General features: G+C 73.5%; 48 protein-coding genes and 3 riboswitches. Of the genes, 19 read left to right on the top strand and 29 right to left on the bottom strand.

Translation table 11 applies throughout. The features are described from left to right. Positions 1–64 precede the first annotated feature (64 nt). From ACFV04_RS21070 to ACFV04_RS21060, 3 genes are all read right to left on the bottom strand, one after another. Positions 65–454: a DUF3040 domain-containing protein gene (locus ACFV04_RS21070; RefSeq protein WP_360262176.1), complete on the bottom strand. Its 390-nt coding sequence runs from the start codon at positions 452–454 to the stop codon at positions 65–67. Between the two features lie 547 nt (positions 455–1,001). Continuing rightward, complete coding sequence (locus ACFV04_RS21065; RefSeq protein WP_360262175.1) at positions 1,002–1,754, bottom strand: methyltransferase domain-containing protein; 753 nt, start codon at positions 1,752–1,754, stop codon at positions 1,002–1,004. Positions 1,755–1,799: 45 nt separating this feature from the next. Then, on the bottom strand, positions 1,800–2,375 hold the full coding sequence (locus ACFV04_RS21060; protein ID WP_380531034.1) for an SAV_6107 family HEPN domain-containing protein: 576 nt from the start codon (positions 2,373–2,375) through the stop codon (positions 1,800–1,802). 612 nt (positions 2,376–2,987) lie between these two features. Between ACFV04_RS21060 and ACFV04_RS21055 the strand changes: the two genes are divergently transcribed. Together ACFV04_RS21055 and ACFV04_RS21050 are read left to right on the top strand one after the other, a co-directional pair. Continuing rightward, positions 2,988–3,608, top strand: coding sequence for a DUF4126 domain-containing protein (locus ACFV04_RS21055; protein ID WP_380531024.1), 621 nt, complete (start codon positions 2,988–2,990; stop codon positions 3,606–3,608). A gap of 64 nt (positions 3,609–3,672) precedes the next feature. Then, positions 3,673–5,166 carry a phytoene desaturase family protein gene (locus ACFV04_RS21050; protein ID WP_380531021.1) on the top strand — a complete coding sequence of 498 codons (1,494 nt, stop codon included), beginning with the start codon at positions 3,673–3,675 and terminating at the stop codon, positions 5,164–5,166. 52 nt (positions 5,167–5,218) lie between these two features. Here the strand turns inward: ACFV04_RS21050 and ACFV04_RS21045 are convergent, their stop codons facing one another. Both ACFV04_RS21045 and metF read right to left on the bottom strand, forming a co-directional pair. Further along, the gene (locus ACFV04_RS21045) at positions 5,219–6,106 is read right to left on the bottom strand and encodes a hypothetical protein (RefSeq protein WP_380531018.1); all 888 of its coding nucleotides are present in this window, start codon (positions 6,104–6,106) and stop codon (positions 5,219–5,221) included. A gap of 249 nt (positions 6,107–6,355) precedes the next feature. After that, entirely contained in the window at positions 6,356–7,270 is a 915-nt protein-coding gene (gene metF / locus ACFV04_RS21040) for a methylenetetrahydrofolate reductase [NAD(P)H] (protein ID WP_380337933.1), read from the bottom strand. Positions 7,271–7,523: 253 nt separating this feature from the next. Here metF and ACFV04_RS21035 point away from each other — a divergent pair, with 253 nt between their 5' ends. After that, complete coding sequence (locus ACFV04_RS21035) at positions 7,524–8,639, top strand: polyprenyl synthetase family protein (RefSeq protein WP_360262169.1); 1,116 nt, start codon at positions 7,524–7,526, stop codon at positions 8,637–8,639. Positions 8,640–8,660: 21 nt separating this feature from the next. On the opposite strand, the gene thiE is transcribed toward ACFV04_RS21035, so the two are convergent. From thiE to ACFV04_RS21020, 3 genes are read right to left on the bottom strand one after another with little or no spacing between them, the layout of a single operon-like run. Continuing rightward, positions 8,661–9,311 (bottom strand): thiamine phosphate synthase, encoded by a 651-nt coding sequence (gene thiE, locus ACFV04_RS21030; protein WP_380337930.1) that lies wholly within the window; start codon positions 9,309–9,311, stop codon positions 8,661–8,663. Further along, positions 9,311–9,676 carry an Rv2175c family DNA-binding protein gene (locus ACFV04_RS21025; RefSeq protein ID WP_360262167.1) on the bottom strand — a complete coding sequence of 122 codons (366 nt, stop codon included), beginning with the start codon at positions 9,674–9,676 and terminating at the stop codon, positions 9,311–9,313. Before ACFV04_RS21025 ends, thiE begins: the two co-directional genes overlap by 1 nt. A gap of 42 nt (positions 9,677–9,718) precedes the next feature. Further along, positions 9,719–10,927, bottom strand: coding sequence for an NAD(P)/FAD-dependent oxidoreductase (locus ACFV04_RS21020; RefSeq protein ID WP_380531013.1), 1,209 nt, complete (start codon positions 10,925–10,927; stop codon positions 9,719–9,721). Positions 10,928–11,011: 84 nt separating this feature from the next. After that, positions 11,012–11,124, top strand: a riboswitch (TPP riboswitch). Between ACFV04_RS21020 and thiO the strand changes: the two genes are divergently transcribed. The 4 genes from thiO to pknB all read left to right on the top strand — a co-directional run bounded on the left by thiO (position 11,119) and on the right by pknB (position 15,322). After that, on the top strand, positions 11,119–12,300 hold the full coding sequence (gene thiO / locus ACFV04_RS21015; protein WP_380337924.1) for a glycine oxidase ThiO: 1,182 nt from the start codon (positions 11,119–11,121) through the stop codon (positions 12,298–12,300). (Overlaps the previous riboswitch by 6 nt.) Positions 12,301–12,380: 80 nt before the next feature. Next, the gene (gene thiS / locus ACFV04_RS21010; RefSeq protein WP_380531031.1) at positions 12,381–12,581 is read left to right on the top strand and encodes a sulfur carrier protein ThiS; all 201 of its coding nucleotides are present in this window, start codon (positions 12,381–12,383) and stop codon (positions 12,579–12,581) included. A 1-nt stretch (position 12,582) separates the two neighbouring features. Further along, positions 12,583–13,380, top strand: a complete 798-nt coding sequence (locus ACFV04_RS21005) for a thiazole synthase (protein WP_360262163.1) — start codon at positions 12,583–12,585, stop codon at positions 13,378–13,380. A gap of 163 nt (positions 13,381–13,543) precedes the next feature. Next, positions 13,544–15,322, top strand: a complete 1,779-nt coding sequence (gene pknB, locus ACFV04_RS21000) for a Stk1 family PASTA domain-containing Ser/Thr kinase (RefSeq protein WP_380531028.1) — start codon at positions 13,544–13,546, stop codon at positions 15,320–15,322. A gap of 56 nt (positions 15,323–15,378) precedes the next feature. Here the strand turns inward: pknB and ACFV04_RS20995 are convergent, their stop codons facing one another. After that, entirely contained in the window at positions 15,379–16,008 is a 630-nt protein-coding gene (locus ACFV04_RS20995) for a sulfite oxidase-like oxidoreductase (RefSeq protein ID WP_360262162.1), read from the bottom strand. A gap of 228 nt (positions 16,009–16,236) precedes the next feature. On the opposite strand from ACFV04_RS20995, the gene bfr reads away from it, so the two are divergent. Continuing rightward, on the top strand, positions 16,237–16,716 hold the full coding sequence (bfr, locus tag ACFV04_RS20990) for a bacterioferritin (RefSeq protein ID WP_360262161.1): 480 nt from the start codon (positions 16,237–16,239) through the stop codon (positions 16,714–16,716). A gap of 4 nt (positions 16,717–16,720) precedes the next feature. Here bfr and ACFV04_RS20985 read toward each other — a convergent pair whose 3' ends face one another. Both ACFV04_RS20985 and ACFV04_RS20980 read right to left on the bottom strand, forming a co-directional pair. After that, positions 16,721–17,041: a bacterioferritin-associated ferredoxin gene (locus ACFV04_RS20985; protein ID WP_380337919.1), complete on the bottom strand. Its 321-nt coding sequence runs from the start codon at positions 17,039–17,041 to the stop codon at positions 16,721–16,723. A 175-nt stretch (positions 17,042–17,216) separates the two neighbouring features. Beyond that, positions 17,217–18,566: a class II 3-deoxy-7-phosphoheptulonate synthase gene (locus tag ACFV04_RS20980; protein ID WP_360262159.1), complete on the bottom strand. Its 1,350-nt coding sequence runs from the start codon at positions 18,564–18,566 to the stop codon at positions 17,217–17,219. A 300-nt stretch (positions 18,567–18,866) separates the two neighbouring features. Here ACFV04_RS20980 and ACFV04_RS20975 point away from each other — a divergent pair, with 300 nt between their 5' ends. Next, positions 18,867–20,804 carry an anthranilate synthase family protein gene (locus ACFV04_RS20975; RefSeq protein ID WP_380531007.1) on the top strand — a complete coding sequence of 646 codons (1,938 nt, stop codon included), beginning with the start codon at positions 18,867–18,869 and terminating at the stop codon, positions 20,802–20,804. Positions 20,805–20,863: 59 nt separating this feature from the next. Here ACFV04_RS20975 and ACFV04_RS20970 read toward each other — a convergent pair whose 3' ends face one another. Genes ACFV04_RS20970 through ACFV04_RS20960 form a run of 3 tightly spaced genes read right to left on the bottom strand, consistent with a single transcriptional unit; the run spans position 20,864 to position 23,609 of the window. After that, positions 20,864–21,559 (bottom strand): response regulator transcription factor, encoded by a 696-nt coding sequence (locus ACFV04_RS20970; RefSeq protein ID WP_360262157.1) that lies wholly within the window; start codon positions 21,557–21,559, stop codon positions 20,864–20,866. After that, positions 21,556–22,767: a MacS family sensor histidine kinase gene (gene macS / locus ACFV04_RS20965; RefSeq protein WP_380531003.1), complete on the bottom strand. Its 1,212-nt coding sequence runs from the start codon at positions 22,765–22,767 to the stop codon at positions 21,556–21,558. Before macS ends, ACFV04_RS20970 begins: the two co-directional genes overlap by 4 nt. A 29-nt stretch (positions 22,768–22,796) precedes the next feature. Continuing rightward, positions 22,797–23,609 (bottom strand): lysophospholipid acyltransferase family protein, encoded by an 813-nt coding sequence (locus ACFV04_RS20960; RefSeq protein WP_380531000.1) that lies wholly within the window; start codon positions 23,607–23,609, stop codon positions 22,797–22,799. 175 nt (positions 23,610–23,784) lie between these two features. Here ACFV04_RS20960 and ACFV04_RS20955 point away from each other — a divergent pair, with 175 nt between their 5' ends. Together ACFV04_RS20955 and ACFV04_RS20950 are read left to right on the top strand one after the other, a co-directional pair. Then, entirely contained in the window at positions 23,785–24,579 is a 795-nt protein-coding gene (locus tag ACFV04_RS20955; RefSeq protein WP_360262154.1) for an alpha/beta fold hydrolase, read from the top strand. After that, positions 24,572–25,375, top strand: coding sequence for a hypothetical protein (locus ACFV04_RS20950; protein WP_380337905.1), 804 nt, complete (start codon positions 24,572–24,574; stop codon positions 25,373–25,375). The genes ACFV04_RS20955 and ACFV04_RS20950 overlap by 8 nt, the downstream gene beginning before the upstream one ends. Positions 25,376–25,479: 104 nt before the next feature. Here ACFV04_RS20950 and ACFV04_RS20945 read toward each other — a convergent pair whose 3' ends face one another. From ACFV04_RS20945 to ACFV04_RS20925, 5 genes are all read right to left on the bottom strand, one after another. Beyond that, entirely contained in the window at positions 25,480–26,253 is a 774-nt protein-coding gene (locus ACFV04_RS20945; protein WP_380337903.1) for an endonuclease/exonuclease/phosphatase family protein, read from the bottom strand. A gap of 173 nt (positions 26,254–26,426) precedes the next feature. Further along, positions 26,427–27,374 carry an ROK family glucokinase gene (locus ACFV04_RS20940; protein WP_360262151.1) on the bottom strand — a complete coding sequence of 316 codons (948 nt, stop codon included), beginning with the start codon at positions 27,372–27,374 and terminating at the stop codon, positions 26,427–26,429. 192 nt (positions 27,375–27,566) lie between these two features. After that, the gene (locus ACFV04_RS20935; RefSeq protein ID WP_380530995.1) at positions 27,567–28,019 is read right to left on the bottom strand and encodes a DUF5304 family protein; all 453 of its coding nucleotides are present in this window, start codon (positions 28,017–28,019) and stop codon (positions 27,567–27,569) included. A 172-nt stretch (positions 28,020–28,191) separates the two neighbouring features. After that, on the bottom strand, positions 28,192–29,364 hold the full coding sequence (locus ACFV04_RS20930; RefSeq protein ID WP_380337897.1) for an ArsA family ATPase: 1,173 nt from the start codon (positions 29,362–29,364) through the stop codon (positions 28,192–28,194). A 24-nt stretch (positions 29,365–29,388) separates the two neighbouring features. Then, positions 29,389–29,850, bottom strand: a complete 462-nt coding sequence (locus ACFV04_RS20925) for an SRPBCC family protein (RefSeq protein ID WP_380337894.1) — start codon at positions 29,848–29,850, stop codon at positions 29,389–29,391. Between the two features lie 334 nt (positions 29,851–30,184). Here ACFV04_RS20925 and ACFV04_RS20920 point away from each other — a divergent pair, with 334 nt between their 5' ends. Beyond that, entirely contained in the window at positions 30,185–31,978 is a 1,794-nt protein-coding gene (locus ACFV04_RS20920) for an AMP-dependent synthetase/ligase (RefSeq protein WP_380530991.1), read from the top strand. Positions 31,979–32,038: 60 nt separating this feature from the next. Here the strand turns inward: ACFV04_RS20920 and ACFV04_RS20915 are convergent, their stop codons facing one another. Next, complete coding sequence (locus ACFV04_RS20915) at positions 32,039–33,175, bottom strand: glycosyltransferase family 4 protein (protein WP_380530987.1); 1,137 nt, start codon at positions 33,173–33,175, stop codon at positions 32,039–32,041. 233 nt (positions 33,176–33,408) lie between these two features. Between ACFV04_RS20915 and ACFV04_RS20910 the strand changes: the two genes are divergently transcribed. Then, positions 33,409–34,779 carry a glycosyltransferase 87 family protein gene (locus ACFV04_RS20910; protein ID WP_380530984.1) on the top strand — a complete coding sequence of 457 codons (1,371 nt, stop codon included), beginning with the start codon at positions 33,409–33,411 and terminating at the stop codon, positions 34,777–34,779. 103 nt (positions 34,780–34,882) lie between these two features. On the opposite strand, the gene ACFV04_RS20905 is transcribed toward ACFV04_RS20910, so the two are convergent. From ACFV04_RS20905 to ACFV04_RS20880, 6 genes are all read right to left on the bottom strand, one after another. Next, positions 34,883–35,905, bottom strand: a complete 1,023-nt coding sequence (locus ACFV04_RS20905; RefSeq protein WP_380337885.1) for a hypothetical protein — start codon at positions 35,903–35,905, stop codon at positions 34,883–34,885. A gap of 179 nt (positions 35,906–36,084) precedes the next feature. After that, positions 36,085–37,131, bottom strand: coding sequence for an NlpC/P60 family protein (locus ACFV04_RS20900; RefSeq protein WP_380337882.1), 1,047 nt, complete (start codon positions 37,129–37,131; stop codon positions 36,085–36,087). A 226-nt stretch (positions 37,132–37,357) separates the two neighbouring features. Continuing rightward, entirely contained in the window at positions 37,358–38,479 is a 1,122-nt protein-coding gene (locus ACFV04_RS20895; protein WP_380530981.1) for an NlpC/P60 family protein, read from the bottom strand. Between the two features lie 10 nt (positions 38,480–38,489). Then, a riboswitch (cyclic di-AMP (ydaO/yuaA leader) is annotated at positions 38,490–38,643 on the bottom strand. Between the two features lie 336 nt (positions 38,644–38,979). Beyond that, positions 38,980–40,017 (bottom strand): NlpC/P60 family protein, encoded by a 1,038-nt coding sequence (locus ACFV04_RS20890; protein WP_360262141.1) that lies wholly within the window; start codon positions 40,015–40,017, stop codon positions 38,980–38,982. Positions 40,018–40,216: 199 nt separating this feature from the next. Then, the gene (locus ACFV04_RS20885; protein ID WP_360262181.1) at positions 40,217–41,518 is read right to left on the bottom strand and encodes an NYN domain-containing protein; all 1,302 of its coding nucleotides are present in this window, start codon (positions 41,516–41,518) and stop codon (positions 40,217–40,219) included. Between the two features lie 391 nt (positions 41,519–41,909). Then, positions 41,910–42,173 carry a hypothetical protein gene (locus ACFV04_RS20880; RefSeq protein ID WP_380337876.1) on the bottom strand — a complete coding sequence of 88 codons (264 nt, stop codon included), beginning with the start codon at positions 42,171–42,173 and terminating at the stop codon, positions 41,910–41,912. Positions 42,174–42,374: 201 nt separating this feature from the next. On the opposite strand from ACFV04_RS20880, the gene ACFV04_RS20875 reads away from it, so the two are divergent. Then, positions 42,375–43,157, top strand: coding sequence for a rhomboid family intramembrane serine protease (locus ACFV04_RS20875; protein WP_360262139.1), 783 nt, complete (start codon positions 42,375–42,377; stop codon positions 43,155–43,157). Positions 43,158–43,198: 41 nt separating this feature from the next. Beyond that, the gene (locus ACFV04_RS20870) at positions 43,199–43,480 is read left to right on the top strand and encodes an Lrp/AsnC family transcriptional regulator (RefSeq protein ID WP_189915153.1); all 282 of its coding nucleotides are present in this window, start codon (positions 43,199–43,201) and stop codon (positions 43,478–43,480) included. A 13-nt stretch (positions 43,481–43,493) separates the two neighbouring features. Here ACFV04_RS20870 and ACFV04_RS20865 read toward each other — a convergent pair whose 3' ends face one another. The 3 genes from ACFV04_RS20865 to ACFV04_RS20855 form a co-directional block, all read right to left on the bottom strand. Further along, on the bottom strand, positions 43,494–44,882 hold the full coding sequence (locus ACFV04_RS20865; RefSeq protein WP_380530976.1) for an aminotransferase class V-fold PLP-dependent enzyme: 1,389 nt from the start codon (positions 44,880–44,882) through the stop codon (positions 43,494–43,496). Between the two features lie 51 nt (positions 44,883–44,933). After that, positions 44,934–45,052, bottom strand: a riboswitch (SAM riboswitch). Between the two features lie 135 nt (positions 45,053–45,187). After that, positions 45,188–46,264, bottom strand: coding sequence for an anthranilate phosphoribosyltransferase (gene trpD / locus ACFV04_RS20860; RefSeq protein ID WP_360262137.1), 1,077 nt, complete (start codon positions 46,262–46,264; stop codon positions 45,188–45,190). A gap of 119 nt (positions 46,265–46,383) precedes the next feature. Then, positions 46,384–46,809: a hypothetical protein gene (locus ACFV04_RS20855; protein WP_350522543.1), complete on the bottom strand. Its 426-nt coding sequence runs from the start codon at positions 46,807–46,809 to the stop codon at positions 46,384–46,386. A gap of 395 nt (positions 46,810–47,204) precedes the next feature. Here ACFV04_RS20855 and ACFV04_RS20850 point away from each other — a divergent pair, with 395 nt between their 5' ends. The 4 genes from ACFV04_RS20850 to ACFV04_RS20835 all read left to right on the top strand — a co-directional run bounded on the left by ACFV04_RS20850 (position 47,205) and on the right by ACFV04_RS20835 (position 51,538). Next, positions 47,205–47,825, top strand: coding sequence for a heme-copper oxidase subunit III (locus tag ACFV04_RS20850; RefSeq protein WP_360262136.1), 621 nt, complete (start codon positions 47,205–47,207; stop codon positions 47,823–47,825). A 187-nt stretch (positions 47,826–48,012) separates the two neighbouring features. After that, positions 48,013–48,822, top strand: coding sequence for a c-type cytochrome (locus tag ACFV04_RS20845; RefSeq protein ID WP_380337867.1), 810 nt, complete (start codon positions 48,013–48,015; stop codon positions 48,820–48,822). 8 nt (positions 48,823–48,830) lie between these two features. Beyond that, positions 48,831–49,883, top strand: a complete 1,053-nt coding sequence (locus tag ACFV04_RS20840) for a Rieske 2Fe-2S domain-containing protein (protein WP_380337864.1) — start codon at positions 48,831–48,833, stop codon at positions 49,881–49,883. Then, a complete protein-coding gene (locus ACFV04_RS20835; protein WP_380530970.1) occupies positions 49,880–51,538 on the top strand; it encodes a cytochrome bc complex cytochrome b subunit in 1,659 nt (552 codons plus the stop codon). Before ACFV04_RS20840 ends, ACFV04_RS20835 begins: the two co-directional genes overlap by 4 nt. The last annotated feature ends 111 nt before the right edge of the window (positions 51,539–51,649 follow it).

Below are 51,649 nucleotides of genomic sequence, written 5' to 3'. Positions count from 1 at the left end.
GTCGGTCGACTGCCCGCCCCCGGCGTCCCGGTACGTCTGTGTCGCGCCGTTGCGGCCCGGAGGCTCAGAAGCCGCCGGTCTGCTCGTCCCGGCGACGCTGCCAGCGCTGCTCGACCCGGTCCATCATCCCGGCCTTGCGGCGCGGGGCGGCGGCCTGGCGCGGCCCGGAGCCCTGGCTCGCGGGCCCGCGACGCCAGCCGGTCACGGCGAACACCGCGCAGCCGAGCATCACCAGGAAGCCCACGACGCTGACCCAGATCTGGTTCGGAACGACCATGCCACCCATCAAGAGGCCGATCCCCACCACGAATCCGGCGATGGCCAGGTAGACCCGCCGACGGGTGTAGGTGCGCAGCCCGGTTCCCTCGAGCGCCGACGCGAATTTGGGATCTTCGGCATACAGCGCTCGCTCCATCTGGTCGAGCAGTTGCTGCTCGTGCTCCGAGAGCGGCACGGAGTCCTCCTACTCGTCGGTCGCGGGTGCGACCGGTCCGCCCACCCCGGTCGGGGAGGCAAGTCCAATCAGCCTTGGGGCACACGGTCGGACGCCCGTGCGGGGGACCCGGCCCGTGTCGTCCATATGCCCCACGCATCCGGCTGTCATGCTTTCCGGCTTTACCCAGATCATACGGTCCGTAGGCCCGTTACGGGGTGGTCTGCGCCGCGTGGGCCCAGCCACTTCGACCGGGCACGGCCGCACCGGTGTCAACGCGCCACGCCCCGGACAAGTGCCCGATCCGGTGGAATCAGTCCGGACCTGGGGACCTCCGCCTCAGGAGAACGGGAACCGGCCGGTCAGCCGGGCCCGGGAACGGGCGGGCGTCCGGAATGCGAACCGCCGCCGTACGGTGTGCGAACCGTACGGCGGCGAAGGTCTCGCGGAGGGTTCGCGAAGGCCCGGCGAGGGGCGGCTCCGGCGGGACCCGATCCGGGCCCGATCCGAATTCGGGCCGGAACTCCCTCCGGACTCGGTCCGGATTCGGCCCGGATTCGGTCCGGGTTCAGGCCAGGGTCGCCAGCAGGTGCAGCTGGGTCGCCACGGCGTGGAAGGCGGGCTGCTCGGCGGCGGCCTGCTCCAGCTTCAGCAGCGCCTCCAGCGCCCCCGGCTCGGTGTCCACCAGCACCCCGGGGACCAGGTCGGCGAAGACCCGCACGCCGTGCACCGACTCCACCCGCAGGCCCGCGTCCTCGGCGAGCCGGCCCAGCTCGTCACCGGTGAAGCGGCGCGGCATCGGGTCCTGCTCGCCCCAGCGGCCGTCGGTGGCGGAGAGCACCGTCCGGGCCTCGGTGAAGTGGCCCGCCAGCGCGCGGGCCAGGACGGCGCCGTTGCGGTTGGCGGCCAGCAGGCTGACCAGCCCGCCCTTGCGCAGGGTGCCGGCCAGGCTGCCGAGCGCCTCCGCCGGGTCGTCCACGACCTCCAGCACGCCGTGGCAGAGCACCGCGTCCACGGTGCCGGGGGCGACGAGGTCGGGCAGTGTCTGGGTGTCGCCCTGGACGGCCCGGACCAGGTCCGTGACGCCGGCCTCGGCGGCCCGCCGCTCCAGGGCGAACAGCGCGTCCGGGCTCGGGTCGACCACGGTCACCCGGTGGCCGAGCTTGGCCACCGGCACGGCGAAGTTGCCCGTGCCGCCGCCGGTGTCGACCACGTCGAGCACCGGCTGGTCCAGCTCGGCCGCCCGCTTCTCCAGGGCTGCCCGCACCACCTCCCACACCACGGCGGTACGCAGGGCACTGCGGGGACGCGTCGGGTACAAGGTGGGACTCCTTGGCACGTGCAGTTCGATCAGGATGCCTCCACCTTAAGCCTGCCGGGTGGCCGGGTCGCTCGCGCCTGACGGCTCCTCGCCGTCCAGCGGCAACCGCGGTGTGGGCGGGACCGCCCGCAGGCCCAGCAGCCGCTCGACCAGGCGCAGGAACAGGGCGGAGTTGCGGATCAGGTCGTCGGCGTCGCGGGCCGACGCGGCGCCCCGGATCCCGGCCTCGGCAGCGGCCCGGCGGCGGGCGCCGGCACCGTAGTAGAGCGCCCACTCGGCGAGCTCCGGGGCGATCTCGGGCAGCACCTCCCAGGCACTGCGGATGGCCTTGCGCCGCCGCGGGTTCTTCTCCGGGCGGCCGCGCACCGCCAGGACGGCCGCCACCGTGCGCAGCGCCGCCAGGTGCGCGGTGGCGTACCGCTCCAGCGGGTCCTCCAGGGCGCGGGCCCGGGCGAGCGTGCGGTGGGCGTCGGTGAGCAGGTCGAGGGCGGCCGGCGGCGCGGCGACCCGGCGCAGCACGGGGTGGACGTCCCGGCCGGCGGGGCGCCCGCCCGACGGGTCCGGGATGTGCGGGAGGGCGGCGGAGTGGAGGCGGGCGGTGACGGGCTCCGGATGGCTGATGGTCATGGTCTCCCCCGTTCCGAGGCAGCGCGCGGACCGGGTGGTCCGTGCCCCTCCATCGTGACCGGCACCACTGACAATCCGTCCGTTCCGGGCGGGAGCAATCCGTCCGTTCCGGGCGGGAGGCCCCGGAAAGCAGAGCGGCGGCGGGCGCGGGCCCTCCCCCGGACCGCGCCGCCGCCGTGTGCCGTCGCCTCCGCCGTTCCCCCCACGGACGACGGTGGCGAACCTCCCCCGTGGCCGGTCTCCCCCCGGCCCGCTCCGCCGCCCCGTGTCGGCGGTGCGGGGACCGTGACCAGCCCCGTTGCGGATCTTCCGTCACCGCCCCCGGCCGTACGGCCGGGGGGACGGAGGATCCGCCACCCGGGTGGGCCCGGCGCCCGACGCGCCGTTCCCTCCCGGGTGTCACCACTCTCCCGTCTCCGCAGGTCGGGGGCCATCCGCTGACGTACTCAACCGTGCATCTGAGTATCCGTACTCAGTGCCCCGGTGCTCCCCCGGGCGCTCCCCCGGCGGCGGAACCGGCGGGGGCCCGCACGGCGTCCCGGGTCCGGGTACGGTACGGCGGGGCCGGGCGGAACCGGCCCGGGTTCTTGCGAGGAGGGGGAGGCCATGACGATCCTGCCGCTGATCTTCACCAGCGGACTGGCCAGCGGTATCAACGCCTACGCGGTGGTGCTGCTGCTCGGCCTGCTGGGCCGGTTCGCCGGCGCGGAGTCGGTGCCGCACGCGCTGGAGCGCACGGACGTGCTGATCGCGGCCGCCGTGCTGTTCGCGGTGGAGGCGGTGGCCGACAAGATCCCGTACGTGGACAGCGTCTGGGACGTCGTGCACACCGTGATCCGGCCGATCGCCGGCGCCACCGTGGGCGTGCTGATCGCGAGCAACGACCCCGGTTCGCTCAGCGAGGTCGCGGCCGGCGCGATGGGCGGCACGACGGCGCTGGTCAGCCACCTGGTGAAGGCCTCGCTGCGGATGGCCGTCAACACCTCGCCCGAGCCGGCCAGCAACATCGTGGTCAGCATGGCGGAGGACCTCTCGGTGGCCGGCCTGGTCACCCTGGCGATCTTCCACCCGTGGCTGGCCGCCTCGATCGCGGCCGTGGTCCTGGCCGTCGGGCTGCTGCTGGTGTGGCTGGCGATCAGCAAGATCCGCGCCTTCCGGGCCCGGCGCCGCGAGCGCAAGGCCGCCCGGGCCGCCGCCGGCGCGTACGCCGGACAGCCGGGGGCCTGACGGCAGCAGGCGGCCGGGGGCTGACCGCGGGCCGCGGCGTCCCGGGGTCCTAGGATCAGGACCCATGGCACGGATCGTCATCATCGGCGCAGGAATGAGCGGGCTCGCGGCGGCCTCCCGGCTGGCCACGCTCGGCCACCGGGTGACGGTCTGCGAGGCGGGCGGCACGTACGGGGGCATGGTCGGCCGGTACGAGCGGGACGGCTTCGCCTTCGACACCGGGCCCGGGCTGCTGGCCCTGCCCGCCGTCTACCGCGACCTCGCGCTGAAGACCGGCAAGGAGCCGCTGGAGCAGCTGGTCGAGCTGGCCCCGGTCGATCCGGAGAGCCGGCACGTCTTCGCCGACGGCACCGCCGTCGCACTGCCCAACGCCTCCCGAGGTGGCGTCAGCCAGGCCCTGGACGCGGCCTTCGGGGCCGGCTCCGGCGCCCGCTGGAGCGCGGTGATGAACCACGGCCGGACGGTCTGGGAGGCCACCCGCCGCCCTCTGCTGGAGGAGCCGCTCCCGTCGGACCGCGCGTTCCTGGGCGCCGATCCGTACCCCGTCCCGCCGCGCACCGGCCTGGCCCGGCTGCGCCGCGCCGTCCCGTGGACCCTGCACGACGTGGCGGCGCGCCAGCTGGACGGACACCCCGGCCTGACCGCCCTGCTGTTCGAGTCCGCGGTCCGCTACGGCTTCGCCCCGGGCCGGGCCCCCGCCGGGGCGACCGTGCTGCCGTACATGGAGCAGTCCTTCGGCGTCTGGTACGTCCGGGGCGGCCTGCGCGCCCTGGCGGAGGCGGTGTTCCGGCGCTGCGAGCTGCGCAAGGTCGAGTTCCGCTTCGACACCCCCGTCACCCGGGTCGTCGTGGAGGACGGCCGGGCGCGCGGCGTCGAGACCGCGGCCGGCCGGATCGACGCCGACCTGGTGCTCTCGGCGATGGACGCCGGTGCGCTGTTCGGCGGCGGCCTGGCGCAGTGGCCGGGGAAGCCGGCCGAGGCGTGGCGTCCGTCGGGAGCGCCCGGCCGGTTCGGCGTGCTGCTCGCCCTGCGCGGCCCTCGTCCCGCGGGCACGGCGCACCGGACGGTGGTGCACGCTCCCGACCTCGCCGCCGAGGAGCGGTCGCTGACCGGCCGGGGCCCGCTCTGCGAGCGCCCCACCGTGCAGGTGCTCCGCCCGGACGACCCCGCGCTGCGACCCGACGACGCGCACGAGAGCGTGGTGCTGACCGCGACCGTCCCGGCCCAGGGCGAGGTCGACTGGACCGCCCCCGGTGTCGCCGACCGCTACGCCGACCTGCTGCTCGCCCACGTCGACGCGGCCGGCGCCGGCCTGCGGGAGCGGGTGCTGTGGCGGGTCGTGCGCACCCCGGAGGACACCCGCCGGGAGACCGGCGCCCCGGGCGGCTCGGTCGCCCTGCCCGTGCTCGCCGGAGCCGACGGCGACTGGCTGAAGGCCGCCAACGAGACGCCCGTCCCCGGTCTCTACCTCATCGGCGGCACCGCCCATCCCGGTGGCGGACTGGCCCGCGTCGGCATGTCGGCCTGCATCGCCGCCGGCCTGGTCGGCCCCGCGTAGGACGTGGGGCCGGGCGGGGGGGCGGTGCGCCGACTGCCGCCCGCCGGGCGCGTCAGCCCTGGTGCCAGGTGTTCTGCTGCTGGTAGCCGTAGGTCTGGTCGTACGCCTGCTGCTGCGGGATGCCCTGGGCGTTCGGGTCCGGCTGGGGCTGCCACTGCTCCTGGTGCTGCTGCTGGTACCCCTGGGTGTTCGGGTCCCAGGCCTGCTGGTGCTGCTGGTGCTGCTGGTAGCCCGCGTACTGGTCGTGCTGCCCGCCCTGCTGCTGCGGGTAGCCGCCGTACGGGTCCTGCTGCTGGTCCGGCTGCGGGTAGGCGCCGTAGGACTGGTCGTAGGCGAAGGCGGGCTGCTGCGCGGTCTGCCACTGCTGCTGGTCGTAGCCGCCCTGGTAGGCGGTGGCGTACGGGTCCTGGGCCTGCTGCTGCGGCTGCGGCTGCTGCTCGTAGTACCCGGGGGCGTAGATGCCGTCCTGGGCGAGCTCCTGCATCTCGAAGGCGGCGGTCTGCTCGACCTCCGGCGCCTCCTGCGACACCGGCGCCGGCGGGGCGGCCGGGGTCTCCTCGACGGCGCTGACCTCGCCGATCCGCTCCGCCGCGACCGCGACGGCAGCCACCGCGGCCCCGCCGCCGGTGAGGGCGCCGAGCAGCGGCACCTTGGCGAGCGGGCCCGGCAGACTGCCGTCGGCCTTCCGCAGGGACCAGCCGTCCTGGTGGCCGCGCTTGACCGAGAGCGTCACGAAGGTCTGGCCGAGCGCGAACAGCGCCGCACCGGCCCCGATCACCACGACCGACCCCAGGCCCATCCCGACGGCCACGCCCAGGAAGCCGACCAGGGCCAGGGCCCGCCAGTGCACCGGCGCCCGGTTCTGCAGCAGTACCTCGGCGACCAGCCAGAGCGCCACCACCGCCAACGCGGCGTACAGCAGCAGGTATCCGATGCCCATCCGCCCGCTACCTCCAGTCGCGTGCCCGCGCGTCCACGCCGCGCGTGTCCGGCGACTGTACCGGTTCAACGGCCGGGGTACCGCATCGCGTTCCCGCCGCACCCGGCACCGGCCGCACACGACCGAGCCCGTCACCGTCGGTACGGTGGCGGGCTCGTGAACGTCCGGCGTCAGCGCGGCGTTCGGAAGGACCACCCGTCGGCCGGACAGCCTGCGGGAAGGCCCGCCGGCCGGGCGCCGGGCGGCCGCTCAGCGCTGGTGCAGCCCCAGGTTCTGGTAGATCTCCAGGGTCGCCGTCGAGTGGTTCAGCGTGATGAAGTGCAGGCCGGGCGCGCCCTCGGCGAGCAGGCGCTCGGCCATCGCCGTGGCGTGCTCCATGCCGACGGCCCGCAGCGCCGCCGGGTCGTCGATGGCGGCCCGCAGGCGGGCCTCCAGGTCGGCGGGGAAGGCCGAGCCGCTGAGCTGCGGGAAGCGCTCCAGCTGCTTGGCGTTGGTGACCGGCATGATCTCCGGGATGATCGGCGTCTCGCAGCCGGCGGCGGTCACCCGGTCGCGCAGCCGCAGGTAGTCGTCCACCTCGAAGAACATCTGGGTGATCGCGTAATCGGCGCCGGAGCGGATCTTCGCCACGAAGTGCCGGATGTCGTCGTCCCAGTCCGTCGAGCGCGGGTGCATGTTCGGCGAGGCGGCGACGCCGACGCAGAAGTCACCGATGCCCTTGATCAGCTCCACCAGCTCGTAGGCGTAGGTGACGCCCTCCGGGTGACTGACCCACTCGCCCATCGGGTCGCCGGGCGGGTCGCCCCGGACGGCGAGGACGTTGCGCACGCCCTGGTCCGCGTACTGGCCGATGATGTTGCGCAGCTCCGCGATCGAGTGGTCGACGGCGGTCAGGTGGGCGACCGGGGTCAGCGTGGTCTCGGTGGCGATCCGGCCGACCATGTTGACCGTGCGCTCGCGCGAGGAGCCGCCCGCCCCGTACGTCATGCAGACGAAGTTCGGGTCGAGCGGTTCGAGTCGACGGATGGCGTCCCAGAGCTTCTGCTCACCGGCCTCGGTGCGCGGCGGCATGAACTCGAAGGAGAAGGAGCGCTTGCCGGCCGCCAGGAGCTCGCGGACGGTCAGTGCGCGGTCCGTTCTCGTGGAAGCGATTCCGAGTGCCATGCTGGCAGGCTATCGGGCCTCCGACGAGGCCGGACAACTCGATTCCACGGATTGAGACAACTGGCGGACGGCATTCCGGTTGGTCCCGGGCAACTCCGCTGCAACTCGGCGGCAACTGCACGGCACCCCCGCGGCAACCGCCCGACACCCCGGGCGCCGCCCCCTCCGACCACCCCCGCGGGCCCGCTCGCACGCCCGTTCCCAGCCACCCAGCTACGCTTGCTGCACCCCAGAGAACCAGCGGAGCCCCATCGTGATCTCGTCCAGCACCCGGCCGGCCAACCCCATTGACGTGGAGGACGTCCGCACACGCGTCAACGCCGCGCTCGCCGCGTTCATGGACGGCCAGTCCGCGCTGCTCGGCACGATCTCGCCGCAACTGGTGCCGGCCGCCGACGCCCTGCGCGACTTCCTGCTGGACGGCGGCAAGCGGCTGCGCCCGGCCTTCTGCTACTGGGGCTGGCGCGCCGCCGGCGGCCCGGCCGAGGGCTCCGCCGGCGACGGGATCGCCAACGCGGCCGGCGCCCTGGAGCTGCTCCAGGCGAGCGCCCTGGTGCACGACGACCTGATGGACCGCAGCGACACCCGCCGCGGCCTGCCCTCGGTCCACCGCCGCTTCGAGGCGCTGCACCGCGACAGCGGCTGGCGCGGCGACCGGGAGCAGTACGGCGCCTCGGCCGCCGTCCTGCTCGGCGACCTGCTGCTGATCTGGTGCGACGAGCTGTTCCTGCGCTCCGGCCTGGAGCCGGCCGCCGTACTGGCCGCCAAGCCGGTGTTCGACCTGATGCGCACCGAGGTCATGCTCGGCCAGTACCTGGACGTGCTGGAGCCGGTGGCCGGCGACTCGACGGACGAGGGCGCGCTGGACCGGGCGCGGACCGTGCTGCACTACAAGTCGGCGAAGTACACGATCGAGCGACCCCTGCAGGTCGGCGCGCTGCTGGCCGGGGCCGGGCCGGAGCTGGTCGGGGCCCTCGGGGCGTTCGGGCTGCCGCTGGGCGAGGCCTTCCAGCTGCGGGACGACCTGCTCGGCGTCTTCGGGGACCCGGCGGTCACCGGCAAGCCGGCCGGCGACGACCTGCGCGAGGGCAAGCGCACCCTGCTGGTCGCCCACGCGATGCGCGGCCTGTCCGCCGCCGACGCCCGGCACCTGGACGAGCGGCTCGGCGCGCCGGACCTGGCGCCCGAGGAGGTCGCCGGGCTGCGCGAGCTGGTCGCCCGCAGCGGCGCGCCCGAGCTGGTGGAGCACCGCATCGAGGAGCTGATGCGGCAGTCGCTGGCCGCGCTGGAGGCGGCGCCACTGGCGGACGAGCGGGCCCGCGGGGTGCTGCTGGCGCTGGCCGAGGCCGCCACCGTCCGCAAGTACTGAGGACGGCGGCGGCCCCCGGGATCAGCTGGAACGCACCCGGCGGGACAGCTCGGCGGCGGCTGCCCGCGGGTCGGCCGCGGCGGTGATGGCCCGGACCACGACGATCCGGCGGGCGCCGGCGGCCAGCACCTCGTCCAGGTTGCCGAGGTCGATCCCGCCGATGGCGAACCACGGCCGGTCACCGGCCTGCTTCGCCGCGTACGAGACCAGGCCGAGGCCCGGCGCCGGGCGGCCCGGCTTGGTCGGGGTCGGCCAGACCGGTCCGGTGCAGAAGTAGTCCACCCCGGGTTCGACGGCCGCCGCGTCCACCTCGGACTCGGCGTGGCAGGACCGGCCGATCAGGACGTCCTCGCCGAGGATCGCCCGGGCGGCCGGCACCGGCAGGTCGTCCTGGCCGAGGTGCAGCACGTCCGGCCGGGCCGCGTGCGCGACGTCGGCGCGGTCGTTGACGGCCAGCAGCTTGCCGTGGCGGCGGCAGGCGTCGGCGAAGACCTCCAGGGCCTCCAGCTCCTGCTTGGCCTCCAGGCCCTTGTCGCGCAGCTGGACGATGTCCACCCCGCCCGCCAGCGCCGCGTCGAGGAACTCGGCGAGGTCGCCCTGCTCCCGACGGGCGTCGGTGCACAGGTAGAGGCGCGCGTCCGCCAGGCGAGCGCGCGGCGTGTCCGCCGCCATCAGATCAGCATCGCCTGGGCGCGGCGCTTGACCTCGGTGCCGCGGTTCTCGCGCAGCGCCTGGATCGGGCTGCCGGGCAGCGACGGGTCCTCGGTGAAGAGCCACTCCAGGATCTCCACGTCGTCGTACCCGCAGTCCCGCAGGACGGTCAGGGTGCCGGACAGGTGCTTGACCAGCCCGGGGCCGTCGATGAACGCCGCAGGGACCTGCAGCGACTTGTTCGGGCCGCGCCGGACGGCGATCAGGCCGCCGTTCTTGACCAGGTCACGCACCTCGGTGACCCGGACCCCCCACTGCTCCGAGATGTCGGGCAGGTACATCCACTCGGTGACCAGGGATTCAATCTTGCTTTCGATCTCACTCACGCCACCAGACTGCCACCTCCACGGCCCACCGCGCACCAGGCGCTACCCGGCGACGGCCGACTTCAGCGGCACCGCCGGGTCCGCCGCGCGGGCCGGATCCAGGGCCGTGCCGCGCTCGATCAGCTTCCGCCCCTGGGTGAGGTCGCGCGGCCGGTCCACCGTCAGCAGCGCACTCGGCACCCCGTCGCGCAGCCAGAGCACCGCCCACGAGGCGTCCTGCGGGCCGCCGCGCCACAGCGGCTCGTCGCCCTCGGCGTGCCGGCCCGCGTACTGCACCATCCGCCCGAACTGCTCCGACCAGAAGTACGGCACCGGGTCGTACGGCGGTGCGTCCGTGCCGAGGACGGCGGCGGCCACCGCCTCGCCGGACTGCAGCGCGTGGTCCCAGTGCTGGACGGCCAGCCGGGCACCGGCCCGGGCCGAGGGGTAACTGACGCAGTCGCCGGCCGCGAAGACGCCGGGCAGGGAGGTACGCAGCCGCGCGTCCACCACGACGGCGCCGGCGCCGTCCAGCTCGATCCCGGAACCCGCCAGCCACGCGGTCGCGGGCCGGGCGCCGACACCGACGACCACCTCGTCGGCCGGCAGGTGCGAGCCGTCCGCCAGCAGCACCGCGCCGGGCTCGACGGCGGCCACCCCGACCCCGCAGCGCAGGTCGACGCCGGCCTCGGCGTACCAGGCGGCCATCGCCGAGCCGACCCCGGTCGGCAGCGCGCCGGGCAGCGGCGCCGGGCCCGCCTCGACCACGGTCACCTCGCAGCCCGCCTCGCGGGCCGCGGTGGACACCTCGGCGCCGATCCAGCCCGCGCCGACCAGCACCAGCCGCAGACCGGGCCGCAGCAGCGCGCGCAGCGCCAGGGCGTCGTCCAGGGTGTGCAGCAGGTGCGCGCGCTCGGCGCCGGGCAGGGCCCGCGGGACGGCGCCGGTGGCGATCACCAGCGAGCCGTACGGGAGGTCGCCGTCGTCGGTGTGCAGCACGCCGGGGGTGAGGCCGGTGGCCCGGCGGCCGGTGAGCACCTCGACGCCGAGGTGCGCGTAGTCGATGTCCAGGGTGGTGCTGTCGCTCTTGCCGAGCAGCACGTCCTTGGAGAGCGGAGGCCGGTCGTACGGCGCGTGCGGCTCCTCGCCGACCAGCGTGATCCGCCCGCGCCAGCCGCCCTGCCGCAGTTTGAGGGCGCACTGCGCCCCGGCCAGCCCGGCCCCGACGACGACCACCCGATCCGTTCCGCTCAGCTCTGCCACGCCCGTCACTGTACTCAGCGCCGGGCTGCCGCCCGGGGGCCGTCCACCCTTCGTACGGCCCTTCGGCCCGGCCGGGCCCCGGCGTTATGGTGGGGGCACCATCACGGGAGCCCGGCGAACCGGGCTGAGAGGCGGGCTGGCACGGCCCGCGACCGTCCGAACCTGATCCGGGTCATACCGGCGAAGGGAGAGGAGCAGCTTTGACACGCTTGCCATCAGGCGCCCACGCCGACGTCCTGGTGATCGGCGGAGGCATCATCGGCCTCGCCGTCGCCTGGCGGGCGGCGCAGCGCGGGCTGCGGACCCTCGTGGTCGACCCCGACCCCGGCGGCGGGGCGGCCAGGGTCGCGGCCGGGATGCTCGCCCCGGTCACCGAGCTCCAGTACGGCGAGGAGCCGCTGCTTCGCCTCGGCATGGCCTCCAACGAACGCTACGCGGCCTTCGCCGCCGAACTCACCGAGGCGAGCGGCGGCGCGGACACCGGCTACCGCGCCTGCGGCACGATCGCCGTCGCGCTGGACTCCGACGACCGCGAGGAACTGCGCGAACTGCACGCCTTCCACCGGCGGCTGGGCCTGGACTCGACGTGGCTGACCGGCCGGGAGGCCCGCAAGCTGGAGCCGATGCTCGCCCCCGGTGTGCGCGGCGGCCTGCACGTCGCGGACGACCACCAGGTGGACGGCCGGCGGATGCTCACCGCGCTGCTGCTCGCCGGGGAGCGCGCGGGCGTCACCGTCCGGCCCGCCGAGGCGGTGGAGCTGCTGGTCGAGGGCGGCCGCGCGGTCGGCGCCCGGCTGGGCACCGGGGAGCGGGTGACCGCCGACCGGGTCGTGCTCGCCGCCGGGCCGCACAGCCACCGGCTGGCCGGCCTGCCGGAGGGCGTGCTGCCCGCGGTCCGCCCGGTGAAGGGGCAGGTGCTGCGCCTGCGGATCCCCGCCGCCTACCGGCCGTTCCTCTCCCGCAACGTCCGTGCCGTGGTGCGCGGCGGGCACATCTACCTGGTGCCCCGGGAGAACGGCGAGCTGGTGATCGGCGCGACCACCGAGGAACAGGGCTACGACACCACGGTCACCGCCGGCGGGGTGTACGAACTCCTGCGCGACGCACATGAGTTGGTCCCCGGCATCACCGAACTCCCGCTCGTGGAGACCTCGGCGGGCCTGCGCCCCGGCTCACCCGACAACGCGCCGCTGCTCGGCCCGACCGCGCTCCCCGGGCTGGTCGCCGCCACCGGCCACCACCGCAACGGCGTGCTGCTCGCCCCGGTGACCGCCGACGTGCTCGCCGAGTACCTGGCCACCGGCGAACTCCCGCCACTGGCACAGCCGTTCACCCCCACCCGGTTCTCCCCCGACCGCTCCACCACGAAGGCCCTGGCATGACCGAGACCACCCCCACCGACACCGCGCCGGCCGAGAGCACGCAGGCCGGATCCGCGCCGACCGACACCGCGCCGTCCGAGATCGCCCTGAGCGTCAACGGCGAGCCCCGCACGGTGGCCGCCACGACCACCCTCGCCGAACTGGTCGCCACCGTGAGCCGCGCCAACACCGGTGTCGCCGCCGCCCTCAACGAGGCAGTGGTGCCCCGCAGTTCGTGGCCCGGGACGCCGCTGAACGCGGGCGACCGGATCGAGATCCTCACCGCCGTCCAGGGAGGCTGAGATGGCCGACGACCTGCTGACCATCGCCGGGACGACCTTCTCCTCCCGGCTGATCATGGGCACCGGCGGCGCGCCGAGCCTGGAGGTCCTGGAGCGCGCGCTGCTCGCCTCCGGCACCGAGCTGACCACCGTCGCGATGCGCCGGGTCGACGCCGGCACCCAGGGATCCGTCCTGGACGTGCTCACCCGCAACGGCATCCGTGTCCTGCCCAACACGGCCGGCTGCTTCACCGCCGGCGAGGCCGTGCTGACGGCCCGGCTGGCCCGCGAGGCGCTCGGCACCGACTGGGTGAAGCTGGAGGTGATCGCCGACGAGCGGACCCTCCTGCCGGACCCGATCGAGCTGCTGGACGCCGCCGAGACCCTGGTCGACGACGGCTTCACGGTCCTGCCGTACACCAACGACGACCCGGTGCTGGCCCGCAAGTTGGAGGACGTCGGCTGCGCCGCGATCATGCCGCTGGGCTCACCGATCGGCTCCGGTCTCGGCATCCGCAACCCGCACAACTTCCAGCTGATCGTGGAGAGCGCGAGCGTCCCGGTGATCCTGGACGCGGGCGCCGGCACCGCCTCCGACGTCGCGCTGGCGATGGAACTCGGCTGCTCCGCCGTGATGCTGGCCTCCGCGGTGACCCGGGCCCAGGACCCGGTGCTGATGGCCGAGGCGATGCGGCACGCCGCCGAGGCGGGCCGGCTCGCCCACCGGGCCGGCCGCATCCCGCGCCGCTTCCACGCCGAGGCGTCGTCCGCGATGGCCGGCCGAGCGGACCTGGACACCCGGGAACTCCCCGCGTTCTGAGGGTCCGTCGCCGTGCTCCCGCCCGTGGGCCCCGTCACCGGGGATCCGGGGACGGGCACCTGCGGCGGGTCCGACGCGTGTCACAAGCCGGGCACAGCCGGGCCCGGGGGCGGTGTCCCCGGGTCCGGCCGGCGGGCCCGGCACTAGACTCGCCCGAGTGGACATGGCACTGCACGACCCCCTGATCGGCACCCTGCTCGACAACCGGTACCAGGTCGAGCAGCGCATCGCCACCGGCGGGATGTCCACCGTCTACAAGGGCACCGACACCCGGCTCGACCGGGTCGTCGCCCTCAAGGTGATGCACCCCGCCCTGGCCGGGGACGAGGGCTTCACCACCCGCTTCATCCGCGAGGCCAAGGCGGTCGCCAAGCTCACCCACCCCAACGTGGTCAACGTCTTCGACCAGGGCGCGGACGGCGGAAACGTCTTCCTCGCCATGGAGTACGTGCCCGGCCGCACCCTGCGCGACCTGCTGCGCGACCGCGGCGCACTCTCCGTCCGGGCCGCCCTGGACGTCCTGGAGCCGGTGCTCGCCGCCCTCGGCGCCGCCCACCGGGCCGGGCTGGTGCACCGGGACGTCAAGCCGGAGAACGTGCTGATCACCGAGAGCGGCCTGGTCAAGGTCGCCGACTTCGGCCTGGTCCGGGTGCTCGGCGCCGCCGACGGCGCACCCACGTCGACCAGCACCGCCACCGGCGGCACGGTCATGGGCACCGTCTCCTACCTCGCCCCCGAGCAGATCCTCCCGGACGCCCCCACCGACCAGCGGGTCGACGTCTACGCGTCCGGCATCCTGCTCTACGAGATGCTCACCGGCCGCCGTCCGCACACCGGCGACAACCCCGTCCAGGTCATGTACAAGCACCTGCACGAGGACGTCCCCGCCCCCTCCCTGATCGCCCCCGCGGTCGGCCCCGAACTGGACGCCATCGTGGCCGGCGCCTGCGCCCGGGTCGCCGACGCCCGCCCGTACGACGCGGTGGAGCTGCTCGCCGCGGTCCAGCGGGTCCGCCGCACCCTCACCCCGGCCGAGCTGGACGCCGAGCCGCCGGCCTCCTCCCGGCCCAGCCCGCGCTACCCGACCAGCGAGCCGACCTCGGTGATCCAGCCGCTGCCGCAGCCCGCCGACGCCCCTCCGGCGGAGCGCACCAGCGTGCTGGACGTGCCGCCGGAGCTGATGGACCAGCTGCTCACCGAGCCGCGCCCGTACGACGAACCGGCCCCGGTGCGCGAGCGCCGGCCCGGCCTGCTGCGCCGGGTCCCGCGCAAGGCGCTGATCTGGGCCGCGGCGCTGACCGCGCTGGTGCTGGCGGTCGGCGGCGCCACCTACGGCCTGTCCGAGGGGCTGTACGGCCCGGTGCCCGGGGTGCTCGGCAAGGACCGGGCCGAGGCGCAGCGGATCCTGGACAAGGAGGGCCTGCACGGCAGGTTCGTCGAGGCGTTCAGCGAGTCCGTGCCGTCCGGACAGGTGGTCTCCACCGACCCCGGGGTCGGCGCGCGCACCCGCCGGAGCGACACGATCACCGTCACCGTCTCCAAGGGGCCCAGGCGGATCGCGGTGCCCGACCTCGTCGGCAAGAGCGCCGCCGACGCCGCCGCGGCCCTGGCCGGCGCCCAGCTGACCAGGGGCACCGTGACCGAGACCTACGACGACGGCGTCCCGGAGGGCTCGGTGATCAGCAGCTCGCCGGCGGCCGGGCAGCAACTGCAGGAGAACGCCGCGGTCTCGCTGGTGGTCAGCAAGGGCATGGTGCCGGTCCCGAACGTCACCGGGATGACCAAGGACGAGGCGCAGAAGGCACTGCAGGCCGCGGGCTTCACGATGCAGACCACCGGCTGGGACGTGTTCGGCGCGGTCAAGGTGAACGGCCAGTCCCCGGCGGCCGGTGAGCGGCGGCCGCAGCGCAGCGCGGTCACGGTCAGGTTCTCGCTCTTCTAGCCGCGTCCGACGCCCGGGCCCGGGCCCGGCACCGCGCGGAAGGTCCGGCGGCGGCCTCAGCGCAGCGGGCCCTCGCCCGGCTCCTCCTGGTAGGAGTAGCGCTGCTCGCGCCAGGGGTCGGCGAGGTTGTGGTAGCCGCGCTCCTCCCAGAAGCCGCGCCGGTCGGCCCGCATGTACTCCACCGCACGGACCCACTTGGGGCCCTTCCAGGCGTACAGCTGCGGCACCACCAGCCGGACCGGGAAGCCGTGCTCGGCGGTCAGCGCCTCGCCGTTGCGGTGGGTGGCGAGCAGGGTGCGCGGGTCGGCGAAGTCGGCGAGCCGCAGGTTGGCGCTGTAGCCGTACTCCGCCCAGACCATCACGTGGGTGACGCCGGGTGCCGGGGGCACCAGGTCGAGCACGGCGGCGGCCGACACGCCCGTCCACTCGTTGCCGAGCACGGAGAACTTGGTCACGCAGTGCAGGTCGGCGACGACGGTGGTGCGCGGCAGGGCGCTGAAGGCCCCGAAGTCCCAGCTGTGCTTCTCCGCCGAGGCGGTGGCGCCGAACACCTGGAGATCCCAGGTCAGCGGCTTGAAGCGGGGCACCGGGCCGTAGTGCAGGGCGGGCCAGCCGCGCTGTGCGCGCTGGCCCGGGGGGAGCCTCGGGTCAGACGGCGGCAGCGGTTCGTGAGTGGACTGACCCATGGATCCATGGTGACAGACGGCGGACGAGCCCCGGCACGCGCCCCTTTGCGTGGGTTCACGCCCCGCCCGTACGGGCCAACGGTCGATCGCTCACCGAGCGACTTCCGCCCAAATCGGATATTCCGACACATGTCCTAGTGAGTGTGAACTTACTGGAATTCCTTCCCGCCACGGTGCCAGGATGCGCAGCGCAGGACCCACCCCAGGACGAGCGCAGGAGGCACCGCCATGCAGGGCGATCCCGAGGTCATCGAGTTCCTCAACGAGCAGCTCACCGCCGAGCTGACCGCGATCAACCAGTACTTCCTGCACGCCAAGATGCAGGAGAACTTCGGCTGGACGAAGCTCGCCAAGTACACCCGGCACGAGTCCTTCGACGAGATGAAGCACGCCGAGACGCTCACCGACCGGATCCTGTTCCTGGAGGGGCTGCCCAACTACCAGCGGCTCTTCCACGTCCGGATCGGCCAGACGGTCAAGGAGATGTTCGAGGCCGACCGCCAGGTCGAGGTCGAGGCGATCGACCGGCTCAAGCGCGGGATCGTGGTGATGCGGGCCAAGAACGACGTGACCTCGGCGAACATCTTCGAGGACATCCTGGCCGACGAGGAACACCACATCGACTACCTGGACACCCAGCTGGAACTCCTGGAGAAGCTCGGCGAGCCGCTCTACCTGGCCCAGCTCATCGAGCAGCCGGAGTCCTGAGGCCTCAGGCCACGCGCAGCGGGAGCACCGGGGCGATCGGGGCCGTCGGAACCGCCCCGGGCGCCGGAGCGGCCGGGGCCGGGTCCGCCGCCGCTCCCCCCGGCTGCGGCTCCGCTTCGGCGAGGCCGAGCTTCGCCGCCAGCCGGGCGGTCGGGCAGGGCCGGGCGCCGTGCTCGCCGAGCAGCGCCTGGATCCGGCGCACGCAGGACCCGCAGTCGGTGCCGGCCTTGCAGCCCTTCGCTATCTGGCGGGGGGTGCCGGCACCCCCGTCGATCGCCTTCTTCACCTGGTCCTCGGTGACCGCATGACACATGCACACGTACATCGCGGTATCTCCCGGGGTGAAGCGGAGTGGATCTTGACTAAGGCTTGCCTTAGCTCACTAAGCCTCACCTTACCCGGCGATCCGGGTACGAAAAAGCCCCTCCGGGCTCGGGAACCCCGAATCCGGAGGGGCTTTCGTCACATTCGGCCCGCGCGGGGCCGGCCGTGCGCGGGGCTCACTGCCCCCGGTACATCTCGGCGACCAGGAAGGCCAGGTCCAGCGACTGGCTGCGGTTGAGCCGCGGGTCGCAGGCCGTCTCGTAGCGCTGGTGCAGGTCGTCCACCAGGACCTCGTCGCCGCCGCCGACGCACTCGGTGACGTCGTCGCCGGTCAGCTCCACGTGGATGCCGCCCGGGTGGGTGCCGAGCGCGCGGTGCACCTCGAAGAAGCCCTTGACCTCGTCCAGGACGTCGTCGAAGCGGCGGGTCTTGTGGCCGCTGGAGGCCTCGAAGGTGTTGCCGTGCATCGGGTCGCAGATCCACACCGGCTTGGCACCGGAGGCGGTGACCTTCTCCACCAGGGTGGGCAGGTGCTCGCGGATCTTGCCCGCACCCATCCGGGTGATGAAGGTCAGACGGCCGGGCTCGCGCTCCGGGTCCAGCTTCTCGATCAGGGCCAGCGCCTCGTCCACCGAGGTGGTCGGACCGAGCTTGACGCCGATCGGGTTGCGGACCTTCGAGGCGAACTCGATGTGCGCGTGGTCCAGCTGCCGGGTGCGCTCGCCGATCCACACCATGTGGCCGGAGACGTCGTACAGCTCGCCGGTGCGCGAGTCCACGCGGGTCAGCGCGGTCTCGTAGTCGAGGATCAGCGCCTCGTGCGAGGAGAAGAACTCGACCGTCTTGAACTCCTCCGGCGCGACACCGCAGGCGTTCATGAACGCCAGCGCGTTGTCGATCTCCCGGGCGAGCTGCTCGTAGCGCTGGCCGGCCGGCGAGTTGCGGACGAAGTCCTGGTTCCACGCGTGCACCTGGCGCAGGTCGGCGTAACCACCGGTGGTGAACGCGCGCACCAGGTTGAGCGTCGCGGCGGACGCGTTGTACATCCGCTTCAGGCGCTCCGGGTCCGGGTTGCGGGACTCGGGGGTGAACTCGAAACCGTTCACCGAGTCGCCCCGGTAGACCGGCAGGGTCACGCCGTTGCGGGTCTCGGTCGCCTTGGAGCGCGGCTTCGAGTACTGGCCGGCGATCCGGCCGACCTTCACCACCGGCACCGAGGCCGCGTACGTCAGCACGGCGGCCATCTGGAGCAGGGTCTTCAGCTTGTTGCGGATGTGCTCCGCCGAGACGCCGTCGAAGGCCTCGGCGCAGTCACCGCCCTGGAGGAGGAAGGCCTCCCCGCGCGCCACGGCTCCGAGCCGGGCGCGCAGCTGGTCGCACTCGCCGGCGAAGACGAGCGGCGGATACGAGGCGAGCTCGGCAAGGGTCTTGCGCAGAGCCTCTTGGTCCGGCCATTCAGGCTGCTGCGCCGCGGGCAGGGACTGCCAGGAGTGGGCAGCCCTCGATGTCTCAGTCGTAGCGGTCACACGGCCAAGGCTACGGGGTGGCACGAGCGATTCGTGACCATTGCCCGAGGGGTGAGACACATCTCGGACAAAGGCGTGACGCCGCTCACCCGTCCTGCCGGATCCGCTACGCTCGACCCATGCACGCGCCCCACAACCACTCCTGGTGGTGGGCCTCCTCCACGGGTGGCCCACCGATCGCGCGTTCCTAGACGAACACGACGGCCGCCCCTCGGGGCGGCCGTCGGCGTCTGAGCAGACGGCCCTCCGGGAGCGGAACCCAGCACCGCCCTCGCCATCCACCCGGAAGGAAGCCGCACCGTGACCACCGTCACCGACCTGCTCACCCGTCTCACCGCCCCCGGCGCCCCCGCCTTCGCCCTGCTGCACCGCCGCACCCCCCGGCTCGCCCCGGACACCGTCGAGGTGCTGCTGGGCACCGTCGACAGCTACCGGCGCCTCGCCGACCTCCCGGTGCGCAGCGGCGTCCCGGCCGGCGGCACCCCGGTGCACGACCTGCTCGCGCTCGTCCCGTACCGGCAGATCCGCGAGCGCGGCTTCGAGGCGCACGACGACGGCACCCCGCTGCAGGCCCTCGCGGTGGCTGAACAGCACGTCCTCCCCTTGGCCGAATTCACGTCCGCCCTACCGCAGTTGCCGGTCTCACTTGCCGGTGGCGCGTTCGACGTGGACGACGATTCGTACGCCTCGATCGTCCGCCGGGTGATCGAGGACGAGATCGGCAACGGCGAGGGCGCCAACTTCGTGATCCGGCGCGACTTCCACGCCACCCTCGACGACTTCGGCCCGGCCCTCGCGCTGACCCTCTTCCGACGGCTGCTGGAGCAGGAACGCGGCGCCTACTGGACCTTCCTGGTGCACACCGGCGAACGGGTCCTGGTCGGCGCCTCCCCCGAGGTGCACGTCCGCCAGAGCGGCGGCACCGTCGTGATGAACCCGATCTCCGGCACCTACCGCTATCCGGCGGGCGGCTCCGACATCGACTCACTGCTCCGGTTCCTGCACGACCCCAAGGAGTTGGAGGAGCTCACCATGGTCGTGGACGAGGAGCTCAAGATGATGTGCACGGTCGGCGACCTCGGCGGCCAGGTGCTCGGGCCCCGGCTCAAGGAGATGGCCCACCTCGCCCACACCGAGTACGAACTGCGCGGCCGCACCTCGCTGGACGTCCGCGACGTGCTCCGCGAAACGATGTTCGCCGCCACCGTCACCGGCAGCCCGGTCGAGAACGCCACCCGGGTCATCAACCGGTACGAGCCCACCGGGCGCGGCTACTACTCCGGCGCGCTCGCCCTGATCGGACGCTCCGCCAGCGGCGGGCAGCTGCTGGACTCGCCGATCTGCATCCGCACCGCCGACATCGACCCGGCCACCGGCCGGCTCGTCGTCCGGGTCGGCGCCACCCTGGTGCGCCACTCCGTGCCGGAGTCCGAGGTCGCCGAGACCCACGCCAAGGCCGCCGGGGTGCTCACCGCGATCGGCGCCCGGCCCGCGCCCGCCCGGCTCCCCCACCCCACCGGCCCCCGGCTCGCCGACGACCACCGGGTGCAGGCCGCGCTCGACGCCCGCCGGGCCGGCCTCGCACCGTTCTGGCTGCGGATGCAGACGCCGGCCCTCGTCACCGAGACCGAGCCGGCCCTGGTCGTGGACGGCGAGGACACCTTCACCTCGATGCTCGCCCACCTGCTCGGCTCGCTCGGCCACCGGGTGACGGTCGTCCGCTACGACGAGCCCGGGCTGCGCGCACTCGTCGCGGCGCACCCCGGTCCGCTGGTGCTCGGCCCCGGCCCCGGCGACCCGGCGCTCGCCGACGACCCCAAGATGGCCGTGCTGCGACCGATCGTCGCGGACTCCCTGGCCGCCGCCCGCTCCGGCGCCCGGACCGCACCGCTGCTCGCGGTCTGCCTCAGCCACCAGTTGCTCTCCGCCGAACTCGGGCTGGCACTGGGCCGCAAGGCCGTCCCGTACCAGGGGGCGCAGGAGAGCATCGACCTGTTCGGCACCAAGCGGACGGTCGGGTTCTACAACACCTTCACCGCACGCTGCTCGGAGGCCGACGCGGCCCGGCTCGCCGCCGAGGGCGTCGAGGTCGCCCGGGACGCCGCCACCGGCGACGTCCACGCCCTGCGCGGGCCCGGCTTCGCCGGCCTCCAGTTCCACCCCGAGTCGGTGCTCACCCGCGAGGGCGTGGACATCGTGGCGGGCCTGCTGCGCGAGGTGGCGCCGGTCCGCCGCTGAACGGCCGGGGCACGACGGGTCGACGGCGTCCCGGGCGGTTCGCGACCGCCCGGGCCCCGTCAGATCTCGTCGTCCAGGCCCTGCTCGATCGCGTACCGGACCAGTTCCACCCGGTTGTGCAGCTGCAGCTTCCCGAGCGTGTTCTGGACGTGGTTCTGCACCGTGCGGTGCGACAGCACCAGCCGGTCGGCGATCTGGCGGTACGACAGGCCCTTGGCCACCAGCCGCAGCACCTCGGTCTCCCGGGCGGTCAGCTGCGGGGCCGCGGGCGCCGACGCCGGGGCGGGCTCGGTGGCCAGCCGGCGGAACTCGCCGAGCACCAGCCCGGCCAGGCCCGGGGTGAAGACCGCGTCGCCGACGGCCGTCCGGAGCACCGCGTTCAGCAGCTCCTCCCGCCCGGCGGACTTCACCAGGTACCCGGTCGCACCGGACTTCACCGCCTCCAGCACGTCCTGGTGCTCCCCGCTGGCCGACAGCACCAGCACCCGCACCGCCGGGTCGTGCGCGACCACCTGGCGGCACACCTCGGCACCGGGCAGCGCGGGCAGGTTGAGGTCCAGCACGATGACCTGCGGCGAGCAGGCGCGGGCGCGGCGCACGGCTTCCTCGCCGTCGCCCGCCGTGGCCACCACGTCCAGCCCGGCCTCGGCGAGGTCGCGCGAGACCGCGTCCCGCCACATCGGGTGGTCGTCCACCACCATCACCCGCACCGGCCGGTCGGTGGTCGGCTGATCGGTCATCAGCTGGTCTGTCATTGAGTGGCCTTCCTCGGGACCCGCAGTTCGACCTCGACGCCCTCACCGGGCGCCGAGTACAGCTCGGCCGTGCCGCCGAGGTCCAGCAGCCGGCCGCGGATGGACTGCGAGACGCCGAGCCGCCCGGCCAGCTCCGCCTCGCCGAGCCGGCCCGGGGCGAAGCCGGGGCCGTCGTCGCGGATGCTGACCGTGACGGCCTCCGGCTCGTCCTCGACCAGGATCCAGGCCCGGGCCCCCTCCCCGGCGTGCCGGCGGACGTTGTCGACGGCCGCGCCGACCGCCGCGGCGAGCTCGCCGACCGCCGGGGCGGGCAGCAGCACCGGGGTGCCGGGCGCGGAGAGCGTGATCCGCTCGTCGGCGTACGGGCGCAGCAGCGCGGTGAGGTCGCGCGGTTCGGCGGCGTCGGGCTCCGGCAGGCGCTGGGCCGGGATCGGACCACCGGTCATCAGGGTCCGCAGCGCCCGCTCCTGCTCACCCGCCAGGCGGCCCAGTTCGGCGAAGTCCGCGCCGCCGGCGGCGCCCGTCCCCCCGCCCAGCTCCGAGCCGCGCCGCTGGACCAGCGCCAGCACCTGCAGCACGCCGTCGTGGATGTCCCGGGAGAGCCGCTCGCGCTCCCGGGTGGCCGCCTCGACCTGGAGCGCCCGGGTGAGCGTGGCCTCACTGGCCCGGGCCAGCTCGATCACGTAGCCGATCGCGCACCCGGCGACCATCAGCAGCACGATGTTGTGGATGTTGTCGCCGGTCGGCCCGCCGTGGCCGAGGATGTTGGCGACGCCGATCACCGAACCGGTGGCCGCCGCCGGCCGCCAGCCGCCCTTGGCGGCGCAGCCGAGCACCGTGCCCGCGGCCCAGATGGTGGGCAGGGTCGGCGCGCCGTGGCTGATCCGGGCCGGGGCGTCGGTCAGGCCGCTCATCACGATGCCGGTGACGGCGAGGGTGAGGTCGACGCCCAGGACGTACCAGGTGCAGCGCTGCGGGTTGGCGAAGGCCCGGGTGGTGGCGAGGGTCCAGAGGGTGAGCGCGCCCAGGAAGATCCAACCCGCCACCGGGTGCAGGAAGTGCAGGTACGAGTTGAAGTACCGGAGCAGGGCGTAGATCAGGGCCAGCATCCGGAAGTAGGAGATGGCCTTCCACAGCGGGAGCTCGACGGACATGCCGCCGGCCGCCACCGTCCCGCCCACCGCGCCGGCTCTGCCGCCGTCCGTCATCCGCCCCTCCCCCGGGCCCGGCCGGGCCGTCAGGCCGAGCCGGTCTCCTTGTCCGCCTCGGCGGCCTTCTCGGCCTCGGCGGTCTTCTCCGCCTCGGCGGCCTCGGCCTTCTCCGCCTTGGCCGCGGCGCGACGCTCGGCGTCGGCCTTCTTCTTGTCCTCGGAGATCTGCCGCTTGGCCGCGGTCGCGTAGATGTCCACGTACTCCTGGCCGGAGAGCCGCATGATCTCGTACATCACCTCGTCCGTCACCGAACGGAGGATGAAGCGGTCGTTCTCCATGCCGTGGTAGCGGGAGAAGTCGAGCGGGCGGCCGATCCGGATACCGGGGCGGGTCCCGAAGTTCGGGACCACCTGGCCGGGCGGCTGCACCTTCTCGGTGTCGATCATGGCGACCGGGATCACCGGGGCGCCGGTGGCCAGCGCGACGCGGGCCAGACCGCCGACCTTGCCGCGGTACAGCTTGCCGTCGGGCGAACGGGTGCCCTCCGGGTAGACGCCGAACAGTTCGCCGCGCTCCAGCACCGCGATGGCGCTGCGGATCGCGGCCTCGCCGGCGCCGCGCACGCCCGAACGGTCCACCGGCAGCTGACCGACGCCCTTGAAGAACGCGGCGGTCAGCCGGCCCTTGAGGCCCGGGGTGTTGAAGTACTCGGCCTTCGCGATGAAGGTCACCCGGCGCTTGATCAGCGCGGGGAAGAAGAACGAGTCCGAGAAGGACAGGTGGTTGCTGGCGATGATCGCCGCACCCTCGGTGGGGATGTTCTCCTCACCCTCGATCCACGGCCGGAAGAAGATCCGAAGCAGTGGCGCGACGATCATCTTCATCAGTCGGTAGAACAACCCGGGCCTCCTGTTATGCGGACCGGTCGATCCTAATGCCCCGCGGCCGTCGGCTGTGCCCGCCCCCGCCGATGGGGGTGTACGGCCCGGCGCGGGGCGTGGGACGATGCGAATTCCTGCAGCTGCCCCTCCAGCGTCCCTCCCCCAGCGCCACCCGCCCGCGAAGGAGTCCGCCATGCCGTTGCTGCCCGGTGCCGAACCGTACCGCCACCGCGGTGGAGCGGTGGGCGTGCTGCTCTGCCACGGCTTCACCGGGTCGCCGCAGTCGCTGCGCCCGTGGGCCGAGGAACTGGCCGCGGCCGGGTACACCGTGTCGCTGCCGCTGCTGCCGGGACACGGCACCCGCTGGCAGGACATGCAGCTCACCCGGTGGGAGGACTGGTACGCCGAGGTCGAACGCGAGCTGCTGGCCCTCGCCGACGAGTGCGAGCAGGTCTTCGTCTGCGCGCTGTCGATGGGCGGCGCGCTGGCGCTGCGGCTCGCCGCGCTGCACGGCCCGACGGTCTCCGGGCTGGTGCTGGTCAACCCGTCGGTGCGCTCGGACACCCCCGCGAGTGTGCTGCTCCCGGTGCTGCGCCACCTCGTCCCGAGCGTGCCCGGGATCGCCGACGACATCGCCAGGACCGGGGTGACCGAGCACGGTTACGACCGGACGCCGCTGCACGCCGCCTGGTCGTTGAGCCGGCTCTGGCGGGAGGTCCAGGACCGGCTGCCGGAGGTGACCCAGCCGGTCCTGCTCTTCCACAGCCCCCAGGACCACGTCGTCTCGCCGGCCAACTCGGAACTGGTGCTGGCCCGGATATCCTCGACCGACGTGACGGAGCGGCTGTGCCAACGCAGCTTCCACGTCGCGACGCTGGACCACGACGCGGCGGAAATATTCGCGGCCAGCCAGGACTTCATCCGACGGCTGGCCCCCGCGCACGCGGCGGGCGCAACCCGGGTCGAATCCGACGATCACCATGGCTGAAGGGCCGGAAGTGCACGAGAGCAGCACGGCGGGCGGCGGGGACGAGACTCCCCGCGAGGACGGCGCGACGAAGGACGGCGGGGCGAGGGACGGCGCTACGCAGGACGGCGGGGCGAAGGACGCCGCCGCCCCGGGCGGTGCGCCGACGGACCGTACCGGCGCGGAGGGCGCCGCGGCACCGGCACCCGCCCCCACGCCGGCACCGGCGCCCGCGAAGGACACCGCTGGCGACTCCGCCGGGCCGGGGGTCCCCGCCGGGCCACGCCGCGCGCCCGAGCGCAGCCAGGCCGAGCAGGACGAGATCTTCGCGGCCCTGGTCGCCCAGTTCGACGACCCGGTCGACCTCAACAACCCCAACTGGCCCGAGGTCGAGAACCTCCGGGCGCAGAACGGGTTCAAGGGCGGCTACAAGGACGGCCCCGGCGCCGGCGGGCAGGGCGACCTCGCCGACCTCGCACCGCAGCCGCGCCCCCGCTCCGGTCGGCCGGTGATGCCCGCCGCCGGTTCGGGTCCGCGCGACTTCGAGCTGGACGAGGAGACCGACGAGGGCCACTTCGTCCCGCCGGAGCCCCCGCCGCTGCCCGAGGCCGACGTGACCGCCAAGTTCGCCTGGCTCGCCGTGCTCGGCGGCCCGGCGCTGCTGCTGGTCGACGCGGTGGTCTGGCGGGAGATCTCCGGCTGGCCCGCCTGGGTCGGGGTCACGGCCTTCCTCGGCGGCTTCGTCACCCTGGTGGCCCGGATGCGGGACCGCGACGAGGACGAGCCGGAGGACCCGGACCACGGGGCGGTCGTGTAGGACCGGCCCTCCGGCGCCGGTCCGCAGGCCCCGCTCCGAGGGCGGGGGCCCGACGGCGCCGGTCCGAGGGCGGGGGTCCGCCGGAGAGGGTCCGAGGGCGGGGCCTAGCCCTCCGGGACCTCCAGGACCGCGAGCACCGGCAGGTGGTCGGTCGCGGCCCGCAGGTCGGCCTCGGTGACCCCGGGCAGCCCGTGCGGCACCCCGCAGCCGAGGACGGTGATCCCGGGGGTGGCGAAGACGGCGTCGATCCGCTGGTAGGGGCGTTCCGGTACGGACGTGAACTCGCCGCCCCAGGGGGCGGTCGGGTGGCCGTCCTGCAGCCGGGAGGCCAGCAGCTGCCAGCCGGGCCCGTCCGGGTGCTCGTTGAAGTCCCCTGCCACGACGCCGTGTTCGGCGATCGCGAGCTGGTCGAGCAGGAGCTCGAACTGCCCGTACCGCTCTTCGGGCTGCAGGCTCAGGTGGCAGCTGGTGAGGGTGAACGGCGCCGTGCCGGGCAGCCGCAGCAGCGCGGTGGCGAAGCCGCGGGCGTGCAGGCCGCGGGTCTTGGGCAGCAGCCGGTCGTGCACCCCCAGCACCTCGGCGGCGCCGGGCCGGCCGAGCAGCAGCGGACCGGCCGCGGTCCGGCCGCCGCCGGCCAGCACCTCCGTCCCGGTGTGCCGGGCCAGCCACCCGGCCTGCCCCTCGGGACGCCAGTAGCGCGGCGACTCCTGGATGCAGACCAGGTCGGGCGCGCAGGCCCGGATCACTCGGGCCAGCGCCCGCCGGTCGTCGCGCAGCGAGCGGATGTTGTAGCTGAGCAGGCGCAGCCGCCGCGGGCCGGCCGGCGGCAGTGGTCCGACGGTCGTGGGACTGCCGACTGGATCGGTCTCGGCGGTCATGGCCCTCCCCTGTGCGTCGTCGCCGGGTGCGTCGTCGTCGGCTCCGACCGTACGCGGCACCGGTCTCCGACCGTACGCGCCGCCGCCGGGACGTGCGACGGCGGCGGCGCGTCCGGGAGCGGTCGGGGCCCGGTCGCACCGCCGCCGGCGGGCTGGGAAGAGGGGTGTGCGTCCTACGCGGGGGTGCGGGCCAGGTCCGCCGCACCGACGATGCCGGCGGCGGAGCCCATCGAGGCCAGTACGACCTCGGCGCGCGGGCGGTGCACACCGCCGGTCAGGTAGTGCTCGAAGGCCTTGGCGACCGGGTCGAGCAGCAGGCGGCCGGAGTCGGAGACGCCGCCGCCGAGCACGAAGACGGCCGGGTCGAACAGCGCGGCGAGGTCGGCCATGCCTCGGCCCAGCCAGTCGGCCAGCTCCGAGTAGCACTCCAGGGCGAGCGGGTCGCCGGCCTCGGCGGCCTCGGTGATGTGGATGCCGCGGATGGTCTCGGCGACGCCGTCGTTGAGCTCCAGCATCCGCCGGCCGCGCACCGGGTCGGCCGCCGCCTTCTCCCGGCCGTAGCGGCGCAGCGCCCGCCCGGAGCCGTACTGCTCCCAGCAGCCCTTGCCGCCGCAGCCGCACTGCAGGCCGTCCGGGACCATGTTGAGGTGGCCGATCTCGCCGGCCACGCCGAACCGGCCGCGGTGCAGCCGGCCGTCCATGACGATGCCGCCGCCGATGCCGGTGCCGACCGTGATCAGCACCATGTCCTGGTGTTCGGCGGCCGCGCCGAAGCGGAACTCGGCCCAGGCGGCGGAGTTGGCGTCGTTCTCGATCACCGCGGACAGGCCGGTGAGCTCTTCGATCCGGCCGCGCAGCGGCTCGTTCTCCCAGTCGATGTTGGGCGCGAAGATCACCGTGGAGCGGTTGCTGTCGACGAAGCCGGGAGCGCCGACCCCGACCGCGGTGACGCCGGGGTGCTCCTCCTTGAGCTCGCGCACGGCCTGCGCGATGGCATCGACCGCCCACTGAGGGTCGGCCGGGGTGGGCACCCTGGTCCGGGCCAGGATCTCGCCCGTCTCGTCGACCACACCTGCCGCGATCTTGGTCCCGCCGACATCGACGCCGATGGTCAGAGCCATGTGTCCCTCAGCTATTCACTCGTTCCCGCTGGACGGAACGGTACCGCCCAACCCGGCCCCCGTACACAGCCTCGCATACATTATTCGAAGACAATTTTGGGGCAACCGCGCGGTGACGCTTCAAAAGTCGTATCTAATCTCCTTCTTCGTGACGTACGGGAGCAACGCGGTCACCCTCCGAAAGTTACGGTTTCACTGCTTGGCGGACGGCTCGTCAGGCCCGTCGAGGTCGATCTTCTCGGTGGCCGCGCCCTGCCCGGCGGTCCAGCGGCTCTCGTGCCCGGCCACGGCGGCGCGGTAGGCGGCCAGCAGCTCGGCGCCCGCGGCGGCGATCCCGGAGCCGGCGGCGGCGAGGTGGGTGTAGATCTCCGGCTGCTGGGTGCGCAGGCGGTCGGCCAGGCCGGAGAGGGTGATCAGGGTGGTGGCGCTGGTCTCCTGCGCCTTCTCGCCGAGGGCCGTGGCGAACCGGCGCACCTCGTCCACCAGCGGGCCCAGCTCCGGCCCGAACGGGTGAGCCTGCCCGTCGGCCCGAGTCCCCTCCTCGCCGTCGGCCTGCCCGGCCCGCCCGTCGGCGGCCCCGGTGCGGCCCCCGACGGGCTCGGTGCGGTCGTCGACGGGCTCGGTGCGGTCGTCGGTGCTGGTCATCGCGGGCGCCTCCTCGGCCGTGGCCGCACCCCGCGGCCCTCCGGCCCGACGCTACCCGACCGGCCGTACCCCCCGGAAAGGCCGAACGGCGCCTGCCCGGGGCCCGGTGCGGGCCCGTCCGAGGCCCTGCCGCAGGCCCGCACGGGGCCTCGGATCCGTGCCGGGCGGCCGGTCAGCCCTGCGGCCAGAGCGCAGGATCAGGAGCGAACCGCACGGTGAGCACCCCGTCCAGCAGCCCGGCCCCGGCCACCGTGCAGCGGCGCAGCGCGGACGGCAGGGTGAGCACCCGGCGGTGGGCGCCGAGGCCGACCACCAGGTCGTCGCCCCGGCGGACCAGGTCCAGCTCCGCCCGGTCGGCGCCGGGCAGGTCGAGGTGCCAGACCAGCAGGCCGTCCTCGGCGAGCCGGTCCTCGACCGTCCAGGGCACCGGGGCGAGCCGTTCGGGGCCGGGGCCGTCCCCGTAGAGGCGGTCGGCGACGGCCTCCAGGCTGGCGTCGGCGAGGCCGGTGACCAGGACCGGGGCGTCGGTCCCGGCGGCGAGGGCGGCCAGTTCCTCCTGCCGTCGGCGGGCCAGCGCGGCCAGCCAGGGGTCGGGCGAGGCGGCGGCGGCCTCGGGCAGCGCGCCGTGCACGACCACGGCGTCCGGCCGGTGTCCGTGGAGCGCGAGCCCGGCCCGGATCCGGCGCAGTTCCCCGTACGGGTGGCCGTCGGCGGGGACGACCAGGCGGACGCTGGTGCCGGGGTCGGCGATCGCGGCGCCGGACTCGGCGAGCGCCGCGGCGGCCTTGCCGCGCCCCTCGTACAGCCAGTCGGCGGGCATCGGGACGCCGGCCAGCCCGGCCAGCAGCGGGCGCAGCGCCCGGGCGGCCTGCCGCTGCTCGGGGACGAGCCGATCCAGGTAGCGGGCCAGTTGCTCGGGCAGGGCGAGGGTGGCGATCAGCTCGGCGGGCGGCGGGGCGAGCACGACCAGGACGTCCTGGTCGGCGGCGGGCAGGGCGCGCAGCAGGGCGAGCCGGGCGATGCCGGGGAGCGCGGTGAGCTCCTCGGGGTCGAGCTGTTCGGCGCCGAGCAGGTCGAGGGCGGGCTTGAGCCGGCCGGTGAGCTCGCCGACGGCGTAGCGGAAGGCGGCCTGCTCGTCGATTCGGGAGACGGTCAGGCCGGGGGCGTAGCCGAGCGGTTCGGGCTCCAGCCGGGTGCCGAGGGCGGAGTCGAGCGCCCGGTGCGGGTCGTCGGCCGCCAGCAGCCAGGTGCGGTGTCCGCGCCGTGCGGCGTGCAGGGCGGTGGCGGCGGCCACCGCGGGCGCGCCCGCGTCGCCGCTGACCAGGATGGTGCGTGTCGCCGTCATGCCGTCGACCCCCGTTCCGCCGTGTCAGCCCTCGGAGCGCGGCTTGCCGTCGGCGTCCTCGACGCGCTTCTTCAGTCCGGCCAGGGCGCGGTCGATGATGACCTTCTCGGCCTTGCGCTTGATCATGCCGAGCATCGGGATCTTGACGTCCACGGCGAGCTGGTAGGTCACCTCGGTGCGGCCGCCGGCCAGCGGCGCGAGGGTGTACGAGCCGTCCAGCGAGCGGAGCATCTGGCTGCGGACGAGGGTCCAGCCGACCTCGCGGTCGCCGTCCCAGGTGTAGGCGAGGACGTGCTCGTCGCGGATGGCGCCGGCGTCGAGCAGCAGCCGGACCTTGGCGGCGCGTCCCTCCTCGCCGGTCTCCAGGACCTCGATCTCCTTGACCTCACCGGTCCAGGCCGGGTAGGCGGCGAAGTCGGCGATCACGGCCATGACCGTGGCCGGGGTCGCGTCGATGGTGATGCTCGACCTGGTGTGCTCCGCCATGGAATGGCCCTCCGCGTCGTCCCTCTGCCTGCCGGCCCGGCCGGGGCGCCCTCGGCCCGGTCCGCCCGGAGCAGGCTATCGCGACCGGCGATCCGGTCGGCGGCACGGGCGTGCTCCGCGGGCGGCCGCGGCCCGGCGGGCGCCGGGCGGCGGGGCATGCTACCGGCCGGTCACCGCGGGGCTGCCGTAGGGTGCCATTCGAACGACCTGGTCACGGCCTGGTCGGACCCGGCCGGGTGTGACACTTCGAACACCGGGGCCGCCCCCCTGGCCGAAGCTGCCTACCGGGCAGTAACGTCCTGCCGTCCCGCAGCGTCGCGAACGAGGAGCAGTCTTGCTCGACTTCAGCCTTCCGGCCCTCTACCAGGTACCGAGCGGCGGTAACCTCTCCGACCTCGTGCACCAGAACGCCGAGCGGCACCCGGACGTCGTGGTCCTCAGCCGCAAGGTGGACGGCCAGTGGCAGGAGTTGACCGCCGCCCAGTTCCTGGTCGAGGTGCACGCCGCAGCGAAGGGCCTGATCGCCACCGGCATCCGCCCGGGGGACCGCGTGGGCATCATGTCCCGGACCCGGTACGAGTGGACGCTGCTGGACTTCGCGATCTGGTCGGCCGGTGCCATCACCGTGCCGGTGTACGAGACCTCCTCCCCCGAGCAGGTGGAGTGGATCCTCGGCGACTCCGGCGCGGTCGCCGTGCTCACCGAGACCGACCAGCACCGCGAGGTGGTCGAGGCGGTCCGCGGCCGTCTCCCGGAGCTGAAGCACACCTGGCAGATCGAGCAGGGCGCGGTCGCCGCGCTGGCCGAGGCCGGCCACGGGGTCTCCGACGAGACCGTCGCCGAGCACCGCGGGAGCGCCGACTCCGACTCGATCGCGACCATCGTCTACACCTCGGGCACCACCGGCCGCCCGAAGGGCTGTCAGCTGACGCACGGCAACTTCCTCGCCGAGTGCGGCAACATCGTCGAGCGGCTGGCCCCGCTGTTCCGCACCGGCGAGAGCTCCGTCCTGCTCTTCCTGCCGCTGGCGCACGTGCTCGGCCGGATCGCCGAGATCGCCCCTGCGATGGCCCCGATCAAGCTCGGCCACGTCTCCGACATCAAGGACGTCACGGCCGAGCTGGCAGCCTTCCGGCCGACCCTGATCCTGGGCGTGCCGAGAGTCTTCGAGAAGGTCTACAACACCGCCCGCGCCAAGGCCCAGGCCGACGGCAAGGGCAAGATCTTCGACAAGGCCGCCGAGACCGCGATCGCCTACAGCCGGGCGCTGGACGCCGGCGGCGCCGGCCTGGTCCTGCGGATCAAGCACGCGGTCTTCGACAAGTTGGTCTACAGCAAGCTGCGCGCCGCGCTCGGCGGCCGCGCCACCCACGCCATCTCCGGCGGCGCCCCGCTCGGCGAGCGCCTGGGCCACTTCTACCGGGGCATCGGCTTCACCGTCCTGGAGGGCTACGGCCTGACGGAGACCTGCGCGGCCACCACCTTCAACCCGTGGGACAAGCCGAAGATCGGCACGGTCGGCCAGCCGGTGCCCGGCGCCTCGGTCCGGGTCGCCGAGGACGGCGAGGTCTTCTTCAAGGGCCCGCACGTCTTCACCGGCTACTGGAACAACCCGCAGGCCACCGCGGACACGCTCAGGGACGGCTGGATGGCCAGCGGCGACATCGGCTCGCTGGACTCCGAGGGCTACCTGACCATCACCGGCCGCAAGAAGGAGATCATCGTCACGGCCGGCGGCAAGAACGTCGCCCCGGCCGTGATCGAGGACCGGATCCGGGCCCACGCCCTGGTCGGCGAGGTCATGGTGGTCGGCGACCGCAAGCCGTTCATCGCCTGCCTGATCACCGTCGACCCGGACTTCTTCCCCAAGTGGAAGGAGCTCAACGGCAAGCCCGCCGGCGCCACCGTCGGCGACCTCGCCGAGGACCCGGACCTGCTCGCCGCCCTGCAGGGCGCGGTGGACGACGGCAACGCGGCCGTCTCGCACGCCGAGGCGGTCAAGAAGTTCCGCCTGCTGGACACCGAGTTCTCCGAGGAGAGCGGCCACCTGACGCCCTCGCTGAAGCTCAAGCGCAACCTCGTGCTGAAGGACTTCGCGGCCGAGGTCGAGGCCCTCTACAAGAAGTGACCACCGCAGCCGCAGGGCCCCGCCTCCTCCCGGAGGCGGGGCCCTGCGCCGTTCGGGGCCTCAGGCCGCCAGCAGCGAGGTCAGCCGCCCGGCCAGCAGGTCCCAGCGCCAGGAGCGCTCCACCCACCGCCGCCCGGCCTCGCCCATCCGCCGCCGCAGCTCCTCGTCGCGCAGCAGCCGCACGATCCGCTCGGCCGACGCCGCGGCCGAACCACCGGGCACCACGTACCCGGTCTCGCCCTCCAGCACCGCGTCCGGTGCGCCGCCGGAGTCCCCCGCGACCACCGGCAGGCCGGTCGCCGAGGCCTCCAGGTAGACGATGCCCAGGCCCTCGACGTCCAGGCCCCCGCGCCGGGTCCGGCAGGGCATCGCGAAGACGTCCCCGGCCCCGTAGTGGGCGGGCAGCTCCTCCCAGGGCACCGAACCGGTGAACCGCACCGAGTCCCGTACGCCCTTGGCGTCCGCGAGCTTCTCCAGGTCCGCCCGGTACGGGCCGCCGCCGACGATCAGCAGCACCGCGTCCGGCACGTCGGCCAGGATCTGCGGCATCGCCTCGATCAGGGTGTCCTGGCCCTTGCGCGGCACCAGCCGGGAGACGCAGACCACGACCGGCCGGTCCGCGAGCCCGAGCCGGCGGCGGACCTCGGCGCCCCCGGAGCCCGGGTGGAAGGTCGACTCGTCCACGCCCGGCGGCAGCTGCACCATCCGGGCCGCGGCCCGCGGCCCGACGGCGGCGGCGATCCGGGAGCGGGTGTACTCGCCCAGGTAGGTCAGCACGTCGGTGCCCGCGCCGATCCGGCGCAGCAGCTGCCGGGAGCCCGGCAGCTGGGCCCAGGCGGCCTCGTGGCCGTGCGTCATGCCGAGCAGCCGCCCGGCGCCGGCCCGGCGCAGCGCGGGCGCCATCAGGCCGAGCGGGGCGGCGGCGCCGAACCAGACCGAGTCACACCGCTCGGCGCGCAGGATCTCGGCGGCCCGCCGGGTGACCCGGGGTGTGGGAACCATCACCTTCGTCCGGTCCCGGATCACCGGGAACGGCTGCTCGGCGTCGAAGCGCCTCACCTCGCTGCCGTCCCGCCAGGTCGAGGCGTACACCACGATGCTCCCTGCGGGCTGACGGACGGCCATGTTGTGGACGAAGGCCTGGATGCCCCCCGGGCGGGGCGGGAAGTCATTGGTGACGATCAAGGTTCTGTGCATCAGGCCACGGCTCGCTCGGTCGGGGGGTGCGCGGTGTACCGCTGGGTGATCCGTACGATAGGTCAACACCATGACCCGCCGGGAACGGAACCGCGCACGGCAACCGTTTGACCCCCGGGTCAGTCCTAGTACGTGGGTCCGGAGGTCGGCCCCGGGGCCGCGGACACGACGGCCCCGGCGTCCGTCAGTACGACGCCTCCGGTGAGGACGTCCGAGACGAACGAGGGAGCGCAGTGGAATTGGCCCCGGCCACCGAGTCCGGTTCGTCGCGCGGCCGGCTCGGCCGCCCGCTCGGGGCGCTGGCCGCGCTCGGCGCGACCTGGGTGGCCACCCGCACCGTGCTGGTGCTGCTGATCACCGGCGTGCTGAAGTCACCCGGCGGCGACGTCACCGCCGACGTGTGGATGATCTACCACGCCTGGTACGGCGTGCTGCAGACCGGCACCTTCCCCTTCGACGACGTGACCTGGCAGTACCCGCCGGGCGCCGCCCTGGTGATCCTGCTGCCGGGCCTGCTGCCCTGGTCGTACCTGGTCTCGTTCTGGGTGATCTGCGGGGTCGCCGACGCCGCCGCGGCCGCCCTGCTGGTCCGCACCGGCCTGCGCCGGGGCCGGGCGCTGACCGGCGCCTGGATGTGGGTGGCGGGGGTCCCGCTGCTCGGCCCGATGATCTACAACCGCTTCGACGTCATCGTCACCGCGGTCACCCTGGCCGGCCTGCTGGCACTGATCCGCCGCCCGGCGGTCGGCGGGCTGTTGCTGGGCCTGGGCGGCATCGTCAAGGTCTGGCCGCTGCTCGGCCTGATCGGCACCCCCTCCGGCCGCCGCACCCGCCGTTCCTGGACGCTGGCGGGGGCCACCGCCGTCTCGATCGGCTTCCTGCTGGCGGCCGGCATGAACGGCGCCTTCGACTTCCTGGCCTTCCAGAAGGACCGCGGCATCGAGGTGGAGTCGGTCGGCGCCCTGCCGCTGCACCTGGCCCGGATCGCCGGGGGCTGGGACGGCCGGGTCACCATGAACTACGGCTCCCCCGAGATGCTCGGGCCGTGGGTCGGCGTGATCAGCAAGGTGATGATGGCCGGCACGGTGCTGGGCTTCCTCTGGCTGCTGCTGTGGCGCTTCACCTCCAAGCGCCGCAACGCGGCCACCATGTACGACGCGGCGCTGTGCGCGCTGCTGATCTTCGTGGTGACCAGCCGGGTGATCAGCCCGCAGTACCTGGTCTGGCTGGTCGGCGTCGCGGCGGTCTGCCTGACCGTGCGCGGCACCAGCCAGCGGCCGGTGGCGCTGCTGATCCTGATCGCCTGCCCGCTGACGCTGGTCGAGTTCCCGACGATGTTCACCCAGGTCCTGGCCAGCGACCCGCTCGCGATCACCGTGCTGGCCCTGCGCAACCTGCTGCTGGTGGCCGCCGCCGTGCTCTCCTGCGTCCGGCTGTGGCGCTCCACCCGCGGCGAGGCACCGCTGCCGCCGACGGTGGTGCTGGACCGGGACCCGGCCGCGCTGCCGGCCACGGGCTACCCGGTGCGCCCGGGCATCGCGTACGAGCAGGACCTGCTGGACGGCATCGACCACCCGGGCGCGCCGGCCGAACAGCGGCGCTGAACCGGCCACACCGGACCACGCCGGACCGGGCCCGAGCAGGAGGGCCGGACTCCGGCCGTCGGTTCCGGCCGTCGGTTCCGGTCGTCGGTTCTGGCCGTCGGCCTCAGTCCTTCAGCGCCGCCACCTCGGCCTGCCAGAGCCTGGTGAACTCACCGAGGCCGACGCCCAGTTCGGCGCGCAGCAGCCGGTCCGTCCGGCGCTCGCGATCCTCGTCCGTCCCGTCGGCCGCGCCGACCGCCCGGTAGAAGGCGACCAGCCGCTGCGGCCCGTAGCGGCGGGCGATCAGCTCGCAGGCCAGCCAGGACTGCTCGTAGGCCTGGGCGATGCCGGCGGCCCCGGCGGCGAAGTCCCGGTCCTCGGGCAGGTCGGCGGGCAGCCGCCCGGCGGCGACGTCCCGGGCCAGCTCGGGGGCGATCTGCTGCGGGCTGCGGCCGGAGTCGCGGTAGGCGGTCCAGTCGGCGACGCCCTCGGAGAGCCACAGCGGCGTCCAGGCCCGGGTGTCGGACCTGGTCGCGACGTGGGTGGCCTCGTGCGTGATGACCACCTGCCGGCCGAAGTCGCTGAGGCGCCCGTACGCCTCGGGGTTGACCAGCACCCGGTCCGCCGGGGTGTGCCGGGGCGCGCCGGGGGCGGCCACGGTGACCGCCGCCATGCCCGCCCAGCCCGCCGGGTCGACCTCCAACAGTCGCGCGAACTGCTCCTCGGTGGCGGGCAGTTCGAGCAGCAGCCGACCGGCCCACGCCCCGCCCCAGACCTCCTCGACGGCCGGTACCGCCCGGTCCCCCACCGCGACCAGTCCGGCCGGGTCGGGTCCGTCGGCCGACCCGAGCACCAGACAGTGCGCGCCCGGCGCCGACCGTCCGGGGCCGAAGTCCCAGAGCGCCGGCGGCCCGCTCGCACTCTCCTCGCGCTCGACCCGCCAGCCGTCCTGGGCCCCGGTCAGCGCGATCCGGCGCGGGTACACCACGGGGTCGTCGTCGTACCCGGCGATCCGCACCACCAGGTCGGCCGCGGCGGTCAGCCGGTCCGGCCCGCCGCCCGCGGCGAGCACCAGGTTGCGGTACGCCGCCCCGACCACCGGAAGCCCCGAACGGGCCGGCAGCGAGCGTGCCCGCTCCGCCAGCACCGCGGCCACCTCGGCGCGCCGATCGGCCGCCTGCCGGGCCGGTGCCGCCGCCGGGGCGACCGGCGGCAGCGACAGCTGGGCCAGCCCGCCGGCCGCGAGCAGCAGCGCACCCCGCCGCGACAGCGCGCGACGGGGCCGGTCTATCGGATGCGGCCCGTGGGGGCCGCACGTCGAGGCGCTCAGAGCCGGACCACCCCCGAGACCGGCATGGCGTTGACGCTCTCGTAGCGGACCTTGGCGCCCGGGTAGGGGGCGTGCACGATCACGCCGCCGCCGGCGTACATGCCGACGTGGTGCATGTCCCGGTAGAAGATCACCAGGTCTCCCGGTCGCGCTTCGGAGAGGTTGATCCGCCGGCCGGCGTACGCCTGGGCCTGCGAAGTGCGCGGCAGGGTCACTCCTGCCTGCCGCCAGCTGTAGTACATCAGACCGGAGCAGTCGAACGCGCGGGGCCCGGTGGCTCCGTAGACGTACGGAGCCCCGACCATCCGCACCGCGGCGGCCAGCGCGGCCGCCCCGCGCTCGGAGGCGGCCGGGGCGGAGCCGAGGTCCAGCCGGTCGGTGCCGCGGGTGGCGCGCTGTTCGGCGTCCCGGGCGTCCTGGGCGGTCATCCTGGCCCGTTCGCCGGCGCCCAGGCCGTTGAGCAGCTTCTGCGCTGCGGCGAGCCGCTGCTGGATCTGCTGCTTGCCGTCGGCGAGCGAGCGGCGGGCCTCGTCCAGTTCGGCGAGCTTGCCGGTCGCCTCGACGCGCCGCTGGTCGAGCCGGCGCTCGCGGGCGACCAGCTCGTGCAGCGTCTCCTGCTGCCGCTGCGCCTCCTGGCCCATGGTCCGGGCCCGGGCCAGGTACCCCTCCGGGTCGGAGGACAGCATCAGCTGGGCGGCCTGGGCCATCCCTCCGCCGCGGTACTGCGCCCCGGCCACGGTCGCCAGACTGCCGCGCAGCTCGTTGAGCTGGTCCTGGGCGACGGCGATCTCGCCCTGGAGGATCGTGGTCTCGCCCTGGAGGCGCCGTTGGGCCTCCAGGGCCGCGTTGTACTTCTCGGACGCCTGCTCGGCCTCCTCGTAGAGCTGCTCGACCTGCGCCTTGACCTCCTTGCGGTCGGTCGGGTCCGGGCTGCCGGGGGCGGCCTGGGCGCTGCCTCCGGTCGCGACGCCGAGCGCGGTGGTGGCGGCCGCCGTCAGCACCAGCGCGCGGGCGAGCAGTTGGGAACGGCGGTGCACGGGCATGGCGGCAACGGCTCCAATCCGGCGGCGCGGCCCCGCCGCCGCCCCACTGCGGGCGGCCGTCGAGCGGGAGTCCGGTGGCAGACGTTAGCGAGTCCGGGCAAGCGAGTCCAAACCCCTCCGGACCCGAATATTTGACTCCTAATCGGACATCAGCCCGAGCAGCCGGAAAAGCCGCAGGCCCGGCCTTCCGTGGTGGAAGACCGGGCCCGGAGGCGCCGAGCGGGGATCAGACCCGCACGATGCTGCTCAGCGGCATGTTGGTGACGGCCTCGTAGCGGACCGACGCACCCGGCTTGGGAGCGTGCAGCACCTGGCCGTTGCCGGCGTAGATGCCGACGTGGTGGGCGTCCCCGAAGAAGATCAGGAGGTCGCCGGGCTGGGCCTGGGACAGGTCGGTGCCGATCCGGGTGCCGGCGTGCGCCTGCTCCTGCGAGGTGCGCGGCAGCGAGACGCCGACCTGGTTGAACGCCCAGACCATCAGGCCGGAGCAGTCGAAGGAGCTCGGGCCGGTGGCGCCCCACACGTACGGGCTGCCGACCTTGGAGGCCGCGGCGGAGAGCGCGGCGGCACCGCGCGAGCTGCCGGGGGCCGGGAGCGCGCCGGCCGGCGTGGACGAGGGCGCCGACAGGTTGGTGCGGCTGTTGTCGCGCGAGGCGCGGTCGGCGGCCTGCTGCTGGGCCTTCGCGGCGTCGGCCTGGGCCTTGGCGTCGGCGGCGGCCTTCTCCTCGGCCGCGCGCAGCGCCTGGCGCTCCTGCTCGGTCAGGGTGTTGAGCAGGTCCTGGGCGGCCTTCAGCTTGTTCTGGACCTCGTCCTTGGAGGCCTTCAGCTGCTGGGTGGTCGACTCCAGCTCGGCGAGCTTGCCCTGGGCCTCGGCGCGGCCCTGGTCGAGCTTGCGCTGCTGCTCCTGGAGCTGCTTCAGCTGGTTCTTCTGGGTGTCGCCGGCCTGGTTCAGCGTGCCGGCCTGGGTGAGGAAGTTGTCCGGGCTGGACGAGAACATCAGCTGGACGGTCGGGGATATGCCGCCGTTGCGGTACTGCTCCCCGGCGATCTGGGCGAGGCCGCCCTGCAGGTCGGTCACCTGCTCCTGCTGGCGGGCCACCTGGTCCTGAAGACCGGAGACCTGCTTCTCCAGCGTCTGCTGCTTCTCCTGGGCGGCGTTGTACTGCTCGGTCGCCACCTCGGCCTGCACGTTGAGCTGGTCGACCTGCTCCTTGACCTGGTCCTTGGTCGGCTGCGGGTCGGCGTGCGCGCCGGACTGCGCGGAGAGGGCGACGGCTGCGGCGGCGACACCGGTCAGGATCGAGACACGGGCGCGGCCTGCTGGCTTGGGACGACGATGGGACGCCACGAAGGCGGGCTCCTTCTTCCTACGTCCGCCTACCGGGTGAGCTGACGGGTTCGGGCCGGAAGCATGCCCTACGACGCCTCACGGCCGTTCCACCGGCCGACCTGGCGCCGATTCACCCCGGAGGAACGTGGTTCCCCGGCTCCGCTGCGCAGCGCCCCCGCTTGCTGGGCTCCCCTGTCGGGCAGTCGCTTCGACCTGCCCCGCTGCCTCGCGAACTCGACGGTGACCACCGCCGCCACCCTGGCTGGGTGATCGACACTGCGGTGCTCTGGGGCATGACCCTAGTAACTGAACCGTGATCGGTTCAAATCCTTGTCAGAAAAAAGACGGAAGATTACCCAAGTTCCTTTGTGAAAATGACCGATGGTGACCATTGCCGTACGCAAGGCTGATCAGGTCTCACCCGTTGGTCGCAAAACGCTCGAAAACCTGAACACCACCCCCGACGGGGGTGGTGCGGATCACAGGGGCCGGTCGAACCTCTCCGGCGTGTCGGGCCGTCAGACCCGGCGGATCGTGTTGATCGGCATCGCGTCGGCCTTCATCACCTTCACCACGTCACCGGTGTGCGGCGCGTGGACCACCATGCCGTTGCCGATGTACATCCCGACGTGGTGCATGTCGCCGCCGTAGATGACCAGGTCGCCGGGCTGCGCCGCGGCCAGCCCGGGCACCGCGGTGCCGTAGTGGCCCTGCTCCTGCGAGGTGCGCGGCAGCGAGACGCCCGCCTGGCCGTACGCCCAGAGCATCAGCCCGGAGCAGTCGAAGGTGCTCGGCCCGGTGGCGCCCCAGACGTACGGGGAACCCTGCTTGCTCATCGCCTTGGCCACGGCCACGGCCGCGTAGCCGCTGGCCGGCGGCAGGTTGCTCAGGTCGACCCGGTCGCTGCCGCGCGAGGCCCGGTCGTCCTGCGCCTGCTGGGCCTTCAGCGCGGCGCGGTCGGCGGCGCTGAGCGAGTTCAGCAGGTCCTGGGCGGCCTGCAGCTTGGTGTTGACGTCCGCCTTGGCCTGGTTCAGGTCCTTGGTGGTGGTGTCGAGGGAGGCCAGCACGGCGGCGGCCTCGGACTTCTCCTGGTCCAGCCGGCGCTGCTGGTCCAGCAGCCCCTTGAGCGCCTCGGCCTGGCTGGCGCTGGCCTGCTGGACGGTGGAGGCCTTCTGGAGGTAGCCGGACGGGTCGGAGGAGAGCATCAACTGGACGGAGGGGTCGATGCCGTTGGTGCGGTACTGCTCGCCCGCGACCTCGGCCAGCCCGCCCTGCAGCTGGGTCATCTGCTCCTGGCCGCGGGCCACCTGGTCCTGCAGCTGGTCGGCCTGCTTGCGCAGCTGGTCGGACCGCTCCTTGGCGCCGTTGAACTTCTCCGCCGCCTGCTCCTGCTCCTCCTGGAGCTGGTCGATCTGCGCCTTGACGTCCGTCTTGTTCGGCTGCGGCGCGGCGTGGGCGGCCACCTGGGCCGAGAGGGCGACCGCGGTCGCAGCGGCAGCGGTGAGCACGGAGACCCGCGCGCGGCTCGGCTGCTTGGGACGGCGGTGGGAGGCCAAGGGACCGGCTCCTTCTTCCAACGGACTCACCCGATTGGATGAGATTCCGGAAAATAGGTTTGACGGCAGACCCTAGTGCGGATCTACCGGTTTTGCCACTCCCCCGAAGGCGTGAACTCCGTTTCCCACACCGACTTCACCGGACCCGCACACCACTGCGAAACCGGCGCTGAGCAGGCGTCATCCCGCCCGGCCCGGTTCAGGGCCGGGCCAGCCGGTTCAGCAGCAGCACCGACGCCACCGGGCGCGCGCCCGCCTTCCGCACGCCCTCCGCGACCTCCCGGTCGGCGGACACCACCACCACCGGACGGCCCTGCGGCTCCGCCCGCACCAGGCGGCGGATCAGCTCGTCCGCGGTCTCCCCCGTCCGGCTGAACCGCACCCGGACCCCGCGCGGCGGCGCCATCATCACCGGAACGTCCAGGTCCTGCCCGTCGAACACGCAGGTGACCTCCGCCTGCGTGCGCTGCGCCAGCATCGCCAGCCCGCCCAGCAGCCGGATCCGCTGCTGCTCCAGCGGCAGCGTCGGATAACCGGTCTTGGTCACGTTGTAGCCGTCCACCACCAGGTGCACCTGCGGGATCGCCAACAGCTGGTCCAGCAGCGCCGGGTCGTCCTCGGCCAGCCCCCGCCGGGCCACGTCGTGCGGGGAGGCCGCCCCCGGCACCACCGCCTCCACCAGGTCCGCCGGGCGGATCTGGGAGACCGGCAGCGCCAGCTCCCGCTGCAGCCCCTGGGCCGACTGCAGCATCGTGTCCAGCAGCAGCCGCAGCCTCATGTCCTCGACGCTGCGCCCCTCGCGGGCGGACCGGCGGCCCTGCTCGGCGGCGGTCTCCAGCTCGGAGACCCGGTGCTTGAGCCGCCGCGCCTCGGTCTCGGCGGCGCTGCGCTCGGCCGCGCCCTGGGCCTTCAGGGCCTCCAGCTCCCCGGCCACCCGGCGCGTCTCCGCCTGCGCCCGGCGGGTGTCGCTCTCCAGCGACCGCACCTTCTTGCGCAGCGACTCGGCCTCCCGCCGGACGCCCTCGGACTCCGCGCGCTGACGCTCCAGGTCCGCCCGCGCGGCGGCCCGCACCTCGGCCAGCTCCGCCTGCAGCTTCTCCACCAGCCGGGACGCCTCGGCGGCCGCGTCCTCGGCGCCGGCCCGCTCGGCCTCCTCGCCGACCTCGGCGACCAGCCGGCTCCAGCCCGCCGAACGCACCAGGTAGGCGGCGGCCGCGACGTCCATCGGATCGGCGGCGCCCGGGACGCTGCCCGACTCCAGCGCCCGCACCAGGTCCGGCTGCCCCAGCCGCAGCCGTTCCGCTATCCGCACCCGGAAGGCCGGCTCCGCCTCCAGCGCGGCCGCCAGCGCCGTGGCCGCGTACTTGGCCCGCCGCGCCGGGGTGAACTTCACGTACTGACGCAGGCTCTGCGGGAGCTCACCCGGCGGCAGGCCGCCCAGCGCGTCCGAGGCCAACCCGACCACGCGACGGCGCACCCCCTCGGGCAGCGGCCGGTCCAGCTTCTCGACGGCGCGCTCCGCGGCGGGGCCGGAGAACCCGGGGAGTTCCGAGGGGGTCGGGGAGCCGGCCGCGTCGGAGGCACCGGACGAGGCGCCCTCCGCCGCGAAGCCCTCCGCACCGCCGTGCCCGGACCCGCCGACCCCTGGCTCACCGGCTGCGGGCACGGCGCTCTCCGCCGCTCCCGTCCCGGCGTCCGGCGTCTGCGCAGCGGGCCGAAGCCCCTGCGCTTCGCCGGGCTCCTTCGCTGCGTCCACCACGTCCTCGGCTCCGATCCTGTTTCCGGCTGGGTACGGCCGCGACTGCCCCCTGTCGTCACGCTCCGTGTGTCTTGTCTGTATTGTCCCGTGCGGCGGACGGGCGCGCCGCGCACCGCCCGCCGCTCCGCGGTGATCAGCCCTGCTCGGTCGGGGCCTCCGCGCCCTCGGCACCCGGACGGGCCACCAGCTCGACCTGGTCCACGGCGTTGCACCAGCGGCAGCGCACCGACTCGACGGTCTCGCTCAGCACCTCGGTCTCCTCGACCTCGGAGTCGCCGGCCAGGTCGAAGTGCAGGAACTCCGTCACCCGCGCGGTGCGGGTCACGTCGAAGCGGGTGAGGTTGCCGCACAGGGTGCAGCGCCAGCGCGTCTCGGCGGTCAGGGCGGGGACGGTCATCGGGGGTCCTCTCGGGTGGTCCCTGCGTGGGCTAGGCGCTCCCCCCGGAGCCCCGGCGTCGGCGGCGGGAGGCGGGAATGCCCGTGCCAAGCCTATTGCCTGGGGCAACCATCGCGACCACCGGTCAGCGGAATAGCGGGGCTAGTCCACCTGCCGTAAACCGCCGTGTCACCAGCGGCGCCCGGAGGGATGCTTGGCCGCATGGCGCTCGCGGCCCCCGACCACACCGCCGAGCGGGGAGACCGGCCGGAGGCGGCCGCCCCGGCGGTCACCTACGCCCTGATCGCGGTCAACACCCTGGTCTTCCTCCTCGGCCCGGCCGCCGGGCTGAATCCGCTGTACGGCACCGGCCAGACCCGGGTCTGCGCGGAGCAGCGGTACGAGCAGCGCTGGGGCGCGGTCCCGGCCGAACTCCTGACCGGACGATCGCTGACCACCGAACAGCTCGCCGAGGCCCCCGACCCGGTCCCCGGCTGCCCGGCCGCCCCGACGCCGGGCAAGCACCCGGCGCTGTCCGCCCTCACCGGCCTCTTCCTGCACGCCGGTTGGCTGCACCTGCTCGGCAACCTGCTCTTCCTCCACGTCTTCGGCCCCACCGTCGAACGGCGGCTGGGCCGCGCCCGGTACGCCGTCTTCTACCTGGCCGTCGGCAGCCTGGCCGCGTACGGCTTCGCGCTCGCCGAGGCGCACTCGCCGGATTCCACCCGGGTCCTCATCGGCGCCTCCGGCGCGATCTCCGGCGTCCTGGGCGCCTACCTGCGCTTCCACCCGCGCGCCCGGGTGACGACCCTCGTCCCGCTGCTGTTCTTCCTGCCGCTGCGCTTCCCGGCCTGGCTGGTGCTCGGCCTCTGGTTCGCCCTGCAGTGGTGGTCGGTGCACGCGGCGGGCCCGGGGGTGGCCTACCTGGTCCACGTGATCGGCTTCTCGGCCGGGTTCCTCTACGCCTGCACCGTGGTCCGCCACCCCCCGAGACGACCCGGCTGACGCCCGATACGCTGGCGGCACCCCACAAAGGAGCCGGAACAGTGATCACCGCCATCGTCCTGATCAAGACCAGTGTCGACCGCATCCCGGAGATCGCCGAGGCCATCGCCTCCATCGAGGGCGTCAGCGAGGTCTACTCGGTGACCGGTGGGTACGACCTGGTCGCGATGGTCCGGGTGCGCCGTCACGACGACCTGGCCGAGGTCATCCCGGGCCGGCTCAACAAGGTCCCGGGCGTGGCCCACACCGAGACCCAGATCGCCTTCCGCACCTACTCCCAGCACGACCTGGAAGCGGCCTTCGCCCTCGGCCTGGACGAGTAGCGGCGCCTCCGGCTCAGCCCTCGCGGCGGCCGCGGTCGACCTGCACCGTCGCGACGCAACGCCCGCCCTCGTTGCGGTAGTTCCACGCCGCGCCGTCCGTGACCAGCTCGCGGACGGCGGTCAGGAAGCGGTCGACGTGCTCGTCCGGAGTCCCGGCTCCGAAGCTGACCCGGATCGCGTTCAGGCTGCGCTCGCCCGGCAGCGAGGGCTCCGGCGCACCGCACTCGGAGACCGGACCGGGCGCGACGTCCTCGTCCCCGAGCAGGGTGCGCACCAGCGGGTGGGCGCAGAACAGGCCGTCGCGCACGCCGATGCCGTACTCGGCGGACAGCGCGGCCGAGAAGTGCGAGCTGTTCCAGTCCCGGACGACGAAGGACAGCACGCCCACCCGCGCCGAGCCGGCGCCGAACAGGTTCAGCACCCTGACCTCGGGGATCTCCGCCAGCCCGGCCGTCAGCCGGTCGACCAGCTGCCGCTCGCGGGCCTCCAGCGCGTCGAAGCCGGCCTCGCCCAGTGCCCGGCAGGCCGAGGCGATCGCGTAGGCGCCGATGACGTTCGGCGAACCGGCCTCGTGCCGGGCCGGGCCGGTGTGCCACTCCACGGCCACCGAGCCGTCCGTCTCCCGGGCCACCGTCCGGGTCGCGCCGCCGCCGGCCAGGTACGGCTCGGCCGCGTCCAGCCAGTCCGCCCGGCCGGCCAGCACCCCGGCGCCGAACGGCGCGTAGAGCTTGTGGCCGGAGAAGGCGATCCAGTCGACGTCCAGCTCGCGCACCGAGACCCGGTGGTGCGGGGCCAGCTGGGCGGCGTCCAGCACCACCCGGGCGCCGTGCCGGTGCGCGGTCCGGGTCAGTTCGGCGACCGGCCACAGCTCGCCGGTCACGTTGGAGGCGCCGGTGACGCAGAGCAGCTTCGGGCCTTCGGGCGCCTGGGCGAGGGCGGCGTCCAGAGCGGCCACCGCCCCGGCGCGCGAGCGCGGCGCGCGCAGGTAGGTGACGTCCAGTCCGGCGTGCGCCCAGGGCAGCAGCGAGGCGTGGTGCTCGGTCTCGAAGGCGAACACCCGGGTGCCGGCCGGAACCGCGGAGGCCAGCAGGTTGAGCGAGTCGGTGGTGGCCCGGGTGAAGACCACCTGGTCGCCCTCGCGCAGGTCGAGGAACCCCGCGACGGTGCGGCGGCTCTGCTCGAAGAGGTCGGTGGACAGCTGCGAGAGGTAGCCGGCCCCGCGGTGCACGCTGCCGTAGTACGGCGCGTAGGCGGCGACGTCGTCCCACACCCGCTGGAGCGCCGGGGCGCTGGCCGCGTAGTCGAGCGCCGCGTAGCCGACCTTCTCACCGCTGGCGAGCGGGACCTGGACGTCGGCGCCGAGGACGGCGAGGGGGGCGCAGGTTTCGGTGGCGAGGGACATGAGGATGCACTCCTTCGGGGTATGGGGACCCCGGGAGTGCTAGTCGTCGGGCGTCCGCGCTTGCCGCACGGACGGTGTGCCGTGGCGACCCGGTCCTCACCCAGGGCACCCCGCCACGGACGGAGGGTTGCCGGACAGCAAGCTGGGGCTTGACGCTGTCACTCATGACCTGCCGTCGACTCTAGGGTCGCGTCCAGCGGGCGGTCAAACGGGTATCCACCATCCGGACAGCGCACGCGCCCTCCCGCCTCCGCGGACGCCGGGAGCCCGCGCCGGCGCACCGGCACGGGCTCCCGACCACCGCTTCAGCTCCGGCTGGTGGCCTCCGACCAGCGCCGCAGCAGTTCCTGCGCCGCACCCGAGTCGATGGCCTCCGCGGCCCGCGCCATGCCCGCCGCGAGCTGCTCCGCCAGCGGCGCGTCGCCCAGGTCGAGCGCGACCAGCGCCGCCGCCGTGTTCAGCAGGACGGCGTCCCGCACCGGCCCGCGCTCCCCCGCCAGCAGCCGGCGCGCGACCTCGGCGTTGAACGCCGGGTCCCCGCCGCGCAGCGTCTCGATGCCGACCAGCTCGATGCCGACCTCGCGCGGGTCGAAGGAGGTCTCGGTGACCACTCCGTCGCGCACCACCCACACCCGCGAGGTGGTGGTGATGGTCAGCTCGTCCAGTCCGTCGTCGCCGCGGAAGACCAGCGCGGTCGAACCGCGCCGGGCGAGCACCCCGGCGATCAGCCCGGCGAGCCGGGTGTCGAAGCAGCCCACCGCGTGCGAGGTGACCTTGGCCGGGTTGGTCAGCGGGCCGAGGATGTTGAAGGCGGTCGGCACCCCGAGGTCGCGCCGGGCGGTGGCGGCGTGCCGCATCGAGGGGTGGAACTTCGCCGCGAAGCAGAAGGTGAGGCCGACCTCCTCGACCACCTCGGCGATCCGCCGGGCGGGGAGGTCCAGCGCCACGCCGAGCTTCTCCAGCACGTCCGAGGACCCGGTCGACGAGGAGGCGGCCCGGTTGCCGTGCTTGACCACCCTGGCGCCGGCCGCCGCCGCGACGATCGCCGACATCGTGGAGATGTTGACGGTCTTCGCGCGGTCGCCGCCGGTGCCGACGATGTCCACCGCGGGGCCGGGGACGTCCAGCGGCTCGGCGTGCGCGTACATCGCGTCCACCAGACCGCTGACCTCGTCGACCGTCTCGCCCTTGGCCCGCAGGGCGATCATGAAGCCGGCCACCTGGGCGGGGGACGCCTCGCCGCTCATGATCCGGTCCATCGCCCACGCGGTGGAGGAGCGGTCGAGGTCCTCCCCCTTCAACAGCGCCGACAGGAGGTCCGGCCAGGAGCGGACCACCTGCGCGGGGTCGCTACCGCCGTTCGCAGGGTTCACGTTCACCATGGCTGACTCCAGCTGTTGTCGGTTCCCCCGCTCCGGGGGACGTCCGTACGGATGGAGCCAGCCTATCGAGCGGCGGGGCGCCGATGGCCCCCTCTTCTCTACTACTGAGACGGGACCGCTCAACGAGCGGCCGGAGCCCGCTTCGCCAGCCGCGCCCGCAGCAGGGTGGCGACCGCCTCGGCCAGCGCCACCGGGTCCACCGGGTGGGAGATCGCGGCGTCGGCGCGGCTCCAGGCGGCGAGCCAGGAGTCCTGCGGCCGGCCGATCAGCACCAGCACCGGCGGGCAGCCGTAGATCTCGTCCTTCAACTGCCGCCCGAGCCCCAGCCCGCCGGCCGGGACGGCCTCGCCGTCCAGCACGCAGAGGTCCACGCCGCCCTTCTCCAGTGCCTTGAGCACCGCGGGGGTGGTCGCGCACTCCAGGTAGGACAGCTCGGGAAGATCCTCGGCGGGCCGGCGGCCGAGCGCCGTCAGCACCTGCTCGCGGGTGTTGCGGTCGTCGCTGTAGACGAGAACGGTGAGCGTCTCATCGGTCGTGTACGCCATGGGCCCTGCTCCCTCAAGTGTGATCCGGACCACGTTCGCCTGATCCGGATGCTACTCCCGATCACCCTCCGCCGAGTGCCCCTCGCGCACGTTCCTCCTCAAGCCGCCGCGCCCTGGGCTCACCCGCCCGGAGGACGGCGCGTCACCCTGACCCGCCCGGTCCACCCGTACGGCCGACCCGGGCCGCTCCCCCTACCTCCCGCGGCTGCTCCGACCGTGCAGCGACGCGCCGGGCAACGGGGTCGCAGGCCGCTCCGAGGAACCGTCAGAAAAGGGACACGCCGCTGCTCAGCCCCCATCCGGGCACCCCGCCGGCCCCCAAGCGGGCATACCGCACGCACCGGACACTCCGAGGGACACCCCCCGGCGTGAAGACGGAATAAGGGACCGACATAATGTCCGTCGTGGCGACAGCAACAGCAGTAGAAACCGGGCACGCGCACGGATCGGTCAACCGGCCGAACATGGTCAGCGTCGGAACGATCGTCTGGCTCAGTTCCGAGTTGATGTTCTTCGCGGCCCTCTTCGCGATGTACTTCACGCTCCGCTCCGTCAAGGGGGCCGAGTTCTGGACCGAGAAGGCCCACGCCCTCAACGTGGCGTTCTCCTCGGTCAACACCACCGTCCTGGTGCTCTCCTCGCTCACCTGCCAGCTCGGCGTGTTCGCCGCCGAACGCGGTGACGTGAAGAAGCTCCGCATGTGGTTCATCATCACGTTCATGATGGGCGCGGTCTTCATCGGCGGCCAGGTCTACGAGTACACCGAGCTGGTCAAGAAGGACGGCCTGTCGCTGTCCTCCGACCCGTACGGCACGGTGTTCTACCTGACCACCGGCTTCCACGGCCTGCACGTGACGGGTGGTCTGATCGCCTTCCTGCTGGTCCTGGGACGGACGTACGCAGCCAAGCGCTTCACGCACGAGCAGGCCACCGCCGCGATCGTCGTGTCGTACTACTGGCACTTCGTCGACGTCGTGTGGATCGGCCTGTTCGCGACCATCTACCTGATCAAGTAACCAGCTGATCAGGTCGCTGGCCACCGGCTGCGGCCCCCGCCCTCACCGGCGACGGGCCGCTTCTGCCGGTGCCGACGCTCCCACCGACCGACCGCGCGCGCAGCCCTAGACAGGCAGCCTCGTGCCGGCCAGACCGGCCGCCGGGTGCACCCACCAGTCGACCAGATCCTGACACCGGGGTTATTCCGTGAAAAAGCTCTCCGCACGACGGCGCCACCCATTGGCGGCGCTGGTCGTCCTACTTCTCGCCCTGGCGGCAACCGGGGGGCTGTACGCCGCGTTCGCTCCCGCCGACAAGGCGCAGGCCGACGTCGCCGCGCAGTCGCTCGCGATCGATGAGGGCAAGAAGCTCTTCGCCGTCGGTTGCTCCTCCTGCCACGGCCTGAACGGCCAGGGCGGCAGTGACGGTCCGAGCCTGGTCGGCGTCGGCTCCGCCGCTGTCGACTTCCAGGTCGGCACCGGCCGCATGCCGGCCCAGCAGCCCGGCGCCCAGGTCCCCCGCAAGAAGAACATCTACACGCAGGCCGAGATCGACCAGCTCGCCGCCTTCGTCGCCTCCCTCGGTCCCGGCCCGGTGACCCCGACGGAGGAGCAGTACACCTCGACCAACCCGGAGGACATCTCCAAGGGTGGCGAGCTGTTCCGCACCAACTGCGCCCAGTGCCACAACTTCGCCGGCCAGGGCGGTGCCCTGACCAAGGGCAAGTACGCCCCGTCGCTTGAGGGCGTGGACGCGAAGCACATCTACGAGGCCATGCAGACCGGCCCGCAGAACATGCCGTCGTTCCCGGACGGCACCATGCCCGAGGAGCAGAAGAAGCAGATCGTGGCCTTCGTCCGCCACACCACCAGCGAAGAGCCCAACCCCGGTGGTCTCACGCTCGGCAGCCTCGGTCCGGTGACCGAGGGCCTGTTCGGCTGGATCTTCGGTCTTGGCACGCTCATCGCGGTCGCGATCTGGGTCGCCGCCCACACCACCAAGGCCAAGAAGTCATGAGCCACGACATGTCAGAAGAGAACCTCCCGGAGTCGCACGGCTCCGCCGGCGAGGTCGCCGAGCACGGCAACCCCTTCGCCGACCCGGGCCTGCCGGCCCACGAGCCCCGCCGCACCGACATCGACGAGCGGGCCGCCCAGCGCGCCGAGCGCCAGGTCTCGCTGATGTTCGTGATCTCGATGCTCGCCACCGTCGGCTTCATCGCCTCGTACGTGACCATCGACCCGGACAAGATCGTCTACATCTTCCCGCTGGGTCACGTCAGCGCGCTGAACTTCGCGCTGGGCCTGACCCTCGGCGTCGCGCTCTTCATGATCGGCGCGGGCGCGGTCCACTGGGCCCGCACCCTGATGTCGGACGTCGAGCTGCCGGCCGAGCGTCACCCGATCGAGGCCGACGACGAGGTCCGCGCGGACGTCATCGAGCAGTTCAAGACCGGCGCCGCCGAGTCCGGCTTCGGCCGCCGCAAGATGATCCGCAACACCCTCATCGGTTCGATGGCGCTGGTCCCGCTCTCCGGCGTGGTCCTGCTCCGCGACCTCGGCCCGCTCCCGGAGAACAAGCTCCAGGAGACCGGCTGGAAGGAGGCGACGGAGGCCAAGCCGCTGGCTCTCATCAACATGAACACCATGCTGCCGATGAAGCCCGAGGACATCTCCGTCGGCTCGCTGACCTTCGCCATGCCGGAGGGCCTCTCCACGCACGACGAGGACTTCCAGCAGCAGATCGCCAAGGACGCCCTGATGCTGGTGCGCATCGCACCGGAGGACATCAAGGACGACAAGTCCAAGGACCTGGGCTTCGAGGGCATCCTCGCCTACTCCAAGATCTGCACCCACGTCGGCTGCCCGATCAGCCTGTACGAGCAGCAGACCCACCACGCGCTCTGCCCCTGCCACCAGTCGACCTTCGACCTGGCGGACGGCGCGCGCGTCATCTTCGGCCCGGCCGGCCACCCGCTGCCGCAGCTGAAGATCACCACTGACGAGAAGGGCAACCTGGTCGCCACCGGCGACTTCGCGGAGCCCGTCGGCCCGAGCTTCTGGGAGCGTGCTCGATGAGTAGCGCGAGCAGCACCACGACCGGTGCCGCCAAGCCCTCCAGCACGCGTGACAAGCCCGCCAACAAGTGGGAAGCCGCAGCTGACTGGACGGACGGACGGCTGGGGATCTACTCCCTCGCCAAGGCCAACCTGCGGAAGATCTTCCCGGACCACTGGTCCTTCATGCTGGGCGAGATCTGCCTCTACACGTTCATCATCATCATCCTGACCGGCGTCTACCTGACGCTGTTCTTCAAGCCGTCGATGGCCGAGGTCGTCTACAACGGCTCGTACGTGCCCCTCAAGGGCATCGGGATGTCCGAGGCCTACGCCTCGACGGTGGACATCAGCTTCGAGGTCCGCGGCGGTCTGCTGATCCGCCAGATCCACCACTGGGCCGCGCTGGTCTTCGTGGCCGCGATGCTCGTGCACATGATGCGCGTGTTCTTCACCGGCGCGTTCCGCAAGCCGCGTGAGATCAACTGGGTCTTCGGCTTCCTGCTGCTGATCCTGGGCATGTTCGACGGCTTCTTCGGCTACTCGCTGCCGGACGACCTGCTGTCGGGCACCGGTATCCGCTTCATGGAAGGCGCGATCCTCGCCGTCCCGCTGGTGGGCACCTACGTCCAGATGTTCCTGTTCGGGGGCGAGTTCCCCGGCCACGACATCGTGCCGCGGTTCTTCACCATCCACGTGCTGCTGATCCCGGGCATCATGCTCGGCCTGCTGGTGGCGCACCTGATCCTGGTCTTCTACCACAAGCACACCCAGTGGGCGGGCCCGGGCAAGACCGAGAAGAACGTCGTCGGCATGCCGCTGATGCCGGTCTACATGGCCAAGGCCGGTGGCTTCTTCTTCCTGGTGTTCGGTCTGATCGCCGCCATCTCGGCGATCGCCACGATCAACCCGATCTGGGCCTACGGCCCGTACCGTCCGGACCAGGTCTCCACGGACGCCCAGCCCGACTGGTACATGGGCTTCTCCGAGGGCCTGATCCGCGTCATGCCGGGCTGGGAGATCGGCCTGTGGGGCCACACCCTGAACCTGGGTGTGTTCATCCCGCTGATGATCTTCCCGCTGGTCCTGGTCTCGATCGCGGTCTACCCGTTCATCGAGGGCTGGATCACCGGCGACAAGCGCGAGCACCACATCCTGGACCGCCCGCGCAACGCCCCGGTCCGCACCGCCCTGGGTGCCGCCTGGATCAGCCTGTACCTGGTGCTGCTGGTCGGCGGTGGCAACGACCTGTTCGCCACCCACCTGCACCTGTCGATCAACTCGATCACCTACTTCGTCCGCGTCGGCTTCTTCGCGGTCCCGGTGATCACCTTCATCGTCACCAAGCGCTGGTGCCTCGGCCTCCAGCGCCGTGACAAGGAGAAGGTGCTGCACGGCCGCGAGACGGGCGTCATCAAGCGCCTGCCGCACGGCGAGTTCGTCGAGGTGCACGCCCAGCTCCCGCAGAAGGACCTGTTCAAGCTCACCGCGCACGAGCAGAACCAGCCGGTCGAGCTGCCGGCCCAGACGGACGAGAACGGTGTGGCCAGCAAGGCCGGCGCTCTCACCCGCACCCGGGCCAAGCTCTCCCGCGGCTTCTACGGCGAGGGAAGCCAGATCCCCAAGCCGACCGCCGAGGAGCACCACGAGATCACCAGCGGCCACGGCCACCACTGATCCCGTACCCGCGCCACCCCGAGGGGCCGGGGTCCGGGGGGTGGGGCGGGGGCACGGCCCCCGGGGACGCCCCACCCGCCGCCCCCCCCCCCCCCGGGAGGGAAAAAAAAA

Source organism: Kitasatospora sp. NPDC059599 (assembly GCF_042735125.1).
In the GTDB taxonomy this organism is placed as follows: domain Bacteria; phylum Actinomycetota; class Actinomycetes; order Streptomycetales; family Streptomycetaceae; genus Kitasatospora.
Note: the sequence above shows the minus strand (reverse complement) of the source record. Positions and strands in the feature narration are given on the sequence as shown.

Coding starts and splice junctions, on each gene's coding strand:
- ACFV04_RS21050 (WP_380531021.1), top strand. CDS start 3,673: ATGGCACGGATCGTCATCATCGGCGCAGGAATGAGCGGGCTCGCGGCG.
- bfr (WP_360262161.1), top strand. CDS start 16,237: ATGCAGGGCGATCCCGAGGTCATCGAGTTCCTCAACGAGCAGCTCACC.
- ACFV04_RS20855 (WP_350522543.1), bottom strand. CDS start 46,809: ATGGCGTACACGACCGATGAGACGCTCACCGTTCTCGTCTACAGCGAC.
- ACFV04_RS20850 (WP_360262136.1), top strand. CDS start 47,205: ATGTCCGTCGTGGCGACAGCAACAGCAGTAGAAACCGGGCACGCGCAC.
- ACFV04_RS20875 (WP_360262139.1), top strand. CDS start 42,375: ATGGCGCTCGCGGCCCCCGACCACACCGCCGAGCGGGGAGACCGGCCG.
- ACFV04_RS20970 (WP_360262157.1), bottom strand. CDS start 21,559: ATGACAGACCAGCTGATGACCGATCAGCCGACCACCGACCGGCCGGTG.
- pknB (WP_380531028.1), top strand. CDS start 13,544: ATGGCACTGCACGACCCCCTGATCGGCACCCTGCTCGACAACCGGTAC.
- ACFV04_RS20925 (WP_380337894.1), bottom strand. CDS start 29,850: ATGGCGGAGCACACCAGGTCGAGCATCACCATCGACGCGACCCCGGCC.
- ACFV04_RS21005 (WP_360262163.1), top strand. CDS start 12,583: ATGGCCGACGACCTGCTGACCATCGCCGGGACGACCTTCTCCTCCCGG.
- ACFV04_RS21045 (WP_380531018.1), bottom strand. CDS start 6,106: ATGGGCATCGGATACCTGCTGCTGTACGCCGCGTTGGCGGTGGTGGCG.
- ACFV04_RS20985 (WP_380337919.1), bottom strand. CDS start 17,041: ATGTACGTGTGCATGTGTCATGCGGTCACCGAGGACCAGGTGAAGAAG.
- ACFV04_RS20930 (WP_380337897.1), bottom strand. CDS start 29,364: ATGACGGCGACACGCACCATCCTGGTCAGCGGCGACGCGGGCGCGCCC.
- ACFV04_RS20915 (WP_380530987.1), bottom strand. CDS start 33,175: ATGCACAGAACCTTGATCGTCACCAATGACTTCCCGCCCCGCCCGGGG.
- ACFV04_RS20835 (WP_380530970.1), top strand. CDS start 49,880: ATGAGTAGCGCGAGCAGCACCACGACCGGTGCCGCCAAGCCCTCCAGC.
- trpD (WP_360262137.1), bottom strand. CDS start 46,264: ATGGTGAACGTGAACCCTGCGAACGGCGGTAGCGACCCCGCGCAGGTG.
- ACFV04_RS20940 (WP_360262151.1), bottom strand. CDS start 27,374: ATGGCTCTGACCATCGGCGTCGATGTCGGCGGGACCAAGATCGCGGCA.
- thiE (WP_380337930.1), bottom strand. CDS start 9,311: ATGGCGGCGGACACGCCGCGCGCTCGCCTGGCGGACGCGCGCCTCTAC.
- ACFV04_RS20995 (WP_360262162.1), bottom strand. CDS start 16,008: ATGGGTCAGTCCACTCACGAACCGCTGCCGCCGTCTGACCCGAGGCTC.
- macS (WP_380531003.1), bottom strand. CDS start 22,767: ATGACGGACGGCGGCAGAGCCGGCGCGGTGGGCGGGACGGTGGCGGCC.
- ACFV04_RS20880 (WP_380337876.1), bottom strand. CDS start 42,173: ATGACCGTCCCCGCCCTGACCGCCGAGACGCGCTGGCGCTGCACCCTG.
- ACFV04_RS20955 (WP_360262154.1), top strand. CDS start 23,785: ATGCCGTTGCTGCCCGGTGCCGAACCGTACCGCCACCGCGGTGGAGCG.
- ACFV04_RS20840 (WP_380337864.1), top strand. CDS start 48,831: ATGTCAGAAGAGAACCTCCCGGAGTCGCACGGCTCCGCCGGCGAGGTC.
- metF (WP_380337933.1), bottom strand. CDS start 7,270: ATGGCACTCGGAATCGCTTCCACGAGAACGGACCGCGCACTGACCGTC.
- ACFV04_RS21055 (WP_380531024.1), top strand. CDS start 2,988: ATGACGATCCTGCCGCTGATCTTCACCAGCGGACTGGCCAGCGGTATC.
- ACFV04_RS20935 (WP_380530995.1), bottom strand. CDS start 28,019: ATGACCAGCACCGACGACCGCACCGAGCCCGTCGACGACCGCACCGAG.
- ACFV04_RS20900 (WP_380337882.1), bottom strand. CDS start 37,131: ATGCCCGTGCACCGCCGTTCCCAACTGCTCGCCCGCGCGCTGGTGCTG.
- ACFV04_RS20950 (WP_380337905.1), top strand. CDS start 24,572: ATGGCTGAAGGGCCGGAAGTGCACGAGAGCAGCACGGCGGGCGGCGGG.
- ACFV04_RS20865 (WP_380530976.1), bottom strand. CDS start 44,882: ATGTCCCTCGCCACCGAAACCTGCGCCCCCCTCGCCGTCCTCGGCGCC.
- ACFV04_RS20945 (WP_380337903.1), bottom strand. CDS start 26,253: ATGACCGCCGAGACCGATCCAGTCGGCAGTCCCACGACCGTCGGACCA.